Source organism: Cupriavidus sp. SZY C1, from assembly GCF_032190535.1.
In the GTDB taxonomy this organism is placed as follows: domain Bacteria; phylum Pseudomonadota; class Gammaproteobacteria; order Burkholderiales; family Burkholderiaceae; genus Cupriavidus; species Cupriavidus pauculus_C.
The window spans coordinates 1-57671 of record NZ_JAUANU010000015.1; the positions used below are offsets into that span (position 1 = coordinate 1).

49 protein-coding genes (1 of these 49 running past the window's edge) are annotated in these 57671 nt (G+C 68.4%); 29 read left to right on the forward strand and 20 right to left on the reverse strand.

What is annotated here, in order from left to right; all coding sequences use genetic code 11:
- Window positions 1–229 precede the first annotated feature (229 nt).
- The 6 genes from QTN24_RS20635 to guaD all read left to right on the forward strand — a co-directional run bounded on the left by QTN24_RS20635 (window position 230) and on the right by guaD (window position 10132).
- Window positions 230–622, forward strand: a complete 393-nt coding sequence (locus QTN24_RS20635) for an endonuclease (RefSeq protein WP_313839426.1) — start codon at window positions 230–232, stop codon at window positions 620–622.
- Between the two features lie 765 nt (window positions 623–1387).
- Complete coding sequence (locus QTN24_RS20640) at window positions 1388–2551, forward strand: efflux RND transporter periplasmic adaptor subunit (protein WP_313839427.1); 1164 nt, start codon at window positions 1388–1390, stop codon at window positions 2549–2551.
- Between the two features lie 26 nt (window positions 2552–2577).
- Window positions 2578–5724, forward strand: coding sequence for an efflux RND transporter permease subunit (locus QTN24_RS20645; RefSeq protein WP_313839428.1), 3147 nt, complete (start codon window positions 2578–2580; stop codon window positions 5722–5724).
- Entirely contained in the window at window positions 5721–7229 is a 1509-nt protein-coding gene (gene adeC / locus QTN24_RS20650) for an AdeC/AdeK/OprM family multidrug efflux complex outer membrane factor (RefSeq protein ID WP_313839429.1), read from the forward strand. Before QTN24_RS20645 ends, adeC begins: the two co-directional genes overlap by 4 nt.
- 232 nt (window positions 7230–7461) lie before the next feature.
- Window positions 7462–8763, forward strand: coding sequence for an MFS transporter (locus QTN24_RS20655; protein ID WP_124685509.1), 1302 nt, complete (start codon window positions 7462–7464; stop codon window positions 8761–8763).
- Between the two features lie 16 nt (window positions 8764–8779).
- A complete protein-coding gene (gene guaD, locus QTN24_RS20660; protein ID WP_124685508.1) occupies window positions 8780–10132 on the forward strand; it encodes a guanine deaminase in 1353 nt (450 codons plus the stop codon).
- On the opposite strand, the gene rocF is transcribed toward guaD, so the two are convergent.
- Window positions 10133–11035, reverse strand: coding sequence for an arginase (gene rocF, locus QTN24_RS20665; protein WP_124685507.1), 903 nt, complete (start codon window positions 11033–11035; stop codon window positions 10133–10135).
- Window positions 11036–11184: 149 nt separating this feature from the next.
- Between rocF and QTN24_RS20670 the strand changes: the two genes are divergently transcribed.
- Both QTN24_RS20670 and QTN24_RS20675 read left to right on the forward strand, forming a co-directional pair.
- Window positions 11185–12798, forward strand: a complete 1614-nt coding sequence (locus tag QTN24_RS20670; RefSeq protein WP_313839432.1) for an MFS transporter — start codon at window positions 11185–11187, stop codon at window positions 12796–12798.
- Window positions 12799–12822: 24 nt separating this feature from the next.
- Window positions 12823–13278 (forward strand): MarR family winged helix-turn-helix transcriptional regulator, encoded by a 456-nt coding sequence (locus QTN24_RS20675; protein ID WP_124685506.1) that lies wholly within the window; start codon window positions 12823–12825, stop codon window positions 13276–13278.
- Window positions 13279–13301: 23 nt separating this feature from the next.
- On the opposite strand, the gene QTN24_RS20680 is transcribed toward QTN24_RS20675, so the two are convergent.
- The 3 genes from QTN24_RS20680 to QTN24_RS20690 all read right to left on the reverse strand — a co-directional run bounded on the left by QTN24_RS20680 (window position 13302) and on the right by QTN24_RS20690 (window position 16624).
- Window positions 13302–14633: a cobyrinate a,c-diamide synthase gene (locus tag QTN24_RS20680; RefSeq protein ID WP_313839435.1), complete on the reverse strand. Its 1332-nt coding sequence runs from the start codon at window positions 14631–14633 to the stop codon at window positions 13302–13304.
- A 95-nt stretch (window positions 14634–14728) separates the two neighbouring features.
- Window positions 14729–15391 carry a response regulator gene (locus QTN24_RS20685; protein ID WP_124685505.1) on the reverse strand — a complete coding sequence of 221 codons (663 nt, stop codon included), beginning with the start codon at window positions 15389–15391 and terminating at the stop codon, window positions 14729–14731.
- Window positions 15392–15670: 279 nt separating this feature from the next.
- Window positions 15671–16624 carry a LysR family transcriptional regulator gene (locus QTN24_RS20690; RefSeq protein ID WP_313839437.1) on the reverse strand — a complete coding sequence of 318 codons (954 nt, stop codon included), beginning with the start codon at window positions 16622–16624 and terminating at the stop codon, window positions 15671–15673.
- A gap of 886 nt (window positions 16625–17510) precedes the next feature.
- On the opposite strand from QTN24_RS20690, the gene QTN24_RS20695 reads away from it, so the two are divergent.
- From QTN24_RS20695 to QTN24_RS20710, 4 genes are all read left to right on the forward strand, one after another.
- A complete protein-coding gene (locus QTN24_RS20695; protein ID WP_124685503.1) occupies window positions 17511–17801 on the forward strand; it encodes a transposase in 291 nt (96 codons plus the stop codon).
- 118 nt (window positions 17802–17919) lie between these two features.
- Complete coding sequence (locus tag QTN24_RS20700; RefSeq protein WP_313839440.1) at window positions 17920–18240, forward strand: hypothetical protein; 321 nt, start codon at window positions 17920–17922, stop codon at window positions 18238–18240.
- Between the two features lie 69 nt (window positions 18241–18309).
- Window positions 18310–19662, forward strand: coding sequence for a DUF3300 domain-containing protein (locus tag QTN24_RS20705; RefSeq protein WP_313839442.1), 1353 nt, complete (start codon window positions 18310–18312; stop codon window positions 19660–19662).
- Between the two features lie 2 nt (window positions 19663–19664).
- Window positions 19665–20525: a DUF2950 family protein gene (locus QTN24_RS20710; protein WP_313839444.1), complete on the forward strand. Its 861-nt coding sequence runs from the start codon at window positions 19665–19667 to the stop codon at window positions 20523–20525.
- Here the strand turns inward: QTN24_RS20710 and QTN24_RS20715 are convergent.
- Window positions 20515–21180, reverse strand: coding sequence for a helix-turn-helix domain-containing protein (locus tag QTN24_RS20715; protein WP_313839445.1), 666 nt, complete (start codon window positions 21178–21180; stop codon window positions 20515–20517). The genes QTN24_RS20710 and QTN24_RS20715 overlap by 11 nt on opposite strands.
- Before the next feature lie 372 nt (window positions 21181–21552).
- Between QTN24_RS20715 and QTN24_RS20720 the strand changes: the two genes are divergently transcribed.
- Window positions 21553–22611 (forward strand): alpha/beta hydrolase family esterase, encoded by a 1059-nt coding sequence (locus tag QTN24_RS20720; protein ID WP_124685498.1) that lies wholly within the window; start codon window positions 21553–21555, stop codon window positions 22609–22611.
- Window positions 22612–22686: 75 nt separating this feature from the next.
- Here QTN24_RS20720 and QTN24_RS20725 read toward each other — a convergent pair whose 3' ends face one another.
- Window positions 22687–23997, reverse strand: coding sequence for an MFS transporter (locus tag QTN24_RS20725; protein WP_124685497.1), 1311 nt, complete (start codon window positions 23995–23997; stop codon window positions 22687–22689).
- A gap of 300 nt (window positions 23998–24297) precedes the next feature.
- Between QTN24_RS20725 and QTN24_RS20730 the strand changes: the two genes are divergently transcribed.
- Together QTN24_RS20730 and QTN24_RS20735 are read left to right on the forward strand one after the other, a co-directional pair.
- On the forward strand, window positions 24298–28269 hold the full coding sequence (locus QTN24_RS20730) for a DUF748 domain-containing protein (protein WP_313839449.1): 3972 nt from the start codon (window positions 24298–24300) through the stop codon (window positions 28267–28269).
- A gap of 79 nt (window positions 28270–28348) precedes the next feature.
- Window positions 28349–28534, forward strand: coding sequence for a rubredoxin (locus QTN24_RS20735; RefSeq protein ID WP_124685495.1), 186 nt, complete (start codon window positions 28349–28351; stop codon window positions 28532–28534).
- Window positions 28535–28543: 9 nt separating this feature from the next.
- On the opposite strand, the gene QTN24_RS20740 is transcribed toward QTN24_RS20735, so the two are convergent.
- Together QTN24_RS20740 and QTN24_RS20745 are read right to left on the reverse strand one after the other, a co-directional pair.
- Window positions 28544–28705: a hypothetical protein gene (locus QTN24_RS20740; protein ID WP_313839452.1), complete on the reverse strand. Its 162-nt coding sequence runs from the start codon at window positions 28703–28705 to the stop codon at window positions 28544–28546.
- Between the two features lie 71 nt (window positions 28706–28776).
- Window positions 28777–28959 (reverse strand): hypothetical protein, encoded by a 183-nt coding sequence (locus tag QTN24_RS20745; RefSeq protein WP_092602616.1) that lies wholly within the window; start codon window positions 28957–28959, stop codon window positions 28777–28779.
- 253 nt (window positions 28960–29212) lie between these two features.
- On the opposite strand from QTN24_RS20745, the gene QTN24_RS20750 reads away from it, so the two are divergent.
- The 7 genes from QTN24_RS20750 (at window position 29213) to QTN24_RS20780 (ending at window position 35772) form a co-directional block, all read left to right on the forward strand.
- A complete protein-coding gene (locus tag QTN24_RS20750) occupies window positions 29213–29716 on the forward strand; it encodes a hypothetical protein (protein ID WP_313839456.1) in 504 nt (167 codons plus the stop codon).
- A gap of 134 nt (window positions 29717–29850) precedes the next feature.
- Window positions 29851–31020: a cytochrome c oxidase subunit II gene (locus tag QTN24_RS20755; protein WP_124685493.1), complete on the forward strand. Its 1170-nt coding sequence runs from the start codon at window positions 29851–29853 to the stop codon at window positions 31018–31020.
- Between the two features lie 18 nt (window positions 31021–31038).
- On the forward strand, window positions 31039–32796 hold the full coding sequence (gene ctaD, locus QTN24_RS20760; RefSeq protein ID WP_313839458.1) for a cytochrome c oxidase subunit I: 1758 nt from the start codon (window positions 31039–31041) through the stop codon (window positions 32794–32796).
- Window positions 32793–33455, forward strand: a complete 663-nt coding sequence (locus tag QTN24_RS20765; protein ID WP_124685491.1) for a cytochrome c oxidase subunit 3 — start codon at window positions 32793–32795, stop codon at window positions 33453–33455. Before ctaD ends, QTN24_RS20765 begins: the two co-directional genes overlap by 4 nt.
- Before the next feature lie 11 nt (window positions 33456–33466).
- Complete coding sequence (locus QTN24_RS20770; RefSeq protein ID WP_124685490.1) at window positions 33467–34159, forward strand: heme-copper oxidase subunit III family protein; 693 nt, start codon at window positions 33467–33469, stop codon at window positions 34157–34159.
- Between the two features lie 8 nt (window positions 34160–34167).
- Window positions 34168–34524 (forward strand): cytochrome C oxidase subunit IV family protein, encoded by a 357-nt coding sequence (locus QTN24_RS20775; protein ID WP_124685489.1) that lies wholly within the window; start codon window positions 34168–34170, stop codon window positions 34522–34524.
- A 51-nt stretch (window positions 34525–34575) separates the two neighbouring features.
- Entirely contained in the window at window positions 34576–35772 is a 1197-nt protein-coding gene (locus tag QTN24_RS20780; protein ID WP_313839461.1) for a DUF2252 family protein, read from the forward strand.
- A 40-nt stretch (window positions 35773–35812) separates the two neighbouring features.
- On the opposite strand, the gene QTN24_RS20785 is transcribed toward QTN24_RS20780, so the two are convergent.
- Entirely contained in the window at window positions 35813–37240 is a 1428-nt protein-coding gene (locus QTN24_RS20785) for an NAD-dependent succinate-semialdehyde dehydrogenase (RefSeq protein ID WP_313839614.1), read from the reverse strand.
- Window positions 37241–37472: 232 nt separating this feature from the next.
- Between QTN24_RS20785 and QTN24_RS20790 the strand changes: the two genes are divergently transcribed.
- From QTN24_RS20790 to QTN24_RS20805, 4 genes are all read left to right on the forward strand, one after another.
- Window positions 37473–38918, forward strand: a complete 1446-nt coding sequence (locus tag QTN24_RS20790) for an MATE family efflux transporter (RefSeq protein WP_313839463.1) — start codon at window positions 37473–37475, stop codon at window positions 38916–38918.
- A gap of 446 nt (window positions 38919–39364) precedes the next feature.
- Window positions 39365–39826 (forward strand): tripartite tricarboxylate transporter TctB family protein, encoded by a 462-nt coding sequence (locus tag QTN24_RS20795; RefSeq protein ID WP_313839465.1) that lies wholly within the window; start codon window positions 39365–39367, stop codon window positions 39824–39826.
- Between the two features lie 13 nt (window positions 39827–39839).
- Entirely contained in the window at window positions 39840–41342 is a 1503-nt protein-coding gene (locus QTN24_RS20800) for a tripartite tricarboxylate transporter permease (protein ID WP_124685485.1), read from the forward strand.
- A gap of 186 nt (window positions 41343–41528) precedes the next feature.
- Window positions 41529–41828: a PadR family transcriptional regulator gene (locus tag QTN24_RS20805; RefSeq protein ID WP_124685484.1), complete on the forward strand. Its 300-nt coding sequence runs from the start codon at window positions 41529–41531 to the stop codon at window positions 41826–41828.
- 57 nt (window positions 41829–41885) lie between these two features.
- On the opposite strand, the gene QTN24_RS20810 is transcribed toward QTN24_RS20805, so the two are convergent.
- The 3 genes from QTN24_RS20810 to QTN24_RS20820 form a co-directional block, all read right to left on the reverse strand.
- Window positions 41886–42677: a DUF4397 domain-containing protein gene (locus QTN24_RS20810; protein WP_124685483.1), complete on the reverse strand. Its 792-nt coding sequence runs from the start codon at window positions 42675–42677 to the stop codon at window positions 41886–41888.
- 544 nt (window positions 42678–43221) lie between these two features.
- Window positions 43222–43653 (reverse strand): PRC-barrel domain-containing protein, encoded by a 432-nt coding sequence (locus tag QTN24_RS20815; protein WP_313839471.1) that lies wholly within the window; start codon window positions 43651–43653, stop codon window positions 43222–43224.
- Between the two features lie 63 nt (window positions 43654–43716).
- Window positions 43717–44229 carry a BON domain-containing protein gene (locus tag QTN24_RS20820; RefSeq protein ID WP_313839473.1) on the reverse strand — a complete coding sequence of 171 codons (513 nt, stop codon included), beginning with the start codon at window positions 44227–44229 and terminating at the stop codon, window positions 43717–43719.
- Window positions 44230–44516: 287 nt separating this feature from the next.
- Here QTN24_RS20820 and QTN24_RS20825 point away from each other — a divergent pair, with 287 nt between their 5' ends.
- The 3 genes from QTN24_RS20825 to QTN24_RS20835 are packed head-to-tail and all read left to right on the forward strand — an operon-like array spanning window position 44517 to window position 47052.
- On the forward strand, window positions 44517–45278 hold the full coding sequence (locus tag QTN24_RS20825; protein ID WP_313839475.1) for an SDR family oxidoreductase: 762 nt from the start codon (window positions 44517–44519) through the stop codon (window positions 45276–45278).
- A 19-nt stretch (window positions 45279–45297) separates the two neighbouring features.
- Window positions 45298–46416 carry a flavodoxin family protein gene (locus QTN24_RS20830; RefSeq protein WP_313839477.1) on the forward strand — a complete coding sequence of 373 codons (1119 nt, stop codon included), beginning with the start codon at window positions 45298–45300 and terminating at the stop codon, window positions 46414–46416.
- A 54-nt stretch (window positions 46417–46470) separates the two neighbouring features.
- A complete protein-coding gene (locus QTN24_RS20835; protein ID WP_313839479.1) occupies window positions 46471–47052 on the forward strand; it encodes a BON domain-containing protein in 582 nt (193 codons plus the stop codon).
- A gap of 73 nt (window positions 47053–47125) precedes the next feature.
- Here QTN24_RS20835 and QTN24_RS20840 read toward each other — a convergent pair whose 3' ends face one another.
- From QTN24_RS20840 to QTN24_RS20875, 8 genes are all read right to left on the reverse strand, one after another.
- The gene (locus tag QTN24_RS20840) at window positions 47126–49375 is read right to left on the reverse strand and encodes a catalase (protein WP_124685478.1); all 2250 of its coding nucleotides are present in this window, start codon (window positions 49373–49375) and stop codon (window positions 47126–47128) included.
- Between the two features lie 134 nt (window positions 49376–49509).
- A complete protein-coding gene (locus tag QTN24_RS20845) occupies window positions 49510–50520 on the reverse strand; it encodes a PleD family two-component system response regulator (protein ID WP_124685477.1) in 1011 nt (336 codons plus the stop codon).
- A gap of 5 nt (window positions 50521–50525) precedes the next feature.
- Window positions 50526–51554: a chemotaxis response regulator protein-glutamate methylesterase gene (locus QTN24_RS20850; protein WP_313839481.1), complete on the reverse strand. Its 1029-nt coding sequence runs from the start codon at window positions 51552–51554 to the stop codon at window positions 50526–50528.
- Entirely contained in the window at window positions 51551–53821 is a 2271-nt protein-coding gene (locus QTN24_RS20855) for a hybrid sensor histidine kinase/response regulator (protein WP_313839483.1), read from the reverse strand. The genes QTN24_RS20850 and QTN24_RS20855 overlap by 4 nt, the downstream gene beginning before the upstream one ends.
- Complete coding sequence (locus QTN24_RS20860; RefSeq protein WP_313839485.1) at window positions 53818–54513, reverse strand: chemotaxis protein CheW; 696 nt, start codon at window positions 54511–54513, stop codon at window positions 53818–53820. The genes QTN24_RS20855 and QTN24_RS20860 overlap by 4 nt, the downstream gene beginning before the upstream one ends.
- Window positions 54506–55765 (reverse strand): CheR family methyltransferase, encoded by a 1260-nt coding sequence (locus tag QTN24_RS20865; RefSeq protein ID WP_313839487.1) that lies wholly within the window; start codon window positions 55763–55765, stop codon window positions 54506–54508. The genes QTN24_RS20860 and QTN24_RS20865 overlap by 8 nt, the downstream gene beginning before the upstream one ends.
- Window positions 55762–56298 (reverse strand): chemotaxis protein CheW, encoded by a 537-nt coding sequence (locus tag QTN24_RS20870; RefSeq protein ID WP_313839489.1) that lies wholly within the window; start codon window positions 56296–56298, stop codon window positions 55762–55764. The genes QTN24_RS20865 and QTN24_RS20870 overlap by 4 nt, the downstream gene beginning before the upstream one ends.
- Window positions 56299–56319: 21 nt before the next feature.
- On the reverse strand, window positions 56320–57671 hold the 3' portion of the coding sequence (locus QTN24_RS20875) for a methyl-accepting chemotaxis protein (protein ID WP_313839491.1). It continues 268 nt past the right edge of the window; only the last 1352 of its 1620 coding nucleotides appear in the window; its start codon lies off the right edge, out of view; its stop codon occupies window positions 56320–56322.

The window sequence follows — 57671 nt, forward strand, 5'->3', positions numbered from 1 at the left end:
AGGTCATCGCCAGGCTCTTATACCCAGAACCCCCAAGCCCAAAAGCTTGGGGGTTTTGCTTTGGCAGCGGCGGAATTCATTACCGCGCGGTTGTAAAAGCGCCAGCCTCTCGCTGTTCAAACGCCCGCATTTTGTGGATGATCGTCCGCAAATATGCCCGGCACGCCTTTCGCTCCTCTGTGGCACAGGGGATGGCAGCCCGCTATCCCTCCGCATTCAGGAGGTGTCCATGCAAAAGCTTCGACCCCGACATATGCTCGCAGCCGGTGCGCTGGCGATGATTTCGGTCTCGGCACTGGCCCAGACGACGCCGGGTCCGCGCGATCCTTATACCCAGGGTAGCGCCGCGCCGATCAGTGGTACCTACGATCCGAACACCAGCGGTGCCCGTGCCGGCGACAAGTTCGACCCGTACTCGCAGGGTGCGGATCGCGCGACTCGCCAGGATCTTGCTCCGCAACCGCAGGCCCAGACCTACCAGCGACAGTCGTATCAGAACACCGTCGCGCCGCCGGCCCGACCGGACCGGATGGCAGGCGCCTATCGTGGCGACATGCGCTGGAATGGACCGCTGCTGGGTAACCGCCTGGGGCCGCGTAGCCTCTATCTCGACGGCGCCTGAGTGCCGCCGCGTCAACTGATTCGGAACCCCGCCACATCGGCGGGGTTTTTTGTTTGGCAGACCCCCACTGTCTCATCTCCGCAAAACACTTTTCCGCAAGATGGCCAACGCGGCACTAATCCTTTGGGATTCTGCGTGGCGGTTTCCGATTCCCACGTGGCAATGAAGCATTCCACTTCACAAGGAATTTTCTGTCATCCTGATTCAACTTCGACCTGTTAGCATAGCGAAATTCGCAAGCATGCTTATTGAACTGTTTGCCAGGCAGACTGCTCAAATGCTGCATTGCCGCAGACGCCGGACGCCCGGCCCGCCTTGGAGGAGGGGGCCGCGCAGGTCCCCAGCCAGGGGTGCCGGTTGTGTGAATGACGCCACAGGACAGGTGTGCGTCAGCAGATATCGGAGAAACCGATTATTGTTGTCGACCGGTAAGACGATGCCCACCCTAGATCGGCGCACGGCTTGCATGCAGCAGTAATCCCGATCATCCAAGGTCGAGCAGGAATTTTGAGAGTACGGGGAGCAGGGCAGCCCAGCCAGGGCAGTCCTGTGCCGGATGCGCGCGCGGCGTGTCTGGTGTTCAGTTTTCCTCCAGGCCGGCAGAGCCGGCGAAAGCAGGGGCCCATGGCGACAATCCGCTGAATCCGTTAGCCGACACGTGCCTGTCGTGGGCACGCCAATTGCGTCCACGCGCGCCGTGACGCCCGCCTGGCTTGAGCCAGGACCAAGAAGAATTCAATCCGTTTCATCCTCGAGGAAATCGCTATGCAAGCAACGCGCGCCAAGCGTGCTTTGATTCCAGGCATGCTGGCTCTTGCCGTGGTGGTGCTGTCCGCCTGCGGCAAGAAGAACGAAGCCCCCGCGGCCCAGACGCCTGAAGTGAAAGTGGTCACGCTGAAGAACGAGGCCGTCACGCTGGACACCTCGCTGCCGGGCCGGACGCTCGCGTACCGGATCGCCGAAGTCCGCCCGCAGGTCAATGGCATCATCCAGAAGCGGCTGTTCGTGGAAGGCAGCGACGTCAAGCAGGGCCAGCAGCTTTACCAGATCGACCCGTCGACATACGAAGCCACGGCCAAGAGCGCCGAGGCCACGCTGGCATCGTCCAAGTTGCTGGCGGAGCGCTACGGCCGGCTGGTCGGCGATGAGGCCGTCAGCAAGCAGCAGTATGCCGAGGCACAGGCGTCGTACCTGCAGTCCAAGGCCGCCGTCGACCAGGCGCACATCAACCTGCGCTACACCAAGGTGCTGGCGCCGATCTCGGGCCGCATCAGCCGCTCGCTGGTCACCGAAGGCGCGCTGGTCACCAATGGCCAGGCCAACGCGCTGGCCACCATCCAGCAGCTCGATCCGATCTATGTCGACGTGACGCAGCCGTCCGCGTCGCTGCTGCGCCTGCGCAAGGAGCTGGCCAACGGCCAGCTCCAGGGCGCCGGCGCCAACGCCGCCAAGGTCATGCTCCAGCTGGAGGATGGCAGCACCTATTCGGAACCGGGCCGCCTGGAGTTTTCGGAAGTGGCCGTCGACCAGAGCACCGGCTCGGTCACGCTGCGCGCCGTGTTCCCGAATCCCCGCAACGAGTTGCTGCCCGGCATGTTCGTGCACGCCCGCCTGGCCGAAGGCGTCCGCCAGTCGGCCATTCTTGCACCGCAACGGGGCGTCACGCGCGACCTGAAGGGGCAGCCGACGTCGCTGGTGGTCAACGCCAACAACGAGGTGGAACTGCGCGTGCTCAAGACGGACCGCACGATCGGCAACAACTGGCTCGTTACCGATGGCCTGAAGGCCGGCGACCGCGTGATCGTCGAGGGCCTGCAGTTCGTCCGCCCCGGCGCCAAGGTCAAGGCCACCGAGGCCACCGCGGCCCAGGCCGGCCTGGCCCCTGCCTCGGCACCCGCCGCCGCCTCGGCGCCGGCCGCCAAGTCCTGATCGGGACCGACGCATAAGGATTCGCCATGTCTAATTTCTTTATCGAGCGCCCGATCTTTGCGTGGGTGATCGCGCTCGTGATCATGCTGGCGGGCGTGCTGTCGATACGCGCGCTGCCGGTCACGCAGTACCCCGCCATCGCGCCGCCCACCATCGCCATTTCCGTGGCCTACCCGGGCGCCTCGGCGCAGACGGTGCAGGACACGGTGGTGCAGGTCATCGAGCAGCAGCTTAACGGCCTGGACCGCCTGCGCTACATCTCGTCGGAATCGAACTCCGACGGGAGCATGACGATCACGGCCACGTTCGAGCAGGGCACCAACCCCGACATCGCGCAGGTGCAGGTCCAGAACAAGCTGGCCCTGGCGCAGCCACTGCTGCCGCAGGAAGTGCAGCAGCAGGGCATCCGCGTGACCAAGTCGGTGCGGAACTTCCTGATCATCGTGGGCCTGATCTCCACGGACCCCAGCACGACGCGGGAAGACCTCTCGAACTACATCGTCTCGAACCTGCAGGACCCGATCTCGCGCACCTCGGGCGTCGGTGACTTCCAGGTCTTCGGTTCGCAGTACGCGATGCGGATCTGGCTGGATCCGGCCAAGCTGAACAGCTTCCAGCTGGCACCGCTCGACGTCAGCACCGCGATCAAGGCGCAGAACGTGCAGGTGGCCTCGGGCCAGCTCGGCGGCCTGCCGGCCGTGCGCGGCCAGCAGCTCAACGCCACGGTGGTCGGCAAGACGCGGCTGCAGACGGCCGAGCAGTTCGGCAACATCCTGCTGAAGGTGAACCCCGACGGCTCGCAGGTGCGCCTGCGCGACGTGGCCGACGTGGGCCTGGGCGGCCAGGACTACTCGATCAACGCCCAGTACAACGGGCGGCCGGCGTCGGGTATCGCGATCCGGCTGGCTTCGGGCGCCAACGCGCTGGAAACGGTCAAGAACATCCGCAACACGCTGAACCAGCTCGAACCGTCGTTCCCGCCGGGCATCAAGGTGGTGTTCCCGTACGACACCACGCCGGTGATCTCCGACTCCATCCACGAGGTGGTCAAGACGCTGCTCGAAGCCATCGTGCTGGTGTTCCTGGTGATGTACCTGTTCCTGCAGAACTTCCGCGCCACGCTGATCCCGACGATCGCCGTGCCGGTGGTGCTGCTGGGCACGTTCGGCGTGCTGGCCGCGTTTGGGTACTCGATCAACACGCTGACGATGTTCGGGATGGTGCTCGCCATCGGCCTGCTGGTGGACGACGCCATCGTGGTCGTCGAAAACGTCGAGCGGGTGATGGCCGAGGAGGGCCTGGGGCCCAAGGAAGCCGCGCGCAAGTCGATGGGCCAGATCCAGGGCGCGCTGGTGGGCATTGCGCTGGTGCTGTCCGCGGTGTTCCTGCCGATGGCGTTCTTCGGCGGCTCCACGGGCGTGATCTACCGCCAGTTCTCGATCACGATCGTCTCGGCGATGGTGCTCTCGGTGCTGGTGGCGCTGGTGCTGACGCCGGCGCTGTGCGCCACGATGCTCAAGCCGATCGAGAAGGGCGACCACGGCGAGCACAAGGCCGGCTTCTTCGGCTGGTTCAACCGCAGCTTCATCCGCACCACGCAGAAGTACGAGGGCGGGGTGGTCGGCATCCTCAAGCGCCGCGCGCCGTTCCTGATCATCTACGTGCTGATCGTGCTGGTGATGGGCTTCCTGTTCACGCGGATCCCCACCTCGTTCCTGCCGGAAGAAGACCAGGGCGTGCTGTATGCCCAGGTGCAGACGCCGCCGGGGTCGTCGGCCGAGCGTACGCAGGCCGTGCTGGACCAGATGCGGAACTACCTGCTCAACGACGAAGGCAAGATCGTCGAGTCGCTGTTCACGGTCAACGGCTTCAACTTTGCCGGCCGCGGCCAGAGCTCGGGCCTGGCGTTCATCCTGCTCAAGCCGTTCAAGGACCGCGAGGGTGACGCCACGAGCGTGTTCGACCTGACCAAGCGCGCGCAGGCCAAGTTCAGCACGTTCCGGGATTCGCTGGCCTTCGCGTTCGCGCCGCCGGCCGTGCAGGAACTGGGCAACGCCACCGGCTTCGACTTCTACATGCAGGACCAGGCCGGCCTGGGGCACGAGGCGCTGATGGACGCGCGCAACAAGTTCCTGGCGCTGGCCGCCAAGAACCCGGCGCTGCAGCGCGTGCGTCCGAACGGGCTGAACGACGAGCCGCAGTACGTGCTGGAGATCGACGACGAGCGCGCCCGCGCGCTGGGCATCTCGCTGTCGGATATCAACAGTACCGTGTCGATTGCCTGGGGTTCCAGCTACGTGAACGACTTCATCGACCGGGGCCGCGTGAAGCGGGTGTACCTGCAGGGCCGTCCCAATGCGCGGATGAACCCCGAGGACCTGAACAAGTGGTTCGTGCGCAACGACAAGGGCGACATGGTGCCGTTCTCGGCGTTCGCGTCCGGCAAGTGGGGCTATGGTTCGCCGAAGCTCCAGCGCTACAACGGCGTGCCGGCCGTGGAAATCCTGGGCGAGCCGGCTGCCGGCAAGAGCTCGGGCGAGGCCATGGCGGCGGTCGAGGAGATCATGAAGCAGATGCCGACCGGTATCGCGTACTCGTGGACGGGCCTGTCGTACGAGGAGCGGCTGTCGGGCTCCCAGGCGCCGGCGCTCTACGCGCTGTCGCTGCTCGTGGTGTTCCTGTGCCTGGCGGCGCTCTATGAAAGCTGGGCCATCCCGTTCTCGGTGATGCTGGTGGTGCCGCTGGGCGTGATCGGGGCGCTGATGGCGACGCTGGCGCGCGGGCTGTCGAACGACGTGTTCTTCCAGGTGGGCCTGCTCACCACGGTGGGCCTGTCGGCGAAGAACGCGATCCTGATCGTCGAGTTTGCCAAGGACCTGCACGACCAGGGCAAGGGCGTGGTCGAGGCGGCGGTCGAGGCCTGCCGCATGCGTCTGCGGCCCATCATCATGACGTCGCTGGCGTTCGTGCTGGGCGTGTTCCCGCTGGCCATCTCGCAGGGCGCGGGCTCGGGCAGCCAGCACGCCATCGGTACCGGCGTGATCGGCGGCATGATTACCGCCACCGTGCTGGCCATCTTCTGGGTGCCGCTGTTCTTTGTCGTGGTGACGTCGCTCAAGGAACGCCGCCGCAAGTCCGGACCTTCCTCCCTGGAAACGGGAGCCCAAGCATGAGACAGACGCTACTTTGCCTGGCCGCCGCCGCAGCGCTTGCGGGCTGCAGCCTGATTCCGAACTACGAGCGGCCCGCCGCGCCGGTGGACGCCGCCTATCCCCAGGGCGACGCCTACAAGGCCGGCACGGACGCGGCACAGGCGCCGTCCGCGGCGGAACTGGGCTGGCGCGACTTCTTCTCGGACCCGCGGCTGCACCGGCTGATCCAGCTTGCGCTGGAGAACAACCGCGACCTGCGCGTGGCCGCGCTCAACGTCGACGCCTACCGCGCGCAGTACCGCATCCAGCGCGCGGACCTGTTCCCCGAAGTGGGCGCCACCGGCCAGGGCACGCGGCAACGTGTGCCGGCCGACCTGTCGTCGACGGGCCAGCGGGTCATCAGCAGCCAGTACGGGGTGTCGCTGGGCACCACCGCGTGGGAGCTGGACCTGTTCGGCCGCCTGCGCAGCCTGAGCCAGGCCGCGCTGGAGCAGTACTTCGCCAGCGAGGAAGCGCGCCGCAGCACGCAGATCGCGCTGGTGGCCAGCGTGGCCAACGCGTACCTGACGCAGCGCGCCGACGAGGCCAACCTGGCCGTCACGCGCGATACGCTGAGCGCGTACGAGCGGACCTACAACCTCACCCGGCGCAGCTTCGAGGAAGGCATCGCGTCGCGGCTGGACCTGCGCCAGTCGCAGACGCAGGTGGAGAACGCGCGCGCGTCGCTGGCCCGCTATACGCGGCTGGTGGCGCAAGACGCCAACGCGCTGGCGCTGCTGGTCGGCACCAGCCTGCCGCCCGACCTGCCCGCCGGGCTGACGCTGGACCAGAACCTGCTGGCCGAGGTACCGGCCGGCATGCCGTCCGACCTGCTGCAGAACCGGCCCGACATCCTCGAAGCCGAGCATCGCCTGAAATCGGCCAACGCCGATATCGGCGCGGCCCGCGCGGCGTTTTTCCCGCGCATCCAGCTTACGGCGTCGGGCGGCACGGCCAGCCGCCAGCTGTCGGGGCTGTTCGATGCCGGCTCGGGGACGTGGCTGTTCCAGCCGCAGATCACGCTGCCGATCTTCACGGCCGGCAGCCTGCGCGCGAGCCTGGACTACGCCCGCATCCAGAAGGACATCAACGTGGCCACGTACGAGCGCACCGTGCAGTCGGCGTTCCGCGAGGTGTCCGATGGCCTGGCCGCGCGCGGCACGTTCACCGACCAGGTGGCGGCCCAGACGCGGCTGGTCGAGGCCAGCTCGGACTACTACCGGCTGGCCGAGGGCCGCTACCGCACCGGCGTGGACAGCTACCTGACCGTGCTCGATGCGCAGCGCCAGCTCTTCACGGCGCAGCAGGCGCTGATCGAGGCGCGGCTCAACCAGTTGACCAGCGAGGTGAACCTGTTCAAGGCGCTGGGCGGCGGGCTGAACGAGGCCACCGGCGCGCCCGCCCCCGACGCGGGCACCACGACCACGGGCAGCACGTCGGGCAACACCCCGGCCAACCCGACGGCCAGCGCCCGCCAGGCATCCTGAGTCCACCCGGACCCGGCAGTCACGACGGAGGCAGCTTCTGGCTGCCTCCGTTTTTTCATGCGCGCTCGCTGCGGCACCTCTGACTGCGTGCGCCCTGTCTGCGGCGTCAGAGCGGTATCGACATAAACGCGGTGGAATACCGCGGACCCCTGTTCCCCGAAAGATTTCACTTCGGTGACGCCTGCCTGTGCACGATAGTCAACGCATCCGATGGTATCGAAGGAGGCGACTGATGGCACCCACGCAATCCGCATCGATTTCCCCGGTCCGGCCCGTGCAACTGGGCGGGGCCCACGCCTGGTGGGTCTGGGCGCTCTCGGTCCTGTTCGTGATCTACCTGTTCAGCGTGCAGACCGGCTATTCGATCGTCAACCCCGACATCGCGCGCGACGTGTCGCTCAGCGTGACGCAGGTGAGCACCATCGCCGCCGTCTACACATGGGTGTTCGCCGTCTGCCAGTTCTTTGGCGGCGCGCTGCTGGACCGGCTCGGCGCGCACAAGGTGCTGCCGGCATCGGTCGTCCTGGTCATGGCCGGCGTCTTCCTGTTCGCCAATGCGGAGAGCTACGGCATGCTGGTGCTGTCGCAGTTCGTCATGGCCGTGGGTGCGTGCACGGGCTTCGTGGGCGGCGGCTACATCGGGGGGCAGTGGTTCGGCATGGCGCGCTTCAGCTTCATGTTCGGGCTGGTGCAGTTCTGCGCGTCGCTGTCGTCGGCGTTCTCGGTCAACGCGCTCCAGTTCGCGCTGGAGCGGATGGACTGGCGCACGCTGTTCAACTACGTCGGCGCCGCCGGCGTGGTGCTGGCCCTGCTGGCATTCGCGTACCTGCGCAATCCCACGCCGGTGCCGTCGTCGGGGCAGGGGCCGGTGGCGTTCGTGCGGTCGGTGCTGTCGGCGCTGGCCGATGTGGCGCGCAACGGCCACGTCTGGGTGTCGGCGCTGATCTGCGCGGCGCTGTTCGGCAGCCTGCTGGCCGCCGGGGTGGTGTGGATGCCCAAGCTGATGGCGGTGCGCGGCGCGTCGCCGGAGCTGGCGGCGTTCAGCGCGTCGCTGCTGTGGCTCGGGCTGGCGGCCGGCTGCCTGGTCGTGCCCGCGTGGTCTGACCGCATCCACCGGCGCAAGCTGCCCATCATCGCCGGCTGCGTCGTGCAGCTTGTGTGCGCCGGCGTGACGCTCTACGTGCCGGGCGTGCCCGTGTGGCTGGTGCTGGTGCTCAGTTTCTGTTTTGGCTTTGCCAACGCGGCGCATATGCTGACATTCAGCAGTGCCGCCGATGTGGTGCCGCCGCAGTTGATCGGCACGTCGGCCGCGTTCGTCAACGGCCTGGCCTTCATCGCCGGCGGCATCATGATCGCGCGGCCCGGTGCGCGCGTGGCGCTGGGCGAGGCCCACGGCCTGCCGGCCCACACGCTGGCGCTGGCCCAGTACGCCGCGGTGCCCATCGTGGCGGCGCTGGTGGTGGCGCTGGTGCTGGCGCTGCTGATGCGCGAGACGTACCCGGCGCCGGCCGCTGCCACGGACGGACAGCCTTAGAGAGGGAGCAACCGACATGGCCATCTCCGCCATCCGCGCCGCCGCGGTGACGTTCCGCGGCGACCCGTTCCTGCAGGAGCCCGCGTCCTGCCTGGTCTACGAGCCCGACGCGCTGATCGTGATCGACGCCGGCCGCATCCGCGACTTCGGCCCGGCGGAGACGGTACGCCAGCGCCTGCCGGCCGGCACGCCCGTCACGCACTATGCGGACGGCATCGTCAGCGCGGGCTTCATCGACACCCATATCCACTATCCGCAGACCCAGATGGTGGCCGCGTACGGCGAGCAGTTGCTCGAATGGCTCGACAAGTACACCTTCGTGGCCGAGCAGCAGTTTGCCGACGCGGCGCACGCGCAGGGCGTGGCCCGCGTGTTCCTGCGCGAACTGCTGCGCAGCGGCACCACCACGGCCATGGTCTATTGCACCGTGCATCCGCAGTCGGTGGACGCCTTCTTCGAGGAATCGGCCCGCTTCAACACGCGGATGATCGCCGGCAAGGTGATGATGGACCGCAACGCGCCGCCCGCGCTGCTGGACACCGCCGAGACCGGCTACCGCGACAGCGTGGCGCTGATCGAGCGCTGGCACAAGCGGGGCCGCCAGCACTACTGCATCACGCCGCGCTTTGCGCCTACCAGCACCGACGCCCAGCTCCAGGCCTGCGGCGCGCTGCGCGAAGCGTATCCCGATGCCTACGTGCAGACGCACCTGTGCGAGAACCTGGCCGAGATCGACTGGGTGATGTCGCTGTTCCCCGAGCGCCGTGGCTACCTGGACGTCTACGCCCACGCGGGCATCGTCGGCGCGCGGTCGGTCTACGGGCACGGCATCCACCTGACCGAACAGGACTTTGCGCTGTGCCACCAGACCGGTGCCGCGCTGGCCCATTGCCCGACGTCGAACCTGTTCCTGGGCAGCGGCCTGTTCCGGCTGTTCGATGCCCGGCTGGCCAAGCGGCCCGTGCGCGTGGGGCTGGGCACCGACATCGGCGCCGGCACCAGCTTCTGCCAGCTCCAGACGCTGAACGAGGCGTACAAGGTGGCGGCGATGAACGGCACGCGGCTCAACGCCATCCAGGCCTACTACCTGGCCACGCGTGGCAGCGCCGAGGCGCTGTACCTGGACGACACGATCGGCACCATCGCGCCGGGCTTCGAGGCCGACCTGGTCGTGCTGGACCGCAACGCCACGCCGCTGCTGGCGTTCCGCAGCGGCTACTGCAACGACATCGTCGAGCAACTGTTCGTGCTGATGACGCTGGGCGACGACCGCGCCGTGCGCGCCACCTACGTGGCCGGCGAGCGGGTCTACGACCGCGACACCGGGTGCGACCCGTTCCGCTATCCGGCCGGCGCTGGCGCCGCGTGACTACAGTGTCGACTTGCCGAACAGGCTCTCCAGCAGTTCCACCACCAGTTCGGCCGTCTGGTTGTGCACGTCGCGCGCGGGATTCAGTTCGAGCACGTCGAGCGAGCCGAGCGCGCCGGTGTCCTCGATCATCTCCAGTGCCAGGTGCGCCTCGCGGTAGGTGGGGCCGCCCCGCACGGGCGTGCCTACGCCGGGCGCGATCTGGCTGTCCAGGAAGTCGACATCGAAGCTGACGTGCAGGTGGGTGTCGGCGTCGATGCCGGCCAGCGCGCGCTCCATGGTCTGGCGCATGCCGTTCTCGTCGATATAGCGCATGTCGTAGACGGTCAGCCCCAGCTCGCGCAGGCGCAGCTTTTCCTCGGCGTCCACGCTGCGGATGCCCACCTGCCGGATCTGCTGCGCCGACATGGCCGGCGTGACGCCGCTCAGGGCCGTGAGCGGCGCCGGGCCGTCGCCGCACAGGCAGGCCACCGGCATGCCGTGGATGTTGCCGGTGGGACTGGTGCTGCCGGTATTGGCATCGGCATGGGCGTCCAGCCACAGCACCAGCAGCTTCTTGCCCTGCTCGCGGCAGTGGCGCGCCGCCGCGCTGACCGACCCGATGGCCAGGCAGTGGTCGCCGCCCATCAGCAGCGGCATGTGGCCGGCCGCCAGCGTCGCGTAGGCGGTCTCGAACACCTGCTCGTTCCACGCCAGCACTTCCTGCAGGTGCCGCATGCCATCGACCGGTGGCTGCCAGGGATTGCCCGGCCCGCCCAGGTTGCCAAGGTCGTGGACCTGCAGCCCGGTGCGGGTCAGCGCGCCGGCGATGTCCGCCACGCGCAGCGCGTCCGGCCCCATCGACGCCCCGCGGATGCTCGCGCCCACGTCGGTCGGCGCCCCTATCAACGTCACTGGCTTCATGCCACCTCCTGGTAAGGGATGTCCGGTGCCATGATCGCACCGATCGAGATTGACATCGGAAAAGCGCCAAAAATCTCCTGCAGGACGGCATCGCCCGCCCTATAATTCCTGAATCGTTGATTGAGCAATGATTGATCGGGCAATAGAAAATGGCATCGGAATCGCGTGGTGTGGAGCATGAGCCACTGACTGGCAATGCCGGGCAGGTGCTGCCGTTTCGGGAGTCGCTGCTGGCGATGCTCGGTATCGCGTTCGTCGTGATGCTGGTGGCGCTGGACCAGACCGTGGTGTCCACGGCGCTGCCGACCGTGGTGGCCGAGCTGCAGGGGTTCGAGTACTACGCCTGGGTGGCCACGGCCTACCTGCTGACGTCGGTCGTCACCGTGCCGGTGTTCGGCCGGCTGGGCGACTACTACGGGCGCAAGCCGTTCGTGCTGGCGTCGATCATCGTGTTCCTGGCCGCGTCCGTGCTGTGCGGGATGGCCACGAGCATGCCGTTCCTGGTGGCCGCGCGGGCGCTGCAGGGCATTGGCGGCGGGATGCTGGTGGGCACCGCGTTCGCGTGCGTGCCGGACCTCTTTCCCGATTCCCACGTCCGGCTGCGCTGGCAGGTGCTGATGAGCACCGCGTTCGGCATCGCCAACGCGGTGGGGCCGTCGCTGGGCGGCCTGCTGACCGAGTGGTACGGCTGGCGCGCCGTGTTCTATATCAATGTGCCGGTGGGGCTGCTGGGGCTGGTGTTCGCCTGGCGCTACCTGCCGCACCTGCGGCAGCAGCGGCACGAGGGGCCGGTGCGGATCGACTGGTTCGGCGCGCTGCTGATCGCGGTGGGCCTGGGCAGCCTGCAACTGTCGGTGGAATGGCTGCCCGAGCGCGGCTTCGGCCTTGTGACGTGCGGGCTGATGCTGCTGTCGTGTGCGTCGTTTGCGGCGCTCTGGCACTGGTCGCACCGTTGCCAAAACCCGATCCTGCCGCTCGACATGTTCCGCAACCCCGCGCTGGCGCCGCTGTTTGTGCTCGGCGTGCTGGGCGGTTTCACGATGTTCGCCCTGCTGCTCTATGCGCCGCTGCTGTTCCAGGGCGGGTTCGGCTACTCGCCGAAGCAGGCGGGCCTGTTGGTCACGCCGCTGGTGGTGTGCATCACCGTGGGCAGCATCGTCAACGGGCGGATCATCACGCGCATCCCGCAGCCCAACAGCATGCTCTACGCCGGCTTTGCGATGCTGGCGCTGGCGCTGCTGGGCCTGTCGCAGGCCACGCGCGGCATGCATCACAATCTGCTGCTCGCGATCATGCTCTGCGCGGGGCTGGGCCTGGGGTTCGTGCTGCCCAACTTGACCGTCTTCGCGCAGCAGACGGCCGGCCGCTCGCACCTGGGCATTGCCACCGCCATGTTGCAGTCACTGCGCATGGTGGGCGGGATGGTCGGCACGGCGCTGGTCGGCACGCTGGTCACGCGCAGCTATACCGCCGGCGTCAACGCGTCGCTGGCCTCGGCCCATGCGACGGACTGGGCCGGCCGGCTGACCGACCCCCAGATCCTGATCGACAAGGCCGCGCAGGTGGAATTGCTGACCAACCTGCAGCAGGCAGGGCACAATGGAGCCCTGCTGCTGGAGCAGGCGCGGGTGTCGCTGGTGAGCGCCATCCATCTGGGCCTGCTGCTGGCGGCCGTCGCGGCCCTGGTGGGCATCTGGCGGGTACGCCGCGTGCCGCCGATCAAGCTGGTCCGGGTACATGAGCCCGTGATGGCCGCGGACTGACATTCGCCAAACTGGAGACTGGATTTGGAACTGGAGCGACAAAGCCTGGCCGTGCTGCAACAGTTCGGACGCACCTACCGCGCCTATGCCGCCGCGTTCGAACAGCGTATCGGGCATCCGTTGCCGCGCTGGCGCATTCTGTTTGCCCTGCACGGCCACGAGGGCCCGATCGCGCAAAAGCCGCTGGCCGACCGCGTGGGCATGGACCCCGGCGCGCTGACGCGCCAGCTCAAGGCCCTGCAGGAGCTGGGCTGGATCGAGCGCTCCACGAGCGAGCGCGACAACCGCATGACCAACGTCACGCTGACCGACCTGGGCCGCGAGATCGTCGACCAGGCCCTGCCGCGCCGGTCCGCGTTCCTGCAGGACGTGCTGGCCAATGTGTCCGACACCACGATGCACAACCTGTCGAAGGGCCTTGCCCAGCTTGAGGCCGGCATCGCCGACGCCGTGGCCCGCACCGAACGCGACGCCGCCTGAGCGTTTCCCCCCTACGTCGTCCGCTACACCGCCCCGAACAGCCGCGCCACCGCCACCGGGTTCGACGGGAAATAGAAGTGGACGTACGACGCGGTCAGGCTGCCGGCCTGGTACACCGCCTCGCCCTGGCTGCCGTCGCGCGGCGACGTGGCCCGCGCCGCCGGCGTCCATGACGTGGCCGCCCGCGAATAGTGGAAGGTGTGGCCGCGCAGTACCTCGCCCGTGCCGGGCATCGTCACGGATTGATGGCCGATCGCCGACAGCCGGCGCTGCATCGTGACCGTCCCCGGCAGCACGCCGGCCATCGCATGGCTGGTCCCGTCCTTGTCCACCAACTGCTCGAACAGCGCCATCATCCCGCCGCATTCCGCCAGCATCGGCACGCCGCGCGCGCAGGCGTCGCGCAGCGCCTGCCGCATCGCCGTGTTGGCGGCCAGCGCGGCGGCATGGAGTTCCGGATAACCACCCGGCAGCCAGACCGCGTCGCACGGTGGCAGCGCCGCGTCCCGCAACGGCGAGAACCACGCCAGGTGCGCGCCCAGCGCGCCGAGGGTTTCCAGGTTGGCCGGATAGATGAAGCGGAAGGCGTCGTCGCGCGCGATGGCGATCCGCTTGCCGGCCAGCAGCCGTGGCGGCGGCGCGATGGCGGGGCCGGCAAACGTCACCGGCTCGGGCAGGTGCGACAGCGGCAGCGCCGCCAAGGCATCGGCAAGCACGTCGAGCCGCGTCATCAGGTCTGGCAGTTCGTCGGCGCTGAACAGCCCCAGGTGCCGCGCCGGCAGGCTGGCCGCCGCGTCGTGCGCCAGCGCGCCGGCCCAGGCGATGCCGGGCGGCAAACTCTCGCGCAGCATGTCTGCGTGGCGCGTGCTGCCGACGCCGTTGGCCAGCACGTGCATCGCGTGGAACGGGTCGCCGTAGTGCGCCAGGCCATAGGCCAGCGCGCCGAAGGTCTGGGCCATCGCGCCGGCCTGGATCACGGCCAGCACGGGCAGGCCGAACAGCCGCGCCACGTCCGCGCTGCTTGGCGTGCCGTCGTGCAGGCCCATCACGCCTTCCACCAGGATCAGGTCCGCTTCCGCCGCCGCCTCGGCCAGGCGGGCGCGCGCGTCGGCTTCGCCGGTCATCCACAGGTCGATTGACTGCACCGGGGCACCGCTGGCCGCGGCCAGCAGGGTCGGATCCAGAAAGTCGGGGCCGGTCTTGAACACGCGCACGTGGCGCCCCTGGCGCGCATGGAGCCGCGCCAGCGCGGCGGTCACGGTGGTCTTGCCCTGGCCCGACGCCGGCGCGGCGATCATCAGCGTGGGCACCGCGCGGGCGCGGGCGGCAAGGGGAGCGGAGGAAGGTTGCGACATGGGTGTAAGCATCGTGGCGGGCCGTCCAGCGCCCGGCGGTGGTCTGAGGCGGGCCGGCTGGCGCGGCCGATTATAACGAGCGGTCCGCATGGCCATCAGCATCGCGGCAGCACCATGCCCTGCAGCGCCGCGCACTCGAACAGCTCGCGGTCGTTGCTGACGCCCAGCTTGTGCATGGCGCAGTTCTTCTGGCGGCTGATGGTCTTTACGCTGCGGCACAGCGTGGTGGCGATCTCGGTGACCGTGCGGCCGGTCAGGTACAGGCGCAGCACCTCCATCTCGCGGGCGGACAGGCGCTGCATCGTGTCGCGCCCCAGCGGCGCCATCGTGCGCACCTCGGCCGGGGCCAGCGCCCGCAGCGCCGACTTGCCGATATAGGTGAAGCCGCGCTGCGCGCGGGCAATGGCCGTGACGATCTCCGGCAACTGGCTGTCCTTGAGCAGCAGCCCCTGCACGCGCACGTCGAGGATGGTCCGCAGCACCAGCGGATTGGTGATCATCGTCAGCACCATGATCGACATGGTCGGATATCGCCGCCGCAGGGCCGTGAGCAGGCGCATGCCGTCAAGCTGCGCCGGGCCGGGCATGTGGAAATCGGTCACCACCACATCGGGGCGCAGCAGTTCGGTCTGCTGGAGCAGCTCGGTGGCGGTGGCAATCTCTCCACAGACCTCCCACCCGGTCTGCGACTGCAATCTGGCTCCGATCGCCGCCGTAATGACGGGGTGATCGTCTGCCAGCAATATCCTCAACGTCATCCATCGACTCCTGTCCTGTACCCGAGGCTCAGCGTTAGGCTGCCCGCTGACGTCAAAAAAGCGCCGCACGCGCCCAGGGGCGGTGCGGCGCAACGACGCATGACTGCGTCCTCGCGGCGGTGCGGGCCAAATGGGGTAAGTCCCGCCACGCAACGATGCCCAGCGAGGTTAATGCGCGGCGGCGATGAAGGGAGTGAGAGGATTCGCAAAATGCATGGATCGGCCATGCATTCGCGCGGAGCTGGCCGGACGGGGACTAGGCCCCGCCGGCAGAAGGGGTCAGGCGATGGCGAGCGGGCGGGGGCGGTGCTCGGCGTGGCGGCGGCTGTCGATGGCCTTGAGCGGGTCGCGCAGTACCGATGCGCCCACGTCCATGATGTCGCGCAGCGCGGTGCGGTCTGGCGCGCGCTGCGGCATCCAGAAATGCAGCGCGGCCCAGGCCGGGAACGCCGCGGGCGGCGGCAGCAGCCGGGTCTTGCGGTCGCGCGTCACCAGCGGCACGTTGAAGTCCAGCACCGGGCAGACCCCGCCGGCCGCGTGCAGCAGCGTGATCTGCGTGTGCCACGACGGCACCACCGTCTCGCGATGGCCCGGCGTGTTGGCCCGGCGCGCCAGAAACGCATGCAGCGGGCTGTGGCGCTCGCAGTCTTCCTGCAGCAGGATCCAGTCGGTCTCGGCTTCTTCCTTGCTGGCGCCCCGCGCGGCGCTGACCAGCCGGCGCGGCGTGGCCAGGATGCTATGCGGGATGACGCTGTCCGGCACGTTGGCTCCGTCGACGACGAACGCGCAGTCCAGGTCGCCGGTGTCGAGCGAGTCGCCCAGCGCCGCATCGGCGATCACGGGGCGGGTGATGAAGCTGTCGCGCGGAAAGCGCTCGCAGAGCGCGGTCAGGATTTCGGTGATGACGGGGTCGCCGATGGACGGCGAGAAGCCGATGGAGATGCGCCGGCCGCTGCTGGCCGGCAGGGCGTCGGCATCCTGGGGCTGGACCAGCTGGTTCCAGCGCGCCAGGATCTGCCGCGCGGTGCGCTCCAGCCGCAGCGCGTGCGGCGTGGGCTCCAGCGTGCCGTTGCGCTTGACGAACAGCGCGTCGCCGGTGATCTCGCGCAGGCGGGCCAGGCTGTAGGCCACGGTTGGAATGCGGCCCTGGGTGCAGGCCGCTACCGCGCTGAGATCGCGGTACTCCATGAGCAGGACGAACACATGCAATAGCTTGGTGCTGACATGCCGCATACTGACTTCTCCCGATCCGAGACTTCTGGTTTTTTCTTGTTGTGGCGAAGCATTACAGCTTCAGGCGGCGTCACCGGCCAGGGCCGGTGGCGACACCGCGCAACGACTGCGACCAATACAGCTCGACTACGACAAGGGCGGGGACAAATCGAATACGCCCGGGCATTGCGGTCCATGTGTTGCGCATGGACTGCTCCACGAAACCGCGCTTCTTCGACGCTGCGTCGAAGGCATGTGCGGTGCGGCAGTGGCTCCTCTTCCTCAGGCCCGGACCCGGCCTGGCGCGCGCATCGGCAAACGTTGCCGTGGCGTGCCGCCGGTCGCCTGTCTGCTACGCCAGGAGGCGTGCCTTGCAGGCATTCTGAAACTTAGTTGATGCGAAGGAAGCTTAATACAACATTCAGAAAACTACTAGAACACGTTTGGATGCCGACACGTTCGCGCGGCGCAAGCACGCGTTGTTCATACATGCAGACATGGCGGAATGCCGCATGGGACGGGCGTTTTGCGGCCGTCCGCCCGCGCCGGATGCAGCGCGTCGTGGCCAGCGCGGCGTGCGCCGCAGGGTTTGAAGCGACTGACCGAACCTGGCGTGGGCACGAAATGTTCCAAGTTGGAAAAACAAAATTTGACGTGGCCGAGGCGGCTGCCCCATATGGGGGTCGGCACCACCATGGCGCGCGCCCGGCAGGCAGGCTTGCCGTAGCGGCAAGCCCTTTCTTTTTTGCTTAACTCGTCCCGCGAAGACACTGAATTCCTTTTGTCCGGGGGGTGGGCTACCTTACGGGCACCAGCGGCACACAAGCGCTGCACAAGCGCGCCATCGGCAGCGTGACCGGCAGGCTGCCGGGTGCGCCGCACCCGCAGCCGACGAGCGGAGGCATCGGTGAACAGACGCTATTCGGAGGAACAGATCCGCATGTACCTGGCCGAGGCCGCGAGCGGCGTGCCGGTGCGTGAGCTGTGCGCGCGCTACGGGTTCAGCGATGCGTCGTTCTATGGCTGGCGTGCCCGGTACGGCGCGCCGCGGCAGGGCGATGCCGTCGACACGCGACGCCTGCGCCAGCTGGAGGAAGAAAACGTGCGGCTCAAGAGTATGCTTGCGGATGCGCTGCTGCAACTGGAGCTGCTGCGCAACCGTGGCGGCAGGCGTGGCAACGGCAAGGCGGACGCGTGACGCCGGGCCGGCCCGCGCGGGCCGCAGCTTTTCGCCCGGGCAATGCGTGGCATTGCCATCGAATTCTGGAGTGTTTCTGGTGAGAAAGGTTTTCGCTGCCATCGCCGCAGCAGGATGCATGGTTTCGCTCGTCGCCCACGGGCAGACGCCGCCGGCGGATCCGTCGGCGCCGATGATCGCGCCGCTGCCGCCGCGCATGCTCGATCCCGCCACGTCCACCGTGGACGATCCGGGCGGTACGCCGGGCACCTCGCAGCGCGAACACTGCCGGCAGTTGCTCGACAAGATCAATGCGCTGCCCGCCGGGCCGCAGTGGTCGCAAGGACAATCCACGGTGACCACGGCCGACGGCCGCAAGTACTCCACGCTGGAACGCGCGCCCGAGCGCAAGCGGCTGGAGGAAACCTACCGGCAGCAGTGCGCACAGGCCCGCAAGTAGCCGGCGCGGCCCGGGCCTGACGGCCGGGCAGGCGAGCCGTGGTCGTTTTTCGTCATGGAAGGAGCGATCATGTTGCGCGTGCAACGAATCCTGGCCTGGATGCTCGGGCTGACCCTGCTGGCGGGCGCCGGCGGCGCCTGGGCGCAGGCCCGGCTCGACAAGCCCCAGCTTGACCAGCTGCTGGCGCCCGTGGCGCTCTATCCCGATGCGCTGCTGTCGCAGGTGCTGATGGCGTCGACGTATCCCGCCGACGTGGCGGCCGCCGCGCAGTGGTCGAAGTCGAACGCGAGCCTGTCTGGCGATGCCGCCACCAAGGCCGTGGCCAGCGAGCCGTGGGACCCGAGCGTGCAGTCGCTGGTGGCCTTTCCGTCGGTGATGGACATGATGGGCCGCCAGCCGCAGTGGGTGCAGTCCGTGGGCGATGCCTTCCTGGCGCAGCCCGACGACGTCATGGATTCGGTGCAGCGCCTGCGCCTGCAGGCCCAGCAGGCCGGCACGCTGAAGACCACCGAGCAGCAGAAGGTGGTGACGCAGCAGACCGGCGGCACCACGGTGGTCCAGATCGAGCCGGCCAATCCGCAGGTGGTCTACGTGCCGAGCTACAACCCGACCGTGGTCTATGGCACGTGGCCGTATCCGGCCTATCCGCCCGCGTACTATCCGCCGCCGCCGGGCTCGGTGTTCGCCACGGCGCTGGTGTCGGGCATCGGCTTCGGCCTTGGCGTGGCGGCCGTGGATGCGCTCTGGGGCGGGTTCGACTGGGGCGGCCACGACGTGAACATCAACGTCAACCGCTACAACAACATCAACGTGAACCAGCGGCTCGACGTGAACCGGGCCAACGTGAACTGGCAGCACAATGCCGCGCATCGCGGCAACGTCCCGTACAACAACCCGAATGTCGCGAGCCGCTTCGACGCGCAGCGGCAGCAGGGGCTGGCCAATCGCCAGCGCCCGGGGCAAGGCGGCGTGCAGGGCCAGCGGCGGCTGGGCCAGGACGGCGGCGGCGTGCAGAACCGCCAGAGCCGCGACGCCGCACGCGAGCGCGCCGCGCAATCGTTCGAAGGCCGCACCGGCCAGTCGATCGCGGGCCATCACGCACCGGGGGTCAACCGCCAGGGCGGCGGACAGAACCCGCGTCCCGCCGGCGCCGACCGGCAGCGCCTGGACCAGCACGAGGCGCGCAACCGGGCGCGCGACACCAATCGCAACAACGCATTCCGCGATGCCGGCAATGGCGACCGGATGCGCCAGCAGGCCAGCCGCGGCGGCAGCAGCCTGCAACGCGTGAACGCCGGCCAGACGCCGCAGCGCGCGATGCCGGCACGCACGGGCGGCGGCTTCCAGGGCGGGGGCGGCGGCGGTGGCCACTTCGGCGGTGGAGGCGGGGGCGGCGGTCATTTCGGTCACGGTCGGAGATAACGATGAAGCGCAACCAGACAACGGGCCGCATCGACGGGGCATGGCAGGCGTTGCGCGTGCTGGCCGCGGCGGCGCTGCTGGCCGCGCCGGCCGCGATGGCGCAGCAGGTGTTCCCGACGCCCGAGGCCGCCATGGACGCGCTGGGCGACGGCGTGGCCCGCAGCGACCCCGACGCGCTGCAGCGCGTGCTTGGCGCGCAGTACCGCCGCATCGTGCCGCCGCAACTCGACCAGCAGGACCTTTACGATTTTCTGGGCGCGTGGGCCAGCCACCATGCCGTGCGCAAGGACGGCGACGACGCGGCCAGTGTGGAAGTGGGCGGCAGCGGCTGGACGTTTCCGGTGCCGATCGTCCGGCGCAAGGCTGGCTGGCAGTTCGACCTGGCGGCCGGCGAGCGCGAGGTGCGCGTGCGGCGCATCGGCCGTAACGAGATCGTCGCCATGGACACGCTGCTGCAACTGGCCGACGCCCAGCAGCGCTATGCCGAGCAGGTCGGCCACGGCAGCTACGCGCGGCAACTGGTCAGTACGCCGGGCAAGACCAACGGGCTGTACTGGCCGTCCGCCTCGGCCGATAACGACAGCCCGCTGGGGCCCGACGCGCTGGCCATGGGCCCGGAGACCCCGCCCGACGACGCGTACTACGGCTACCGCTACCGGATCATCGCCCCGCCCAAGGGCAGCAATGCGAAGTTCGCGTTCGTGGCGTGGCCGGCCCGCTATGGCGAATCGGGCGTGCATGCGTTCATGCTCGACAGCGAGCGGCGGTTCTACGAGCGCGACCTGGGCAAGGGTACGGCGGCCCGCGCCGGCGCCATCCGCACGTTCGCGCCCGACGGCTGGCAGGAAGTGGCTAAGGAGTAGCCGGAGGGCCCGCTTGGGCGGCGGCGTGCGGTGCGGGCGCCGCGACAGCGTCGCCATCGGCATGCACGGCGGCCAGCCCGTCCGGATCGACGATGCGGAGCTTGCGCTGCCGCACGATGATCAGCCCGGCGGCGCCGAAGCGCGACAGCAGCCGGGAAACCGTTTCCAACGTGAGGCCGAGATAGCTGGCGATGTCGTTGCGCGTCATCGCCAGCGTCAGCACGCCGTCCGCCACGCCCCGGCGCGCCTGTTCCGCCGCCAGGTCCAGCAACAGCATCGCCAGCCGCTGGGCCGCCTTCATCGACCCGATCGCCACCAGCAACTCGGCCTGCCGGCGCGCGTGGCGCCGCTGCATCGCCACCACGGCGGCGCGGATGCCGGGGTCGTCCCGCAGCATCGGCCGCAGCGTTTCCACCGCAATCGCGCAGCATTCGCTGTCCTGCAGCGCGATGACCGTGGCGTCGTGGGCATCGGCCTCGTGCGCTTCCAGTCCGCATACGTCGCCGGGTTGCAGGAAGCCGCTGACCTGGCGCCAGCCAATCCCCGTCTCGAAAACCTGCTTCACCCCGCCAGCGCGGATCGGATAGACCGCGCGGGCCGCGCGTCCCTGTATGTAGAGCACGTCACCTGCGCGCAGCGTGACCGTGCGCGGCACCAGCGAAGCCGCATTGCCGCAGGCCAGCCTGCACGCCGGGCGGAACGGGCAAAGGGTGCAGCATGGGGCGCTTGAGGTGGAAAGTTGCGGCGGCATCGCGGCGCGGATCGATCCGGTTCGGGGCGTACTGCCGAGTATAGGCCGCCGCCAACTTCGTTCATCGGGCGTCGTTCTGCATTCTTTTATCGTCTGCGATAAGCAATTTGAGGCCGGCATCCCGCGATCGGGTGAGGGCGACCGGACGGTCGGCGTTGTTTCGCTATTTCATGTTGCATCTTGCAGACAATGCCCCCAATCCATCACGCCGGCTGTGCTATGCTGCGTTGCACAATACAGGAGGGGACTCGTTCCTAGATGAGCAGGAGTTCTCATATGGCCAAAAGCCTGTCTCCGGTTTGGGATGCGCAACTGCGGCAAATTGGCCGTGCGCAGCACCGCACCGGGAAGCAATTCCGATCCTGGCTGGCGCGTCTCGATCCGGCGCTGCCGGCCGCACGCCGGCCACTGGACCCGGCCCCGGCCGAACTGCCGGGCGTCTGGCAGTCCCACAAGCTGGCACTGGCGCCCATGCCGGGCGAACTGGTGCCGCAGTTGTCGTACCGGCTCTATATGCCTTCCGGCGCCAAGGGGGCGTTGCCCGTGGTGGTAATGCTCCATGGCTGCCAGCAGACGCCCGAAGACCTGGCCGCCGGCACGCGCATGAACGCGCTGGCCGAGCGCGAGGGCTTTATCGTCGCCTATCCGCAGCAGCCGCTGCGCCGGTCCGTGCACCGTTGCTGGCAGTGGTTCGACCTGGGCGCCGGCGAGGGCGGGCGCGAGGCGCAGGCTGTGGCGATGCTGGTCGACGAGCTGGCTGCCCGGCCGGACGTCCGCCGGGGTGAAATCTATCTGGCGGGCCTGTCGGCCGGCGCGGCCATGGCGGCCGTGGTGGCGCTGCGCTATCCAGAGAAAGTGGCTGCCGTGGGTTTGCATTCGGGCGTCGTGATCGGTGCCGCCGACAATCCGCGTGCCGGGCTGCGGGCCATGCGCCATGGCGCTGAGTCCGAGCCGGCGCTGCTGCTCGATGCCGCCGGCGTGACGCCGGGCGGGCCGGAGATGCCGGCCATCGTCGTCCATGGCATGACCGACGACGCCGTGAACCCGGTCAATGGCCGCCTGCTGGCGCGCCAGTTCCTGGCCTACAACGGGCTCTACGACAAGCTGGGCACGCGCATGGACTGCGCCAATGACGCGCCCCCGCTGGCCGACGGCGACTATCGCGAGGCCCGTTTCGGGCGCTGGAATCGCGATCTGGTGAGGCTTGTGGAAGTGGCGGGGCTGGACCACGCCTGGAGCGGCGGCGATGCCAGCGTGCAGTACCACAGCGACATCGGCCCCGACGCGAGCTGGCTGATGTGGCAGTTCTTCCGGCAGCATCGCCGGGTGGCCTGACGCCCTGCGGCGACGGGCCAATGAAAAAGGGGGAAGGCTGGTGGCCTTCCCCCTTTTTTTGCGCGCGGCGCGGCGTCAGGCTTCGCGCTTGCGGATGAACAGGGCGGTAATCATGCCCATGATGCAGACGGCCACGACGTAGTGCGCCGGGGCCAGCTTGTCCGTCTTCAGCATCAGCGACACGATGACCGGCGTCAGTCCGCCGAAGATCGCATACGAGACGTTGTACGAGAAAGACAGGCCCGAGAACCGCACCTGCGCCGGGAAGGCGTGCACCAGCACGAACGGCACGGCGCCGATGGTGCCGACGAAGAAGCCGGCCAGCGCGTACAGCGGCAGCAGCAGGTCCGGACGCGCGCCGATGGTGGTGTACAGCAGGTAGGCCGTGCCCGCCAGGAAGGCGCCGCCGATGGACAGCGTCAGCCGGGCGCCGATGCGGTCGGCCAGCACGCCGGCCACGATGCAGCCGATCGACAGGCACAGCGTGGCGGCGCTGTTGGCCACCAGTGCCGTGCGGGCGTCGAAGCCGAACAGCGTCTGCAGGTAGGTGGGCGTCAGCAGGATCACCACGACGATGCCGGCGGACAGCATCCACGTCAGCAGCACCGAGATCAGCACGGCGCCGCGATGGTCGCGCACCACGGCCTTGAGCGGCATTTCGGCGGCCAGCGCCTTCTTCTGCTGCAGTTCGGCAAAGACCGGCGTCTCGTGCAGCCAGCGCCGCAGGTACATCGAACCCACGCCAAACACGCCGCCGAGCACGAACGGCAGGCGCCAGCCGTGGTCGAGCAGGGCCTGCGGGTCGAACATCGCGTTGATGCCGGTGGCCACCAGCGAGCCCAGCAGGATGCCGGCCGTCAGGCCCGCCGTCAGCGTGCCGCAGGCGTAGCCGATATGGCGCCGGGGCACGTGCTCGGACACGAACACCCAGGCACCCGGCACTTCGCCACCCACGGCCGCGCCCTGCAGGATGCGCAGCACCAGCAGCAGCATCGGCGCCAGCAGCCCGATGGACGCATAGGTAGGCAGCAGCCCCATCAGCAGCGTCGGCACGGACATCAGCAGGATGGACAGCGTGAACATCTTCTTGCGGCCCAGCAGGTCACCGAAGTGCGCCATGATGATGCCGCCCAGCGGGCGCGCCAGGTAGCCGGCGGCAAAGATGCCGAACGTCTGCAGCAGGCGCAGCCAGTCCGGCACGGACGCCGGAAAGAACAGCTGGCCAATGACCTTGGCAAAAAAGACAAAAATAATGAAATCGTAGAACTCAAGCGCGCCGCCCAGTGCAGCAAGGGCAAGCGTCTTGTAGTCCTGACCGGTCAGCGGGCGGGCGGCGGGGCCGCCTGGCGCGCCCATTGCCCCGGCAGTACTGCTGGAGGTGGACATGGAAAGACTCGCATGGATACATTCACATGCGAAGCGCGCAACACGGATGGCGTGGAGGGGGACGGTCGTGGGGATGACGACACGAACTTGGCGAACCGGGCCGGCGGGTAAGCTGGCGGGCACGACGGGACGCTTCGCAAAGGCGTAAAGATACCAGAACGACGCTGGGCGACTCCGACGCTGATCATATTCATTACGCATTCGCACGGTGGGCTGCCATAATCCGTCTCCATCATGCATGACAAGTGAAATCCGGGGCACAAAGCGCGACGGGCGCGGGGTCATATTTTCCGAGGTGACATGGCTTTCAAGGATTCGATCCAGGCTGCGACAGGGGCGGCCATGGCAACGCCGCGCCGGCGCATGGCGTGGCGCGTGGCGGGCGGGGTGGTGGCCGCGGTGGCGCTGTTTGGCCTGGCCGGCTATTTCGGCGGGCCGCCGCTGATCAGGTATCTGGTCGAAAAACACGCCACCGAGGCCCTGGGCCGCAAGGTCACGCTGGGCGCCGCGCACGTGCGGCCGTTCGAACTGGGCGCCACGCTCAACGACCTGACCATCTTCGAGCCCGACGGCAAGACCCCGATGCTGAAGCTGGGCCAGGTGGAGGCCGATGCGGCGGCCGCGTCGATCTGGCGCCTCGCCCCGGTGGTCGACTTCCTGCACGTGGACCGGCTCAGCGTGCACGTGGTGCGCAATGCGGCGGGCAAGATGAGCTTTGCCGACATCCAGGACCGCTTTGCCGCGCAGCCGCCCAAGCCGGCCGACAGCGAGCCGGCCAGGTTCTCGGTCAGCAATATCGCCGTGACCAACGCGAGCTTCGTCTACGAGGACAAGGCGCTGGACACCCTGCGGCGCGTGGAAAATTTCACGCTGACGCTGCCGTTCCTGTCGAACCTGCCGCACGACGCGACGATCAACACGCGCCCGACGCTGTTCGCCAAGATCAACGGCACGCCGCTGGCGCTGGCCGGCACGTCGCAACCGTTTTCCGATACGCGCCAGACCGACCTGAACGTCAATCTCGACGGGCTGGAGGTGGCCCGCTACATGGCGTTCGCGCCCAGGCTGAAGGACGCGCAGGTCAAGGGCGGGCTGCTCGATACGCGGCTGAACGTGGGATTCCGGCAGGACAAGGATCGCCAGGACCTCTATGTGTCCGGCACGCTGACGCTGCGCGAGGCCGATGTGGTCACCCGCGCCGGTGCGCCGCTGATCCGCGCGGGCCGGCTGGCCGTGGACCTGGCGCGCGTGGAGCCGCTGGCCCACAAGGCGCAGGTCAGGCGCATCGACCTGGAAGGGTTCGACCTGCAGGCGCTGCGCCGCAAGGACGGATCGCTGAACCTGGCCACGGCTTTCCTGCCCGAGGCCGCGCCGGTGCCAAAGGCTGCGCCGGCTGCTGCGGCGCCGGCTTCCGCGCCCGTGGCAGCGGCATCGGCGCCGGCGGCGTCTGGCGTGCAGGCGCCGCCCAAGGCCGGCGAGGTGCCGTGGTCGTATGCGGTGGAGCGCGTGGTCCTGAAGGACGCCAAGCTGGGATTCGTCGACGAACTGGCGCCTTCCGGCCCCGGCAAGCTCGATATCGGCCCGGTCAATGTCGAAGTGGCCGGGCTGGCCAGCAGCGGCGACAAACCTGCCAGGCTTGACGCGAATATCACAATCGCCAATGGCCAGACGATCCGCCACAGCGGCGAACTGGCGCTGAACAAGGGCACGCTGTCTGGCACGCTGCAGACGGCCGGCCTGCAGCCGCAGGGCTTTTCGGCCTGGTGGCCGCGCGAACTGCAGAGCCAGTTCGGCAAGACGGCGGTCAACGCCGAGCTGCACTATGCGATGGCGTGGTCCCAGCCGGTCTTCCAGTTCACGCTGCAGAAGTCGCGCGTGGAGCTGTCGCCGGTGTACGTGTCGACGCGCGAGCCGGTGAAGATGCCTGCCACGCCGGTCGCCGCCGCGAACGAGCGCGACGACCGCGCGGGGCTGACCGTCGCGGCGCCGCGCCAAGGCGCACGGGGCGGCCGTGCGGTACGGGTGGCGCGCGCGCCGGATACCGAAGGCGCCAGCCTGCCGCTGCTCAAGGCCGACAAGCTGGTGCTCGACGACATCCAGCTCGACCTGGCCAGGCAGACTTTCGAGGCCGGACAGGTGGCGCTGGTCAAGCCGGCCATCTCGGCCACGCGCGACCATCGCGGCCAGTTGCTGGAATCGGCGCAAATCTGGGCCACGCAGTCCGCGCAGCAGAAGGCCGCCGATCAGAAGGCGGCGGCCCGCCCCGGCGCCGCGCCGGCCAATGGCGCTGCGGCGCCGGGCTGGAAAGTGCGCGTCGGCAAGGTCGCCGTCGATGGCGGCGAGGCGCGGCTGGCCGACTATGCGCCGGCCGCGGCCAACCGTGGCCGTCCGGTCATCCACCAGTTCCGTAACATCGGCCTGACCACGGGCACCGTGACGTGGCCGCTGTCGCCGGGCGCGCTGCCGATGAAGTTCCACGCAGAAAGCGGCCGCAAGGGCGTGATGAACATCGACGGGCAGGTGACGCCGACGGGGCCTGCCGCGCAGTTGCAGCTAGATTTGCGCGAGCTGGACATGGCGCCGCTGCAGCCGTACCTGGCGGACCGCCTCAACGCGGCGCTGCGCAGCGGCACGATGACGCTCAAGGGCAAGCTTGCCTACGATGCGCCGCCCGGCAAGCCGATGGCCGTGCGTTTCACCGGCAACGCGCTGGCCGGCAATGTGCGCACCGTCGACCGCATCTCCGGCGACGACTTCCTGCGCTGGCGCGCGCTGTCGGTCAACGGCATCGACTTCAACATGAACGAGGCGCGCGGCCCGATGCAGGTGGGAATCCAGAACGTGGCGCTGAACGATTTCTATGCGCGCGTGATTCTTAATGCCAACGGCCGGCTGAACCTGCAGGACGTGATGGCCGGCGGCGCCGAGAAGGGCGAGGCCGCGCCGTCCACCAGCCTGACGCAGGCCAGCCCGGCGTCAGCGCCCGAGGCCAGGCCCGCTGCACCGCCGGCGCAGGCCAAGGCCGCCGAGCCGGCCGGGCCCAAGCCGCAGATCCGCCTGGGCGGCGTCACCATCAACAAGGGCAACATCAATTTTTCCGACTTTTTCGTCAAGCCCAACTATTCCGCCAATCTCACCGACATGAAGGGGTCGGTGTCCAAGGTGTCGTCGGCGGACCTGACGCCGGCAGACCTGGTGCTCAACGGCCGGCTCGACGACGACGCGCCGGTCAGCATCAGCGGCAAGCTCAATCCGCTGGGCGAGCAGCTCTACCTGGACATCGCGGCCAAGGCGGCCGGCGTGGAGTTGACGCGGCTGACGCCGTACGCGGCCAAGTACGCGGGGTATCCGATCACCAAGGGCAAGCTGACGGTGGACGTGGCGTACAAGATCGAAAACGGCAAGCTCGATGCCCGCAACCACCTGTACCTGGACCAGCTCACGTTCGGCGAGCGCGTGGACAGCCCCGACGCGGTCAAGCTGCCGGTGCTGCTGGCCGTGTCGCTGCTCAAGGACCGCAACGGGGTCATCGACATCAACCTGCCGGTGTCGGGATCGCTGTCGGACCCCGAGTTCAGCATCGGCGGCGTGATCCTGCGCGTGATCGTGAACCTGCTGACCAAGGCCATCACGTCGCCGTTCTCGCTCATCGCGTCGGCGTTTGGCGGCGGGGGCGAGGAATTGGGCTACATCGAGTTCGCGACGGGTTCGTCCACGCTGTCCGACGAGGCGCGCAAGAAGATCGAGACCGTGGGCAAGGCGCTGAACGACCGGCCATCGCTGCGGCTGGAGATCAGCGGTCGCATCGACCCGGCCACCGACGCCGACGGCGCGCGCCGCGTATGGCTGGACCAGCGCGTGGCGAACGCCAAGCAGCGCGAGCTGCGCCGGTCCGCGCAGGCGGGCGAGCAGGCCGGGGAAGGCGAGGGCGGCGACCAGGGCGCGCGCGTGACCGTGTCGAAGCAGGAGTATCCGAAGTACCTGGAAGCCGTGTACAAGCGCGAATCGTTCAAGAAGCCGACCAACTTCATCGGCCTGAACAAGTCGCTGCCGCCGGCCGAGATGGAAAGGCTGCTGCTGCAGAACGCCCCGGTCACCGATACCGAACTGCGGGCGCTGGCGGACCAGCGCGCGCTGGCGGTCAAGCAGTCGCTGGAACGCGACGGCAAGGTACCCGACGCCAAGCTGTTCCTGACCGCGCCCAAGCTGACGGCCGAGGGCATCAAGGACAAGGGCGCGCCGAACCGCGTCGATTTCTCGATCCGGCAGTAGCCGGACGGTCCACAGGCGTCCGGGCGAAACCACGTATCATTCGGCCCGGACGACCAAATGGATTTCACAGGAGCGAGTGTTGGAGCAGGAAGCGATCGCCTACAAGACGTGGGTTTGCCTGATTTGCGGCTGGGTGTACGACGAGGAACAGGGCTGGCCCGACGACGGCATCGCCCCGGGTACGCGCTGGGAAGACATCCCGGACGACTGGCGTTGCCCCGAGTGCGACGTCTACAAGGCCGATTTCTCGATGATCGAGATCTGAAGCAGGCTTTCAGTGTGATGGGGCGTGCCTGCGCGCCCTGCCAAGCCCGGCCCGGCGGCGGGCACAGCGCCGGTACCGCAGGCGATGCGGATGGCCGCAGCGCCACAGCGCCGCGCCGATCGTCAGCACGAGCAGTGCCGCCAAGGCGGCCGCCAGCAGCGTCAGCGACATACGCGCCGCCTTCTCCCGAAGGCGCCTCTCTCTCTCTCTCTCTCTCTCTCTCTCTCTCGAAACAGCGGCCGCTAGATCAGCAGCGGCAGCGCCTCCAGCACCAGCACCCCGAGCAGCACACCGATGATCGCGCCCGCGCAGCGGCAGCTGATGCGCAGCGCCTTGGCAGCCACCGGAATCGCACCCATCGCCAGCAGGCCAACGAGTGCCATGGGGATCAAAAACACAAGATCATGCGCCTGGACGTGGATCATGGCGGTCTCCTGTCTTGCTTCCTTGTGCATCCAGTATAGGCCGTGTGTGGCGAATACAAGGCCGGGGCGCTCAGGGTTGTCCCGCGGTGTTTGAAACGCGTCACGTGCGCAGCGGGCGATCAGGTATCGCATCGGAGACATGGGCTTCGGCAGGCTTCTGGTGTGGGGCCGGGCGTCCCTCGCTTCTGGCGGCAGGTGTCCTATGCTGGACGCATGATGGCCATCATGCGCCACCGGCCTCCAGGAGGAAGCTATGGAACTGCACATGCATTCGCACCACTACGTGCGTCGTCTGCCGGACTGGTCCGCTGCGGCGGTGTCGGGGCTGGCCGCCGGGGCGCTGCTGCTTGTCATCGAGCTGTTCTGGTCGTCGATGGTGGCCGGCGTGCATCCGTGGGGCACCACGCGCATGATCGCGGCCATCGTGATGGGGCGCGAGGTGCTGCAGACCTCGATGTTCAGCGTCAGCACCGTCGCCGTGGCGCTGGTCATCCACTTCGTGATCGGCGCGATACTCGGCTGCGTGCTGTGCGCCATCATCGCGCCGTTCCAGCTCGACTCCAGCATCGGCATGTCGATGCTGGTGGGTGCCGTGTTCGGGCTGGTGGTCTACCTGTTCAACTTCTACGTGATGACGGCGGCCTTTCCATGGTTCGTGCAGGCGCGCGGCTGGCACACGCTGGTGGGGCACCTGCTGTTCGGCATGTGCATCGCGCTGTGCTACTGGAAGCTTGAATCGCGCGATGTCGTGCACTAGGCGCGTGCGCCCGCGCGTACCCACGGGCGACCATGTCGCCTTGCAGTGACCTGAGTCGATGCACTAGGCTTATTCCACGTGCGTGAACGGGCGCACTTGCCGGCCCGTTTCCTTGCGTACGCGAGGGAGGGGACATGGCGATCGCAATCGTGCTCGTCATCATGGTTGCCGCTTCGGTGCTCTTTCATTTCCTGAGCCCCTGGTGGCTGACACCGCTGGCGTCCAACTGGAAGCAGATGGACGACACGCTGATCATTACCCTCGTCATCACCGGCCTGTTCTTCGTCGTCATCAACCTGCTGCTGGGCTACATCGTCTGGCGCTTCCGGCATCGTGACGGCCACCGCGCCGCCTACCAGCCCGAGAACCACCGGCTGGAGCGCTGGCTGATCGGCCTGAGCGCCGTGGGCATCATGGCGCTGCTGGCGCCGGGCCTGATCGTCTATGCCGACTACGTGCGCCCGCCGCGCGAGGCGATGGTGCTGGAAGTGGTGGGCCAGCAGTGGCAGTGGGGGTTCCGCTTCCCCGGCAGGAGCGGCGAACTGGGCACCACCGACGCGCGCTTCGTCAGCGCCAGCAATCCGCTGGGGCTCAATCCCGAGGACCCGAACAGCCAGGACGATATCGTGATCGCCGGCCCCGAGGTGCACCTGCCGCTGAACCGGCCGGTCAAGGTGCTGCTGCGGTCCAAAGACGTGCTGCACGACTTCTACGTCCCGCCGTTCCGCGCCCGCATGAACATGGTGCCCGGCATGGTGACGTCGTTCTGGTTCACGCCCACGCAGGCGGGCCGGTTCGACATCCTCTGCGCCCAGCTATGCGGCGTGGGCCACTACAACATGCGCGGCCACGTGGTGGTGGAAGACGGGGCCGCCTTCGACGCCTGGCTGGCGAAACAGCAGACCTTCGCGATGGCCCAGGCACGCGCGGCACAGCCGGCTGCCGCACCGGGCACGGGCACCGGCACCGGCCCCACGGGCGGCGGCGACCTGGCCGAGCAGGGCCGGGCGCTGGCGCAGGGCAAGGGCTGCGTGGCCTGCCACAGCGTGGACGGCGGCGCCAGCGTCGGCCCCACCTGGAAGGGCCTGTACGGCACCACGCAGCAGTTTGCCGACGGCAGCAACGCCACCGTCGACGACGCCTTCCTGAAGAAGGAAATCGAGGACCCGCACGCGCGCCTGATCAAGGGGTTCGGCCCGCTCATGCCGAAGACGCCGGTGACCGATGCCGAGGTGGCGGCGCTGTCCGCCTACATCCGGTCGCTCGGCACGGGCGCCACGGCCAAGCCGCAGGCCGGCAAATAGGAGCCCGAGGAGGATACGATGGCCTACGCCGACGATGCCGCGCACCACGGCCCGCAAAGCTTCTGGACCCGCTACGTCTGGAGCCAGGACCACAAGGTGATTGCCGTGCAGTACACGCTGGTGGCCATCTTCGTGGGTCTGGTGGGCGTGGCGCTGTCGAACCTCATGCGCATGCAGCTGGGCTTTCCGGGCAAGTTCGATTTCATCGACCCCAACCGCTACTACCAGTTCGTCACGATGCACGGCATGATCATGGTGATCTACCTGCTGACGGCGCTGTTCCTGGGCGGCTTCGGCAACTACCTGATCCCGCTGATGGTGGGCGCGCGCGACATGGTGTTCCCGTTCCTGAACATGCTCAGCTTCTGGGTCTACTTCCTGTCCGTGATCGTGCTGCTGGCCAGCTTCTTCGTGCCGGGCGGGCCCACCGGCGCGGGCTGGACGCTCTATCCGCCGCAGGCCATCCTGCCGGGCACGCCGGGCCACGACTGGGGCATCATCCTGATGCTCGTGTCGCTGCTGATCTTCATCGTCGCGGCCACCATGGGCGGCCTGAACTACGTGACCACGGTGCTGCAGGCGCGCACGCAGGGCATGACGCTGCTGCGCATGCCGCTGGCCGTCTGGGGCATCTTCATGGCGACGATCCTGGCGCTGCTGGCCTTTCCGGCGCTGTTCGTGTCCGGCCTGATGATGCTGCTGGACAAGACGCTGGGCACCAGCTTCTTCATGCCGGCGATGGTCTCCATGGGCCAGCAGCTCAACTACAAGGGCGGCAGCCCGCTGCTGTTCCAGCACCTGTTCTGGTTCTTTGGCCACCCCGAGGTGTACATCGTGGCGCTGCCCGCGTTCGGCATCGTGTCGGATCTGGTCAGCGTGCATTCGCGCAAGAGCATCTTCGGCTACCGCACGATGGTCTGGGCCATCCTGGCAATCGGGCTGCTGTCGGTGGTGGTGTGGGCGCACCATATGTTCGTGAGCGGCATGAACCCGTATTTCGGCTTCTTCTTCGCCACCACCACGCTGATCATCGCGGTGCCCACGGCGATCAAGGTCTACAACTGGGTCATCACGCTGTGGCGCGGCGACATCCACTTCTCGGTGCCGATGCTGTTCGCCATCGCGTTCATCAGCACCTTCGTGATCGGCGGCCTGACCGGGCTGTTCCTGGGCAATGTCAGCGTCGACATTCCGCTGTCGAACACGTACTTCGTGGTGGCCCACTTCCACATGGTGATGGGCGTGTCGCCGATCCTGGTGGTATTCGGCGGCCTCTATCACTGGTATCCCAAGGTCACCGGCCGCATGCTTGACGACACGATGGGCCGCATCCACTTCTGGGTCACCTTCGTGGGCACCTACGCCATCTTCTTCCCGATGCACTACCTGGGCATCCTCGGCATGCCGCGCCGCTACTACGCCTGGGACAACTACAGCTTCATCCCCGAATCGGCGCACGCGATGAACATGTACATCTCGATTGCCGCGTTCGTGGTGGCCACGGCGCAGCTGCTGTTCGTCTTCAACCTGTTCTGGAGCCTGCGGCGCGGGGCGGTGGCGGGGCCCAATCCGTGGCGCGCGGCGTCGCTGGAATGGCAGACGCCGCAGACGCCGCCCGTGCATGGCAACTGGGGCCCGCAACTGCCGGTGGTCTACCGCTGGGCCTACGCGTACAGCGTGCCGGGCGCCCGGGAAGACTTCATCGCCCAGAACGCGCCGCCCGATGCCGGCGGCGCCGAGCCTGAACCGTATTCGAGCCGGGGAGCGATCGCATGACAGCCGAAACCCTCGCACAGACGGGCGCCGCCGTCTTCCGCGCATCGCCGGAGTCATCGGGCAGCGGGCCCGGCGGCGATGCCGCGCACGGCCACGGCCAGCGCGCGCCAGGCAGCACGGGCCTCTGGGTGTTCATGGGCGTGGTCACGTCGCTGTTCGCGCTGTTCCTGACCGCCTACGTGATGCGCATGGACAGCCCGGACTGGCAGCGGATCGCGTTGCCGTGGCAGGTTTGGCTCTCCACCGCGTTGCTGGCCGCCGCCAGCGTGGCGATGGCCATGGCGGCGCGCGCGGCGCGGCGGGGACGGATGCCGCGTGCCCGCACGGCGCTGCGGCTGGGCGGCCTGGGTGCCGTGGCCTTCGTCGCCTCCCAGCTCTGGGCCTGGCAGGCGCTGTACGCGGCGCACGTGGTGCCGGCCAACAATCCCGCCGGCAGCTTCTTCTACATGCTGACGGCGATGCACGGCCTGCACATGATCGGTGGACTGATCGGCTTTGCGTTCGTCGCGCTGGATCGCGGCAGCGGCAGCCGCACGCTGATGCGTATCGGCCTGTGCGCGCGGTACTGGCACTTCCTGCTCGCGGTGTGGGTGGTGCTGCTGGGCGTGCTGGGGTGGCTGACGCCCGAGGTCGTCGACTATCTCTGCGGCAGACGATAGGGAGGGGCGCCATGAGTTCGCAAGTTGCTGTCGAACCAGCCCACGGCCATCCGCCCGGGGGGCTGCGCGGCCTCGTCGCGGACTGGGCCTCGGACGAGCGTGCCTTCCACGTGTCGTGGGGCAAGGCGATGATGTGGATCTTCCTGCTGTCCGACACCTTCGTCTTCAGCTGCTTCCTGGTGGGCTACATGACGGTGCGGATGTCCACCACCGTGCCATGGCCGAACCTGAGCGAGGTATTTGCCATCGACGTGGGCGGGCATCCGGTGCCGATGCTGCTGATCGCCATCATGACGTTCACGCTGATCACCAGCAGCGGCACGATGGCCATGGCGGTCAACTGTGCCTACCGGCGCGACCGCCTGGCCTGCGCCAAGCTGATGTTCGTGACCGCGTGGCTGGGCGAGGTCTTTGTCTGCATGCAGGCGTACGAGTGGACCAAGCTGATCGTCGTCGAAGGTATCCGGCCATGGGGCAATCCGCTGGGCGCGGCGCAGTTCGGCTCCACGTTCTTCATGATCACGGGCTTTCACGGCTTTCACGTCACGTGCGGCGTGATCTACCTGCTGTTCATCGCCAGCAAGGTGCTGCGCGGCCACTACGACCTGAGCGGCAACTACCAGCCCGTGGAGATCGCCGGCCTGTACTGGCACTTCGTGGACCTGGTCTGGGTCTTCATCTTCGCGCTGTTCTATCTCTGGTGAGGCGAAACATGGCGTCGACTCCCACCCAGGCATCCCCGCATGCCGAACCGGCCGCCGAGCATGGCGGACAGGCCCACCCGATCGGGGTCTACCTGAAGGTCTGGCTGCTGCTGTTCGTGCTGTCCACGCTGTCGTACATGGTGGACTACTACCACCTGACCGGCTACCTGCGCTGGTCGCTGATCCTGCTGTTCATGGCGCTCAAGGCCGGGCTGATCATCGCCGTGTTCATGCACATGGCCTGGGAGCGCATGGCACTGATCTGTGCGATCCTGCTGCCGCCGCTGTGCCTGCTGGTGCTGGTGTGGCTGATGGCGGCGGAAGCGGATTACACTTTCCTCACGCGCGGCGCTTTCTTCCGCTGACGTCGCCATGCGGGCGGCGTGCGCCGCGACGTGCCATCCTGGACCTCGCCCATGCACGCTGCCACCGAAAGCATCCTGATCTACAACCACGGCCGTGACCCGGACCGGCTCACGATGAAGCTGGCCGCGCTGGCGGCCGAGCCGTTCGCGTTCTTCCGCGGCACCAACCATCTCTACGCCGCCGCCCTGCGCGGCGAGATCGGGCTCGACGCGCCGTTGAGCTATGTCTGCGGCGATCTGCACGTGGAGAACTTCGGCTCGTTCAAGGGCGACAACGGGCTGGTCTACTTCGACCTGAACGATTTCGACGATGCGCTGGTGGCGCCCGTTACCGTCGACGTGGTGCGCATGCTGTCCAGCGTGCTCGTGGCCGGGCAGCAGTACCGGCTGTCGGAGGCGGACGCCCGCGTGGCCTGCGCCAACATGCTGTCGGAGTACACGCGGACGCTGCGGGCCGGCAAGCCGCGCTGGATCGAGCGGTCGACCGCGACCGGGCTGGTGGCCACGATGCTGCGCCAGGTGAAGCGCCGCAAGCGCGGCACGCTGCTGGCATCGCATACCGAAACGCGCAATGGCCGGCTGCGGCTGGACCTGGACAAGCACGCGCAGCGCGCCAGCCGTGCGCAACGCGAGCGGGCCGCGCATATCATCGCGGTCTACTCGCGCCAGACGCATCACGGCCACCGCTTCGTTGCGGAGGATGTGGCTTCCCGCGTGGCGGGCGTGGGCAGCCTGGGGCTGGAGCGCTACGTGGTGCTGGCCCACGAGATGCACCTGCCGACGTCGCGCCGGCTGCTCGACGTGAAGCGCGCGATGCCGAGCGCCTGGGAAAGCCCGCGGCATCAGCAGCCGCATTGGGGCAGCGACGGGCAGCGGGTGGCAACGGTGCAGCAGGTCATGCAGGCGGCGTCGCCGGCGCTGCTGTCGTACGTGGCGCTCGACCGGCGCGAGTCGTTCCTGGTCAAGAGCCTGCAGCCGAGCACCGATCGCGTGGACCTGGCGCATTGCCGCGACAAGGCTGCGCTGATCGACGTGCTCACCACCATGGCGCGCGCCGCCGCATGGGCGCACCTGCGCGGCTGCGGCCATCAGGCGGCCGACCGGATCGAGAAATTGCAGGATTTTGCCGCCGGCGGGCGCTGGCAGTCGATGGCGCTGCGCCTGGCGCGGCACGGCCGCGACGTATCGCTGGCGCAGTGGAAGGCGTTTGCGGAGGACTACAGGAAAGCGAGGGGGCTGAAGGCTTGACGGTGGCCCTCTCCCGCGCGGCGGGAGAGGGCGCGTCCGATCAGATCTGCGTGATGAACTTGGTCACCAGGTAGCCATCGAAGGTCTCCTGGCCGCCTTCGCTGCCGATGCCGGAGTCCTTGATGCCGCCAAACGGCGTCTCGGACAGCGCCATGCCGAAGTAGTTGATGTTGACCATGCCGGCCTCAAGCCCGCTCGACACGTGGTGCGCCGTCTTCAGCGAATTCGTGAACACGTACGACGCCAGGCCGTACGGCAGGCTGTTGGCGCGGCGCAGCACTTCGTCGGTGTCCTTAAAGCGCGTCACGGGCGCCACCGGGCCGAACGGCTCGTCGACCATCAGCTTGGCGTCGTCGGGCAGGTCGGTGACGACGGTCGGGGCAAAGAAGAAGCCCTTGTCGCCAATGCGCGCGCCGCCGGCCACGATCTTGCCGCCACGGTGGCTGGCGTCGTCGAGGAACTGCTCCATCGACGCAATGCGGCGCTCATGCGCCAGCGGGCCCATCTGCGTGCCATCGTCCAGGCCGTTGCCCACCTTGATCGAGCCGATCACCTCGGTAAAGCGCGCCAGAAAGCGGTCGTACGCCTTTTCCTGCACGTAGAAGCGGGTCGGCGACACGCACACCTGGCCGGCATTGCGCAGCTTGAAGCGCGCCAGCATCTCGGCTGCCGGCTCGATGTCGGCATCGTCGAACACCAGCACCGGCGAATGGCCGCCCAGCTCCATCGTCACGCGCTTCATGTGGGCGCCGGCCAGGGCGGCGAGCTGCTTGCCCACCGGCACCGATCCCGTGAACGAGATCTTGCGCACGATCGGCGATTCGATCAGGTAGGTCGAGATGTCGCCCGGCACGCCCCAGACGATGTTCAGCACGCCCGGGGGCAGGCCGGCATCGTGGAACAGGCGCGCCAGCGCCACCACGGCGCTGGGCGAATCCTCGGGGCCCTTCAGGATCAGCGTGCAACCGGCGCCGATGGCGGCCACGATCTTGCGGATGGCCTGGTTGAACGGGAAATTCCACGGCGTGAACGCGGCGCAGACGCCAATCGGCTCGCGCACCACGATCTGGCGCACGGCCGGGTTGCGCGGCGGAATCACGCGGCCGTAGATGCGGCGGCATTCCTCGGCATGCCATTCGGCGTGCTCGGCGCAGATCGTGACCTCGGCCACGGCCTCGGCCAGCGGCTTGCCCTGGTCCAGCGTGATGTCGCGGCCGATTTCCCGGGCGCGCGTGCGGGTCAGTTCCGCCACGCGGCGCAGGATGGCCGAGCGCTCCATCGGCGACGTCTTCTTCCAGCTCTCGAACGCGCGCTGCGCGGCCGCCAGCGCGCGATCCAGGTCTGCCGTGGTGGCGTGGGGCAGCTTGCCCAGCAGTTCCTGCGTGGCCGGATTGATGACGTCCTGCTCGCGCCGGTCGCCTCCCTTGACGAATTCTCCATCGATGTAGAGGGCGAGATCCTGATACACCATGCCTGTCTCCTGTGCGGGGGTGGGACGGCGCGCCGGGGGCGGCGGCCGCGAACGATCGGTCGGAAAAACGCAAGCTTAACGCGTCGGCCCGGAACGCGCACAGAGATCATGTCGGCCGATTATCGGCCGCCGCTGTCGGCGCAACGCCGCTGGCCGCCGTCACGGGCGGGGACTAGACTGACACGTCCGAAACCCACGCCGTTGCTGCAGTGCGGAAGAATTCCACCCGATGAAGCCAGACGCCAGACTCACCACCGGCCCGATTGGCCGGACGCTGCTGTTGTTCTCGCTGCCCGTGCTGGGCAGCAACATCCTCCAGTCGCTCAATGCCTCGATCAATTCGATCTGGGTCGGCCGCTTCCTGGGCGAGGCGGCGCTGACGGCCACGTCCAACGCCAACATCATCCTGTTCTTCCTGCTGGGGGTGGTGTTCGGCATCAGCATGGCCAACACGATCATGATCGGCCAGGCGATTGGCGCGCGCGACATCGACGAGGCCCGCCGCGTGGTGGGCACGAGCACCACGTTCTTTGTCGCGCTGTCGGTGCTGGCGTCGGCGCTGGGGTTCGCGTTCACGCCGCAGATCCTGGCGGCCATGCACACGCCGGCCGACGCCGCGCCGCTGGCCGTGATCTACCTGCGCATCATCTTCGTGGCGCTGCCGTTCATGTACTTCTACAACTTCGTGATGATGACGCTGCGCGGCGCGGGGGATTCGCGCACGCCGTTCTACTTCATGCTGTTGTCGGCCGTGCTCGACGTCGTGCTCAACCCGGTGCTGATCTTCGGCATCGGGCCGATTCCGGCGCTGGGTATCGCCGGCTCGGCGCTGGCCACGCTGATCGCGCAGCTTACGAGCCTGGCGGCGATGATCGCGCTGCTCTACCGGCGCAAGCACTTCCTGCTGCTGCATCGCTCGCAGCTCGCGCTGCTCAGGCCGGACACGGCCATCCTGCGCGCGCTGGTGGCCAAGGGGCTGCCGATGGGGCTGCAGATGGTGGTGATCTCGTCGTCGGCCATCGTGATGATGTCGCTGGTCAACACCTACGGCTCGCAGACCACCGCCGCCTACGGCGTGGCGTCGCAGCTCTGGACCTACGTGCAGATGCCGGCGCTGGCCGTGGGCGCGAGCGTGTCGTCGATGGTGGCGCAGAACGTGGGCGCCGGGCTGTGGGCACGCGTGTCGCGCATCACGCAGGTGGGGCTGCTGTTCAACGTGCTGATGACCGGCGCGCTGGTGGCGCTGATCTACCTGTTCAACCGGCATTCGCTGGGGCTCTTCCTGGGCGACGACGGTGTGGCCATCGAGATCTCCCAGCACATCAACCGCGTGGTGCTGTGGTCGTTCATCCTGTTCGGCTTCACGATCGTCGTGTTCGGCACGGTGCGCGCCACGGGCGCCGTCATGGCCCCGCTGGTGATCCTGTTCGTCTCGATGTGGGTGATCCGGCTGCCATTCGCGTGGATCCTCGGGCCCCGCATCGGCGCGGAATCGATCTGGTGGAGCTTTCCGCTGGGCTCGGTCGTCTCGGTGGTGATGGCCTTCCTGTACTACCGGTACGGCAACTGGAAGCGCAACCATATCCTGCCGGCGGCACCGCATCCCGCAGCCGTCGGCCAGGCGCCGGACACCAGCATGGGCACCCCGTGCGAGGACGCGGAGCCGGTGCGATAGCTGTCTGGAGGCACGCCGGCGCAAGCAACCCGGCGTCGCCTGCATGCTGCACACATTCAACGGCATTTCGTATGACCGGACATACGACCTCTGCGCGTTCCAACGTCCCCCGCCCGTAAGCCTTCAGAAAGCTCCGCCCGCCCCATTCGCCGCGCGCCCGCGCGGCGCCGGGCCGCTGCCTTTCACGTTCCTTTCGGCCTCATCTTTCAACTCACTTTCAATGCGCCAGCATTTACATCACGCCGTGATGTAACTGCGTCGACCCGCATACGTATGGGGAATCGGGAAATACCCTGAACCCAGACAAATGAAAGGCGCCTGAAAGATCGCGTTCTTATCGTTCGCCCCATCGCGTCGAACGTGTCTGCATTCGCGCGTTCGCAGCGTGGTGCGTCAGAGCCGGCGAGCCGCGCGATACCGCTTTCACTACTTTGAGGAGAATCGTTTTGCGCATACGCAGCCAAAAGGACTTTGCCTCCGGCCTGATGTTCATCCTGGTCGGCCTGGGCTTTTCCTTCGTCGCGCGCGGCTATTCCATGGGGACAGCCGCCAAGATGGGTCCCGGATACTTCCCGTTCCTGCTCGGGCTCGTGCTGGCGCTGCTGGGCGCGGTCGTCACGATCGGTGCCCTGTCGTCCAAGGGCGAGACAGACCAGCTTGCCCGCTGGGACCTGAAGATCCTGCTGTGGATCCTGGGTTCGGTGGTGCTGTTCGGCCTGCTGCTCAAGCCGCTGGGCATGGTGCTGTCCGTGTTCGTGCTCGTGATCGTCTCCTCGATGGCCAGCCACGAATTCAGCTGGAAGGGTGCGCTGCTGAACAGCGTGGTGCTGGTGCTGATCAGCATGGGCGCGTTCGTGTACGGCATCAACCTGCAGATGCCGGTGTGGCCTGCGTTCATCACCGGTTAAGGAGCCGCCTTCAATGGAATTGTTCGATCACCTTGCCCTGGGCTTCTCCACGGCATTGAACCTGCAGAACCTGGCGTATGCGTTCCTGGGCTGCGTGCTCGGCACGCTGATCGGCGTGCTGCCGGGCCTGGGCCCGCTCGCCACCATCGCCATGCTCCTGCCGGTCACGTACTCGCTGCCCCCGGTGGCGGCGCTGATCATGCTGGCCGGTATCTACTACGGCGCGCAGTACGGTGGCTCCACCACCGCCATCCTGGTCAACCTGCCGGGCGAATCGTCGTCGGTGGTGACCACGATCGACGGCTACCAGATGGCGCGGCGCGGCCGGGCGGGGGTGGCACTGGCCACGGCGGGCCTGGGCTCGTTCTTCGCCGGCTGCGTGGCCACGCTGATCCTGGCCGCGTTTGCCACGCCGTTGTCGGAACTGGCGTTCAAGTTCGGCCCCGCCGAATACTTCTCGCTGATGGTGCTGGGCCTGATCGGCGCCGTGGTGCTGGCGTCGGGCTCGCTGCCGAAGGCCGTGGCAATGATCGTGCTGGGCCTGCTGATGGGCCTGATCGGTACCGACGTGAACTCCGGTGCCGCACGGTTCTCGTTCGACGTGCCCGAGCTGACCGACGGCATCGACTTCGTCGCGCTGGCCATGGGTATGTTCGGCTTCGCGGAGATCATCGCCAACCTGGAACAGAAGGAAGCGCGCGAGACGTTCACGAACAAGGTGACCAACCTGTTCCCGACCAAGGAGGATTTCAAGCGGATGATTCCCGCCGTGCTGCGTGGCACGGCGCTGGGTTCGGCGCTAGGCATCCTGCCGGGCGGCGGTGCAGCGCTGGCGTCGTTCGCGGCGTACTCGCTGGAAAAGAAGACCTCGAAGTTCGCGCATGAGTTTGGCAAGGGCGCCATCGAAGGCGTGGCGGGTCCGGAATCGGCCAACAACGCCGCGGCGCAGACGTCGTTCATCCCGCTGCTGACGCTGGGCATTCCCCCCAACGCCGTGATGGCGCTGATGGTGGGCGCGATGACGATCCACAACATCCAGCCGGGCCCGCAGGTGATGACCAGCAACCCGTCGCTGTTCTGGGGCCTGATCGCCTCGATGTGGATTGGCAACCTGATGCTGATCATCCTGAACCTGCCGATGATCGGCATCTGGGTGAAGCTGCTGACCGTGCCGTATCGCTTCCTGTACCCGGCCATCCTGACGTTCTGCTGCATCGGCGTGTACTCGGTCAACAACCAGACCTTCGACGTCTTCATGGCGGCGGGCTTCGGCGTGATCGGCTACCTGTTCCTGAAGCTCAAGTGCGAGCCGGCGCCGCTGCTGCTGGGCTTTGTGCTGGGACCGATGATGGAAGAGAACTTCCGCCGCACGCTGCTGCTGTCGCGTGGCGAGTTCACCGTGTTCTTCACCCGTCCGCTGTCGCTGGGGCTGCTGATCGCGGCCGCGGCACTGGTGGCCGTGGTGGCGCTGCCGTCGATCAAGGCGAAGCGCGAAGAAGCGTTCCAGGAAGAATAACGCTCCGTGGCGTTCCTGAACCACCGCGCCGCCCCGGCGGCGCGTCACTAGCAAGCTTTCGGGGTGCCCTGCGTGCACCCCGTTTTTTTGGTAATCCAGCATGAAGAGAGGCCCGGCTGCCGCAATGGCCCAGGGCTGCGCACGATGATCAGAATTCCCGCACCTCTGGCTGCGTCTCCTGCGCCCATGAAGACTCCCTCGCTCGACCGGATCGTCTCCCGGCTCTATATCCTCAAGCTCGTCCAGGCGAGCCCGTCCACGGTATTCAACCTCGTGGAGCGCCTGCGCGAACGCGGCATCGACAAGAACATCCGTGCGCTGCGGCCCGTGCTGCGCAGTCTGATGATGGCGCGCGCCATCACCGCCGAGCTGGTGGAAGGCAACGGCCGCGTGTACACGATCACCGACGAGGGGCGCGCAGAGCTGGACGCCTACCTGTCGCACCTCGACGTGCTGCAGCGCGACGTCGAATCGCCGCAACCATGAGAAACGCCCCGGCACCTTGCGGTACCGGGGCGTTGCCTGGTCAGGCGGGCGGCGCGCTTACTGGGCGGCCGTCTGCGACACCAGTTCCTGGGCCGTCGCGTTGCTGGTGTTGCTCTGGGCCACCAGCACCTTGATGCGGTTGGGCACCACGGCGCCGATGCCGTCGGCCGGGATCGTCGTGATGAGCCAGTCGGCGTTCCGGTTCAGCGTCAGCGAGCCCGAATCGAAGATCACGGTCTTCGTGCCGGCCGTGGTGATGCGCAGGCGGTACGTGCCGCTATCCAGATATTGCGAGTCCGCGCCCGACGCCGGCACGGCGTTCTTGTACTGCACCGAGGCCATGTTCGGCGACACCGAGTTCAGGTCGGCGGCCGGCGTGGTCAGGTACACGTCCACGTTCTGGGCGTTGATCGAGGCGTTGAAGGTCCGCACGCGTGCCTGCGTGTCGACCAGGCCCTTGCCGTACGGGTCGTCGATCTGGGCGACGTCGGCCGACGTGGTGCCCGGCAGCGCGATGACCGTGTACTTGTGGCCCGTGCGGGCGTCAACGGTGGTCGAGCCGATCTGGGTCGACGTACCGGTCAGGTTGAACGCGAACAGGTTGTTGCCGGTCGACACGTCGAAGTAGCCCGACACGGTCTTGTACGGCACGTTCTGCAGCGACGTCAGCGCGCCATTCTGCAGCACGTCGACGTTCGGGCCTGCCGTCACGGCGTGGATCACGCGCACGGCCGGCTTGCTCAGGCCGATACGGTCGTCGATGCCGTCGTCGCCGCCGCCGCAGGCTGCCAGCACGGCCGTCGTGGCCAGCGCCATGCCCAGAATGATCTTGCGTTTGAATTGCGTCATGTTTTCACCTTTACCGTTGGATCAGGAACGCGCGCGGCATGCACGTTCTTCTTGCTTCGTGGAGTGCAAGGGAGACCGCGCGCGGCATTCGTGCATGCTGAACTGCTGGCAGGCCGCTGTTTGTGCGTGCCGTGATGGAACGATAGGCATCGCGGGCAGGCCAAGGCAGCCGCGCCGCGCCGAAATGACTGTCGGAGAAGTCCCACAATTCGGTTGCAAGGCTGACACACGGGTGTACCCGGCGGACATGTACGGTTTGCACGGCCGCGTCGTGCGGCGCTGCATCGCACGGTGCAGTCCGCCGAGTCCTGACAAGGGCTCGGCCGCCATTCCGGCGCCGCATGCGCCGCCTGTTTGAATCGCCTGGCATGGTTTGTAAAAACGACGATGGGCCATGCACCGGCGCAGGAGTATCTCCGTGCGCATCTGACCGGGCAGGCAGTCCTAGAGTCAGTCCTCTACTGCCACCCGCCCCTTGCGCCAGACAAGAACGCCCGGGTCATGCCCGGGCGCTTTGCAGTGCGGTCTTGTCAGGCGCTGCCGTTCAGATGGTGCCGCCGACGTTGGTCCAGTACGGCTCGCGGCCGTAGTATTCGTGGACCGTGGTGCCCCACTGCGGGTCGGCCATGCGCGGCCAGCTATCCTTGTTGAAGCCCGGAGCGTCCTTGATGCGGTCCGCAGTCAGGCCCAGCCGGAAACACTTGGCGTCGGTGTCCATGACCAGCGCGCTCCACGGAATTGCGTGCAGCGTGTCGCCGATGCCGAGGAAGCCGCCGGTGGTCAGCACCGCATAGGCCACGCGGCCGCTCTGCACGTCGATCATGATCTCCTTGATCTCGCCGACGTGCTCGCCGTCTGATGCGTAGACCTTCGTGTCGTCGAGGCTCGATGCGGCCATCACTTCCGGGCCCGGGCCGTCGCCGACGCCGGAGCCCACGATGCCCGCGCCCTGGCCGGATTGAAGATTGGGTTCCATTGCCTGTCTCCTGTGTGTGCAATCGGAACCCTCAGCGGCGCAACAAGCGTGCCCGTGCCGGTGTCAGGCCGGGCCGCCAATTTCCAGCGCATTGCGGATCTCGCGGCCGGGCAGGGTCGATTCGGCGATGTGGCCAATGCGTGCTTTGGTTTCGGCGTCGCGCACGCGGCCGCGCAGCACGCAGACGTGATCGTCGAGTTCCACCTTCACCGTGCCCGGATCGACGTATGCCGCCAGCCGTTCGTCCAGCACTTCGCGCTGCTGGGCGTCGCCCAGCGGCGCCACGGGGCGCATGTCGTCGTTGTCGTACTGGCCCAGCGATGCCGGGCCCGGCAGCGGACGCGTGCTGTCGGCCAACGGCGCGGACGGCCCACCGGCGGGCGCGGTGCCGTACATGCCGTGGCGTTCCACGCCAGCCGGTTCGTTGCCGCCGCGTGCGTCGTAGGGCGGAGTGGGGGAGTTGTCGAGGTGGGCCGGCATGGCCTGTTCGTACTCGACCTTGCTGTGGTCGTCGCTGACGGCGCTGTGGCCGCCGTAGCGGTGGTTCGAAAGCGATGGCTTGCTGGGTTCGGACATGGCGGTCTCCAGAAAATCGATGGCGACAAGCGCGACAAGACGCTTCAGGGATGGAAGCGATGCATCGGCCATGCCAGCTTTCAGGGCGCCATCGTGCGCCGCAGCACGTCCGCGGCCTGTACGGCTGGCGAGTACATTCGGCGCACCGCATGCGCTTTTTACTGCCTTGGCGTTGCATCGTGTACATGGCGCTCGCACGCGCAGCCCGTCCGGCGCGGTCGCCCGATCCGGCACGCGGGTTGCAAGCGTCTTGTCGTCATCCATAGCTTTCGACAGGAGTACCCGCCATGAAGCGATTCGAGGACAAGGTCGTCATCGTCACCGGTGCCGGCTCCGGCATTGGCGCAGCGGCGGCGCGCCGCTTTGCGCAGGAAGGTGCCGCCGTGGTGCTGGCCGGCCGCACCCGCGAGAAGCTGGAGACCGTGGCGCGTGACCTGCCCGACGACCGCTGCCTGGTGCAGGTCACCGATGTCAGCCAGCTCGACCAGGTAGAGGCGCTGGTGCGCGCGGCCGTGGACCGGTTCGGCAAGCTCGACGTGATGGTCAACAACGCCGGCGTGGCACCGGACGGCCGCGCGACCGAAGCTTCGGTGGAGGACTGGCGCGAAGTGATGTCGATCGACCTCGACGGGGTGTTCTTCGGCGCCCGCGCGGCGCTGCCTCACCTGATGCGCTCCAAGGGCTGCATCGTCAATACCGCGTCGGTGTCGGGGCTGGGCGCGGACTGGAAGCTCGGCTTCTATAACGCGGCAAAGGGCGGCGTGGTCAACCTGACGCGCGCGCTCGCGCTCGATTATGGGCGCGATGGCGTGCGCATCAACGCCGTCTGCCCGACGCTGACCCGCACCGACCTGACCGAGGACATGTTCCAGGACGAAGCGCTGCTGGCCAGGTTTCGGGAGCGCATCGCGCTGGGCCGCACGGCGGAGCCCGACGATATCGCCGGGGCCATCGTGTTTCTGGCCAGCGACGATGCGCGCTATATCACCGGCGTGAACCTGCCCGTCGACGGCGGGCTTACCGCGTCGAACGGGCAGCCGCCGCAGTAAGGCACGGCCAGGACCGCGCATGGCAAGCAGCAAGCCCACCCCTACCGATGCCGGCAATGCCGACGCCGCCCACGACGTCCGAACGGGGCAGGTGACGCAGAAACTGTCGCGAGAAGCGTTCCGCGAGCGCTTTCGCGCGCGGTTCTATGACCCCGCCTTCCGTGCCGAGGACGCCGCCATCGACCGGCTCGAAGCCATCGCCTGGGACGCCTACAGCGAAGGCCGCAAGGCGCCGCTGACCGAAAAAGCCGGGCCGGGTGCCGCCGACCCCGACTATGACGTGTCCGTCGAATGGAAGCAGGCGCGCGACGCCATCGCGGCAGCCCAGCGCGCGCACGACGACGCCAACGCCGCGTCGCGGGTGCTGCTGGTGGTCGGTGCCGCGCGCAACGACTACACGTGCCCCGGCGAGATGTCGAAGTCGTGGCGCATGGCCGGCATTGCCCGCGCGCGGATGGAGGCGCTGGGCATGGAGGTCGACACGCTCGATCTCAGCGTGCTGACGTCGGACCCCGACAAGCACATCCATCCGTGCAAGGGCTGCGTGTCGACGGCCATGCCGCTGTGCCACTGGCCGTGCAGTTGCTATCCGAACCACTCGCTGGGCCAGGTCAATGACTGGATGAACGCGCTCTATCCACGCTGGGTGCGCGCGCATGGCGTGCTGATCATCACGCCGGTCTACTGGTACCAGGCCACCAGCCCGCTCAAGCTGATGATGGACCGGCTGGTCTGCGCCGACGGCGGTAACCCCGACCCGAGCAGTACCCACGGCAAGAAGGTGTCTGAAGCCAAGGCGCTGGAACTGCGCGGCTGGCACTACCCCAAGCACCTTGCGGGCCGTGTGTTCGGCGTGGTCGCGCATGGCGACGTGGCCGGCATCGAAGGCGTGCGGCGCTCGCTCAGTGACTGGCTAGGCTGGATGGGCCTGATCGAGGCTGGCCATCCGGCGCGGCTCGACCGGTTCATCGGCTACTACGCGCCGTATGCGACCTCGCACCGCGCGCTGGATGCCGACACGGCCGTGCAGAAGGAAGTGGAAAACGCCGGCGCGGCAGTGGCGCAGGCGGTACACCTGCGCCGGCGCGGCGAACTGCCAGCCGTCGGCGACGATCTGGCGCCGCCCCGTCCCAAGTGATCGGCACGGTTTTTGCGCCTCCCAGGCTAACCCCGCAGCCTTGAGGAGTGCATCATGTTCGATTTTTTCCGCCGGCACCGGCAAGACGACGCACGCGGTGAGCGTGAGCGCGATGCGGCCGACGATGACATGCGGCGGCGGCAGCAACCGTCAGGCGCCGAGAGCTGGCGCGCGCTGTCGCAGCGCGACCAGGCGCAGCGGCGCGATGAGCCGGGCTACGGCGGCGCCGGCTATTTCGGCAGCAGCGACAGCGGCGGCCAGTCCTTCAATGGGGCCCAGCGGCTGTATCCGGGCGACCCGGGCTACCGCGCCCATCCGACCCGCCCCGACATGCCCGCCCGCGCCGGCGCCATCCGGCCGCACGGCCCGCGCAACTACCAGCGCGCCGATGCGCGCATCCGTGACGATGTCTGCGAGCGGCTGGCCATGCACGACGCAATCGACGTCTCCGAGGTATCGGTCGACGTGGAAGGCGGCGTGGTCAAGCTGTCCGGCACAGTCGCGGACCGCTACGCGCGCCGCGCCATCGAGGACATCGCCGAAGCGGTGTTCGGCGTGCAGGACGTGGAGAACCACATCCGCGTGCAACGTGGCGATGCGCTGGACCCGTCGGAACGAACGCTCAACCTGAGCTGACCCGCAATCGCTGCCGAGCGAAACCCCTTCCCGGTGCGGGAAGGGGTTGCAGCATCGACAGCGTACCGGCCCGTCAGACCGGGATCTTCAGCGCGTCGGGGCGCTGCCACCAGCGATGCTCGCCCACGGCGTCGAGGAACGCCTGGTGCGTCTTGGCGTCCTCGGCCTTGCCGATCACCACGCCCGGGCCGGCAAAGCCGCCCTGGATGCCCACGCGCCGCGCGGCCTCGGCCACCAGCAGCGCACCGCTGCCACCGGCGCCCACGGCCTTGTAGTGCTTGTAGGATTCGGCGATGAACAGCAGCGCGTTCGGGTCAGGATCGGCGGGCGGGTTCTTGCCGTCCGGCACGTACACGGCATCGAACAGCACCGAGCCGACCGACGACAGCGCAAAGTCCACCGGCAGCGCGGCGCCGCCGGCCGTGGTCACGCTGCTTGCGCGCGGGCCGACGATCTTGGCGCTGGCCCGCATGCCTTCGGCCAGCGCTTGCAGCGACTGGATTGCGGCGTCGTCCACACCGTCGTTGACCAGCACCGCGATCTTGCGCCCGGTGATATCGCCCTTGGGCTGCGCGTCCAGGCTCAGCGCCGGCGACGTCTGCACGCCGTAGTCGTTGATCTGCACGGCCGGGCCCACGGGCTCCACCGGAATGCCAAGCTGCGCGGCCACGCCATCGGCCAGTTCCTGCGCGATGTGCACGATCTGGCCCACCACGCGCGCGCGGATGGCCGGGTCCGACACCTTGGCCAGCTCGAAGCTGTAGGCATCGATAATCTGCTTCTTCTCCACGTCCGACTGGCTGCGCCAGAACAGGTTGGCCTGCGAGAAGTGATCGGCAAACGTCTGGCTGCGGATGCGCACCTTGACCGCGCCGTCCTCGGCCGGCGCCGGGAAGTGGCGGTAGGCGTCCTTGTCGCCGGCCAGGAACGGGCAGCCGCCGCTTACCGAATTCGGCTGGTAGCTTTCCTTGCCCTGCACGATGGTCTGGCGCATGAAGCCGTCGCGCTGGTTGTTGTGCACCGGGCAGAGCGGGCGGTTGATCGGCAGCTCATGGAAGTTGGGGCCGCCCAGCCGCGTGATCTGCGTGTCGATGTACGAGAACAGCCGCGCGTGCAGCAGCGGATCGTTCGTGAAGTCCATGCCGGGCAGGATGTGGCCCGGGTGGAACGCCACCTGTTCGGTCTCGGCGAAGAAGTTGTCCGGGTTGCGGTTCAGCACCATCCGGCCGATGCGCTTCACGGGCACCAGTTCCTCGGGGATGATCTTGGTCGGGTCCTGCAGGTCGAAGCCGAGCTTGAGCATGTCGGCCTCGGGCACGAGCTGCACGCCGAACTCGTACTCGGGATACTGGCCCGCCTCGATCGAGTCCCACAGGTCGCGGCGGTGGAAGTCGGGGTCCTTGCCGTTGATCTTGAGCGCCTCGTCCCAGATCAGCGAATGCGCGCCGCCCACCGGCTTCCAGTGGTACTTGACCAGCGTCGGTTCGCCGCGCGCGTTGATCAGCCGGAACGTGTGGACGCCAAAGCCCTCCATGGTGCGGAAGCTGCGCGGGATGGCGCGGCCGGACATCGTCCAGAGCACCATGTGCATCGATTCGGGCTGCAGCGAGACGAAGTCCCAGAACGTGTCGTGGGCAGAGGCGGCCTGCGGGATCTCGTTGTGCGGCTCCGGCTTCACCGAGTGGACGAAGTCCGGAAACTTGATGCCGTCCTGGATGAAGAAGACCGGCATGTTGTTGCCGACCAGGTCGAAGTTGCCCTGGCGCGTATAGAACTTGGTGGCAAAGCCGCGCACGTCGCGCGCCAGGTCGGCCGATCCGCGTGACCCGGCCACCGTCGAAAAGCGCACGAAGACCGGCGTTTTCTCGCCCACGCGGGTGAACAGCTCGGCGGTCGTGTAGTCCTCCAGCGACTCGGTCAGCTCGAAGTAGCCGTGGGCGGCCGCGCCGCGCGCATGGACCACGCGCTCGGGAATGCGCTCGTGATCGAAGTGCGTAATCTTTTCACGCAGGTGGAAATCTTCCAGCAGCGTGGGGCCGCGCAGGCCCAGCTTCAGCGAGTCGTCGTCCTCCGGAATCTGCAGGCCCGAGTTGGTGGTCAGCGTCTTGCCGGCGTTGGAGACGAGGTTGCCGACGCTCGGCGAGCCCAGCGTGCCGGGGCGGGGCGACAGCCGGTCCGCTACCGCCTTCTCGTAGGTGCCGTCGTTGTTGCTGCCCGATGCGCGGTCCTGGCTCGGGTTGTCGCCCGAGTGCTGCGGCGTGGACTGGCCGCCCTGTGGCGTGGCGGAAGACGATGACGGCTTTGGCGGGGTTTGCTTCGGCATGGCGGATTTCCTCTCTCGAACGATGACGATGTGGAATCGTCCGTTCTGCAGGTTATGTGCCAAGCCGGAAAGCCGCGCCCACGCTGGGCGCGAAGCAGGATGCGCGCACCGCCGCGCGCGCATCCGTGCAGAAACTACACCATCACCACCTGGTTGCGGCCGTTGCGCTTGGCCTGATAGAGCCCCGCATCCGCCGCTTCCACGAGCTGGCTGAACGGCCCCTTGCCGTCGGGCACCATCACGGCCCCGCCCACGCTGACCGTGACAAAGCCGCTGGTGGGCGACCCGCTGTGCGCAATGCGCAGCGTCTCGATGGCGCGCCGCACCTTCTCGGCCAGCAGCCGCGCGCCGCCCGGCGACGTGGCGGGCAGGATCATCGAGAACTCCTCGCCGCCAAAGCGCGCGGGCAGGTCGGCCGGCCGCGCACAGTTGTCGCGGATCACGGTGGCCACGCGGCGCAGCACCTCGTCGCCGGCCACGTGGCCGTAGGTGTCGTTGTAGGCCTTGAACGCATCCACGTCCATCATCAGCAGCGCAAGCTGGGTCTGCTCGCGCTGCGCGCGCTTCCACTCGGCGCCCAGGTACTCGTCGAAGTAGCGCCGGTTCGACAGCCCGGTCAGTCCGTCGGAGTTGGTCAGCCGCTGAAGCTCCAGGTTGGTCTCCAGCAGTTGCTGCTGGCTCTGCCGCAGCGCGCGGTACGCCTCGTCGCGCTGCAACAGGTTCAGGTAGGAGCGCGAGTGGTAGCGGATGCGGGCCACCAGCTCGATCGTGTCCGGCAGCTTGACCAGGTAGTCGTTGGCGCCGGCGGCAAAGGCCGCGCTCTTCATCGTCGGCTCTTCCTTGGTGGACAGCACGATGATCGGGATGTCGCGCGTGCCGGGGTTCTCGCGGTAGCGGCGCACCAGCGTCAGCCCGTCCGTGCCGGGCATCACCAGGTCCTGCAGGATCACGGTCGGCTGCGTGCGTTCGGCCACGGCTACCGCCTGCTCGGGATCGGCGCAGTAGTGGAAGTCGATGTCGGTCTCGCCGGCCAGCGCGCGGCGGATGGCTTCGCCGATGATAGCCTGGTCGTCCACCAGCAGCACCATCGCCAGGTATTCGTTCGCGGCGGCCGACGGATCGGCCGGATTCCCCTGTCTTGCCATGTTGCTTACCCCTTTTGTCTTGTTGTCTCGCCGCCGCAGGCCCGCACCAGACGTGGGGCGATCCGCGGCAGCGGCAGGATTTCCTGGGCCGCGCCCAGCGTGGCGGCGGCCTTGGGCATGCCGTAGACGGCGCTGGTGGCCTGGTCCTGCGCGATGGTCAGGAAACCGCGGTCGCGCATCGCCTTCAGCCCCTGCGCGCCGTCGCGGCCCATGCCGGTCAGCAGCACGCCCACCGCGTCGCCGCGCCAGTGTTCCACCACGCTCTCGAAGAACACGTCGATGGACGGCCGGTACAGGTAGTCGCCCGGCTCGGGCGTGTAGGCCATGCGGCCGCCGGCCACCAGCCGCAGATGATCGTTGGTGCCGGCCAGCAGCACGGTGCCGGCCTGCGGCGGCTCGCCGGCGCGCGCGATGCGTACCGGCAGCGCGCATTGCGCGTCGAGCCATTCGGCCATGCCCTGCGCAAACGCCTCGTCCACGTGCTGCACGGCGACGATGGCGGCGCCGAACGTGCCGGGCAGCGCGCCCAGCAGCGTCGCCAGCGCGGCCGGCCCGCCCGCCGACGCGCCGATGGCCACCAGCCGCGGTGCGGCCGGCGCGCACGACGCGGCCGCCAGCGCGGGCGGTGCCTGCGTGCGGCCCGCCAGCAGCCGGCCGATATTGCGGATCTTGCGCAGCAGCGGCCCGGCTGCGAGCGTCGCGTCGGACTGCGTCAGCGTGGGGGTGTCCACCGCGTCGATGGCGCCATGGCCCATCGCGTCGAACACCTTGTTCGCGTTGCGGCCCAGGTCCATCGTCACCACCACGATGGCGCACGGCGTGGCCGCCATGATGCGGCGCGTGGCTTCCACGCCGTCCACCACCGGCATCAGCAGGTCCATCAGGATCAGGTCCGGCGTCTGCGCGGCGGCCATCTGCACGCCGCGTTCGCCGTCGCCGGCCACCCAGACGATTTCCAGCGTGCTGTCCAGCGCCAGCGCGCGCCGTAGCGCCGCTACGGCCAGCGGGGAGTCGTTGACGATGCCGATCTTCATGTGCGTGCCTCGCCGATCAGGTCCCGCACGGCGTCCAGCAGTGCGGTATCGTGGAAACTGCCCTTGGCCAGGTAGTAGTCCGCGCCGGCCTGCATGCCGCGTTCGCGGTCCTGCTCGCGGTCCTTGTACGACACGATCATCACCGGAAGCTGCGCCAGCCGCGCGTCGCCGCGGATGCGTGTGACCAGCTCGATGCCGTCCAGGCGCGGCATGTCGACGTCGGTGATGACGAGGTCGAACGGTTCGGCGCGCAGCACGTTCCAGCCGTCCATGCCGTCCACGGCCACGCTGACGTCGTAGCCGCGCCCGGCCAGCAGCTTGCGCTCCAGCTCGCGCACGGTCAAGGAATCATCCACCACCAGCACGCGGCGGCGGCGCGCGGCCGTGGCGTCGGTGCCGGCCTGCCGCACGCGCTCGATCCGGCCCTCGGAGACCAGCTTTTCCACGGACCGCTGCATGTCCTCGACGTCGAAGATCAGCACGGGCGTGCCGTCGTCGGTCAGGCTGCCCGCCGCGATGTCCTTGATCTTGCCCAGCGCCTGCGCCAGCGGCTGCACCACCAGCATGCGCTCGCCCACGAGCCGGTCCACGGCGATGCCGTAGACGCGGTCCTGCTCGCCGACCACCACCACGGGCACGCTATCGCCCTCGATCGGCGGCTCCGGACGCTGCAGGATCTGCGCCGCGCTGACCAGCCCCACCGGGCGGCCTTCGTGGCGGAAGTGCTGGTGCCGCTCGGTCTGCTCGATCTCGTCGCGCCGCACCTGCACGGCACGCTGCACCAGCCCCAGCGGAAACGCATACGCCTCGCCAGATACCTCCACCAGCAGCGCGCGCACCACCGACAGCGTCAGCGGCAGTTCCAGATGGAAGTGCAGGCCGCTGCCGGGCTGCTGCGACAGCTTCAGGCTGCCACGCACGGCGCGCACCATGTCCTGCACCGCATCGAGCCCCACGCCACGGCCCGAGACCTCGGACACCGTCTCGCGCAGGCTGAAGCCCGGCAGCAGCAGGAATTCCAGCAGTTCGGCCTGCGACAGCCGCGCGGCCGTGTCCGGCTGCGACAGGCCGCGCCGCACGATGGCCGCGCGCAGCGCGTCGAGGTCCACGCCCGCGCCATCGTCTGCAATCTCGATCACGAGCCGGCCCGCGTTGTGGCGCGCGGCCAGCGTGATGCGCCCGGTCTCGGGCTTGCCGGCGGCGCGGCGCACGTCGGGGGCCTCGATGCCGTGGTCCACCGCGTTGCGCAGCAGGTGGGCCAGCGGGGCGTCGAGCTGTTCGAGGATGTCGCGGTCCACCTGCGTCTGCTCGCCGGACAGCACCAGCTGCACCTGCTTGCCCAGCGAGCGGCCCAGGTCGCGCACCATGCGCGAGAAACCGGTCATGCCGTCCGACAGCGGGCGCATGCGGCACGACAGCGCCGTGTCGTAGAGCCGCCGCGACAGCCGCGTGGCACGATGGTCGTACTGGTCGAACTCCTCCACGCGCTGGGATAGCTGGCCCTGGCCGTCCTCCATCAGTTGCCGCAGTTCGGCCAGCGCGGCGCGCAGGCGCGGCACTGCCACGTCGGGCGTGTCGAGCAGGCCCTGCACGCCGTCCAGCGCCTGCAGCGCGCGCATCTGCTGGCGCCGCGCCTGCTGCATGGCGCTGCCGAACGGGCGCAGCCAGTGCGATTCGACCATCGCCTCGCCGGCCATCGCCAGCAGGCGGTCCAGCCGGTCGGCGTTCACGCGCAGCATGCGCTCGTGCGATTCAGCCGTCGCCGGCAGCTCGGCCGAGGCAACGGGCTGTGGCGCCGGCGCGGCCGGCTCCGACGGTACGGCGGGCGCGGCCGGGGGCGCCGGCGGTGCCACGTCCTCGCCATCGAGCAGCCGGTTCATCTGCACGATCCACGCATCGATCTCGGCGCGGCCGTCCAGCTCGGGCCAGTGCAGGTTGCCGTCCGGCGGATGGCCGATGCGCTGGAGCAGGTCGGTGCCCTGCAGCAGCGCGTCGATATGGGCTGGCGTCAGCACGATGCCGCCACGCTGCGCGGCAACCAGGCAGTCTTCCATCACATGGGCCACGCGCACGCCGCCATCGAGCCCGACGATGCGCGCCGCGCCCTTGAGCGAATGCGCGGCGCGCATGCAGGCTTCGAGGTGCGTGGCGGCCGTGGGGTCGCGTTCCAGCGCCAGCAGCCCGGCGTTCAGCACCTCGGCCTGCGCATCGGCTTCGAGCGCGAACAGGTCCAGCATCGAGGCATCGCGCAACTGTTCGGGGTTCATGCCAGGCTCCGCGACAGGGCCTGGCGCAGCAGGTCCGCATCGAGCAGGCCCACGCTGTGGCCCGCATGTTCGAACAGCGCCTGCGTGTAGCGCGCCGACGCCCGCGTCAGCGTGGCCGGCAGCGGCAGCAGCGCGCGGCGCGGCACGTGCTCGACGCCGGCTACCTCCGCCACGGGCAGCGCGATGGCGCTGCGCCCCTGACCGAGGATCAGGAAGCGCGCCGGGCGGGCGTCGTCGCCCTCGGGGGCATCGCCGAACAACTGCGCCAGCGAGACGCAGGTCAGCAGGGTGCCGCGCACGGCGGCCACGCCCAGCAGCGCCGCGTGGCGGCGGTGCGGCAGCGTGTGCACGGGCGCGGGCGCGGTGATCTCGCCGAGCGCGATGGTCGGCAGTGCCAGCCATTCCTCTCCCACGCGGAAGACCAGCACCGACTGGCCGGCTTCGCGGCTCTCCGCGTGCTCGGCGGGCAGCGTGTCCGTCATGGCCCCGCCAAGGCTGCCAGCGGCCAGCGCGTCGAGCACGGTCACGGCCGCCTGCGCGTAGACCGGGCAATTGCGGCAGCGCAGGTACGTGACGAGTTCCGGGCAGGACCGGTCGCCGCCGGTGCCGATGCGGCGCCAGCAGTCGTACACGGTGCCGGCGGCCAGGCCGGGCAGGGTGGCGGGCGCGGCGTGGACGATGGAATCAGCCATGGCTCAGTCGGGCATGACGCTGCGCGCGCTCGCGCAGGCGATGGGCGCCGGTGGCATCGCCCTCGCTGTCGAGCAAGGCAGCCAGGTGGTAAAGGGCCTCTTCATGGCCGGGGTCCAGGTAGACGGCCTTGCGATAGGCGGCGTGCGCATCGGCGATATGGCCGGCCGCATCGTTCAGCACGCCCAGCAGGCACCAGCCGTCGGCCGACGACGCGTGGGCCGCCAGGAACGCGCGGCAGGCATCGGTGGCGGCCTGCAGCTCGCCCCGGTCGGCCAGCGCCGAGATCGACGCCAGCGGGTCCTCCGGCTTGGCAGTCGCCACGGCCGGAGGCGGCGGCATCCGCACGGGACGCACGGCGGGCGGCGTGGCGCGTGCCATGCTCTGCAATACCGGCGGCGCAACGGGCGGCCGGACGGATTGCACGACCGGCACGACTGGCCTGGCGACCGGCTCGGGATGGAACGCGAAGGCCAGCGGCACGCCGGCGCTGGCCAGCCCCTCGCGGGTCAGCAGGCTGGCCTCGGCCGGACCGACGAAGATCAGCCCGCCGGGCTGTGCCAGCCGGCGCAGCGTCTGCACAGTCCGCTGCTGCGTGGCGATATCGAAATAGATCAGCAGGTTGCGGCAGAACACGAAGTGGTAGGGCGGTTCGCTGGCCAGCAGGCCCGGCGCGACAAGATTGCCCTGCAACAGGCGGACTTGCGCGCGCACCTTCTCGGAGAGCTGGTAGCCGCCCGGGGCCGGCGCGAAATAGCGGTCGCGGAAATCGAGCGGCACGCCGCGGAACGCGTTGCTGCCATACAGGCCGGCGCCGGCGCGTGCCAGCGCGCGGGCGCTGACGTCCACGGCATCCACGCGGAAACGGTCGGCCGGCAGCCCGGCGTCGAACAGCGCCATCGCAATGGAATACGGTTCCTCGCCGGTGGAGCACGGCAGGCTCAGCACGCGCAGCAGGCGCTCGCCGTCGCCGAACACGCGCTGGGCCGCGAACGTGCCCAGCGCCAGCAGCGCTTCACGGTGGCGGAAGAACCACGTCTCGGGCACCACCACGGCCTCGATCAGCGCCTGGAGTTCGTCGGGCGCGGCGTGCAGCACGTTCCAGTAGGCGGCCGGATCGGCGGCACCCACGGCCAGCCGGCGCGCCTCCACGGCGCGGGCAATGACGGCCGGGCCGATGGCCGTCGCGTCCAGGCCGATCCGCTCCTTGAGCAGCGTTTCGATCTGCGTGGGGGGATGGGGCAGGTCCGTCATGCGGGCAGGGCGTCGGGGAACAGCATCGTATGCACGTCTTCGGGCAGCAGGTCGGCCACCCGGACCCACTGCACCAGCCCGCGCGCGTCGTGGCGCACCGGGCCCAGGTAGCGCGCCTGGCCGGGGTCGATGCCGCTGTCGACGAACGATGCCGGGTCGCACCGCAGCGTGTCGGTCGCATATTCGAGCCGCAGCCCCAGCAGCCGCGCGGCCGGCGCGGTTTCGGCAGCGGTGGCGGGATCGGCTTGATCGATGAAATCGGCAGTTTCGGCGGTTCTGGACATCGGCGCGGGTCGACGGTAGTTAACCAGCACGGTCCGGGTACTGGTGCGCGCGCCGGCCGGGGTGCCCGTGGCCAGCGCGGTCACGTCGATCACGGGCACCGGCTGCCCGGCGCGCACCATCAGGCCGCAGACCCAGGCCGGGGCGCCGGGAATCTGCTTGGTGGCGGTCAGCGGCAGCACCTCGGCCACCTCGCCGCTATCGATCGCGTAGTAGTCGGGCCCGATGCGGAACAGCAGGAAGAGCGCCATGGCGAAGGGCGGCCGGCCCGCTCAGACCTTGAAGCGCGAGACGCCGCTGCGCAGTTCGTTGGAGACCAGCGTCAGCTCGTCGATGGCCTGGCTAGACTGGCGCAGCGATTCCACGGTCTGCTGCGCGGCCTCGGAGAGCTGCATCAGCGCCTGGTTGATCTGCTCGGCGCCGCCGGCCTGGGCCTGCATGCCCTCGTTGACCATCTGCACGCGCGGCGCCAGCGACTGCACCTGGCCGATGATCTGCGAAAGCTGGTCGCCTACCTGGGTCACCTCCGACATCCCGCGCCGCACTTCCTCCGAGAACTTGTCCATGCCCATCACGCCGGCGGACACGGCCGACTGGATCTCGCGCACGATCTGCTCGATGTCGTAGGTGGCCACGGCGGTCTGGTCCGCCAGCCGGCGGATCTCGGTGGCCACCACGGAGAAGCCCCGGCCGTACTCACCAGCCTTCTCGGCCTCGATCGCGGCGTTCAGCGACAGCAGGTTGGTCTGGTCCGCCACGCGGGCGATGGTCGTGACCACCTGGTTGATGTTGCCGGCCTTCTCGTTCAACGTGGCCAGCCGCGCGTTGACGGACCCGGCGGCCTCCATCACATGGTGCATCGTGCCTTCCATGCGCGACAGGCCCACCTGGCCCGTGCCGGCCAGCCCGGCGGTCTGCTCGGCCGCGTGCGATACCTCGTTCATGGTGCGGACGAGGTCGCGCGCCGTGGCCGAGATCTCGCGCGACGTGGCGCCGATCTGCGTGGTCGTGGCGGCCGTCTCGGTGGCGGTGGCCTGCTGCTGGCGGGCCGTGGCGGCAATCTCGTTGACCGACGTCGTGACCTGGATGGCCGACCGCTGCGCCTGGCCGACCAGCGACGTCAGTTCGCCGGCCAGCTGGTTGAAGCCTTCCTCGACGGCCCGGAATTCGTCGCGCCGGTTCAGCGTCATGCGCTCGCGCAGGTCGCCGCCGCGCATGGTGTCCAGCAGCGCCACGATGGATCGCATGGGGCTGTTGATGGCGCGCAGCAGCAGGAAGCCGCAGACCAGCGCGGCCAGCACGGCGATGGCCAGCGCTACCTCGATGCTGACCTTGGCCGTGTCCACGGCATCGACGATGCCGGCGGCGGCGCTGTCATTGACCTTGCCGTTGTCGTCCACCAGACCCTGCAGCGCCTTGCGGCCTTCTATCCAGATCTCGTGCGCGCCGCCGCGCAGGGCGGCCTCGGCGGCGACGGTGTCCTTGCCGCGAACGGGGTCAAGGTAGGGCTGGGCGGCCTGCTCGTATCGGCTGCGCAGTTCCAGGAACGCCTGGAACCGGGTGCGATCGACGTCACGCTGGATCGAATCCGCGTACAGCTTCTGCAGCCGGTCCAGCCGGCGCG

Coding starts and splice junctions, on each gene's coding strand:
- QTN24_RS20810 (WP_124685483.1), bottom strand. CDS start 42,677: ATGACGCAATTCAAACGCAAGATCATTCTGGGCATGGCGCTGGCCACG.
- QTN24_RS20730 (WP_313839449.1), top strand. CDS start 24,298: ATGGCTTTCAAGGATTCGATCCAGGCTGCGACAGGGGCGGCCATGGCA.
- QTN24_RS20640 (WP_313839427.1), top strand. CDS start 1,388: ATGCAAGCAACGCGCGCCAAGCGTGCTTTGATTCCAGGCATGCTGGCT.
- ctaD (WP_313839458.1), top strand. CDS start 31,039: ATGGCCTACGCCGACGATGCCGCGCACCACGGCCCGCAAAGCTTCTGG.
- QTN24_RS20860 (WP_313839485.1), bottom strand. CDS start 54,513: ATGGCTGATTCCATCGTCCACGCCGCGCCCGCCACCCTGCCCGGCCTG.
- QTN24_RS20855 (WP_313839483.1), bottom strand. CDS start 53,821: ATGAACCCCGAACAGTTGCGCGATGCCTCGATGCTGGACCTGTTCGCG.
- rocF (WP_124685507.1), bottom strand. CDS start 11,035: ATGAAGCCAGTGACGTTGATAGGGGCGCCGACCGACGTGGGCGCGAGC.
- QTN24_RS20850 (WP_313839481.1), bottom strand. CDS start 51,554: ATGAAGATCGGCATCGTCAACGACTCCCCGCTGGCCGTAGCGGCGCTA.
- QTN24_RS20750 (WP_313839456.1), top strand. CDS start 29,213: ATGGAACTGCACATGCATTCGCACCACTACGTGCGTCGTCTGCCGGAC.
- QTN24_RS20690 (WP_313839437.1), bottom strand. CDS start 16,624: ATGCGGCATGTCAGCACCAAGCTATTGCATGTGTTCGTCCTGCTCATG.
- QTN24_RS20830 (WP_313839477.1), top strand. CDS start 45,298: ATGGCAAGCAGCAAGCCCACCCCTACCGATGCCGGCAATGCCGACGCC.
- QTN24_RS20655 (WP_124685509.1), top strand. CDS start 7,462: ATGGCACCCACGCAATCCGCATCGATTTCCCCGGTCCGGCCCGTGCAA.
- QTN24_RS20680 (WP_313839435.1), bottom strand. CDS start 14,633: ATGTCGCAACCTTCCTCCGCTCCCCTTGCCGCCCGCGCCCGCGCGGTG.
- QTN24_RS20700 (WP_313839440.1), top strand. CDS start 17,920: ATGGTTTCGCTCGTCGCCCACGGGCAGACGCCGCCGGCGGATCCGTCG.
- QTN24_RS20745 (WP_092602616.1), bottom strand. CDS start 28,959: ATGATCCACGTCCAGGCGCATGATCTTGTGTTTTTGATCCCCATGGCA.
- QTN24_RS20765 (WP_124685491.1), top strand. CDS start 32,793: ATGACAGCCGAAACCCTCGCACAGACGGGCGCCGCCGTCTTCCGCGCA.
- QTN24_RS20825 (WP_313839475.1), top strand. CDS start 44,517: ATGAAGCGATTCGAGGACAAGGTCGTCATCGTCACCGGTGCCGGCTCC.
- QTN24_RS20845 (WP_124685477.1), bottom strand. CDS start 50,520: ATGGCAAGACAGGGGAATCCGGCCGATCCGTCGGCCGCCGCGAACGAA.
- QTN24_RS20865 (WP_313839487.1), bottom strand. CDS start 55,765: ATGACGGACCTGCCCCATCCCCCCACGCAGATCGAAACGCTGCTCAAG.
- QTN24_RS20645 (WP_313839428.1), top strand. CDS start 2,578: ATGTCTAATTTCTTTATCGAGCGCCCGATCTTTGCGTGGGTGATCGCG.
- QTN24_RS20840 (WP_124685478.1), bottom strand. CDS start 49,375: ATGCCGAAGCAAACCCCGCCAAAGCCGTCATCGTCTTCCGCCACGCCA.
- QTN24_RS20805 (WP_124685484.1), top strand. CDS start 41,529: ATGAAGACTCCCTCGCTCGACCGGATCGTCTCCCGGCTCTATATCCTC.
- QTN24_RS20635 (WP_313839426.1), top strand. CDS start 230: ATGCAAAAGCTTCGACCCCGACATATGCTCGCAGCCGGTGCGCTGGCG.
- QTN24_RS20725 (WP_124685497.1), bottom strand. CDS start 23,997: ATGTCCACCTCCAGCAGTACTGCCGGGGCAATGGGCGCGCCAGGCGGC.
- QTN24_RS20800 (WP_124685485.1), top strand. CDS start 39,840: ATGGAATTGTTCGATCACCTTGCCCTGGGCTTCTCCACGGCATTGAAC.
- guaD (WP_124685508.1), top strand. CDS start 8,780: ATGGCCATCTCCGCCATCCGCGCCGCCGCGGTGACGTTCCGCGGCGAC.
- QTN24_RS20720 (WP_124685498.1), top strand. CDS start 21,553: ATGGCCAAAAGCCTGTCTCCGGTTTGGGATGCGCAACTGCGGCAAATT.
- QTN24_RS20770 (WP_124685490.1), top strand. CDS start 33,467: ATGAGTTCGCAAGTTGCTGTCGAACCAGCCCACGGCCATCCGCCCGGG.
- QTN24_RS20870 (WP_313839489.1), bottom strand. CDS start 56,298: ATGGCGCTCTTCCTGCTGTTCCGCATCGGGCCCGACTACTACGCGATC.
- QTN24_RS20710 (WP_313839444.1), top strand. CDS start 19,665: ATGAAGCGCAACCAGACAACGGGCCGCATCGACGGGGCATGGCAGGCG.
- adeC (WP_313839429.1), top strand. CDS start 5,721: ATGAGACAGACGCTACTTTGCCTGGCCGCCGCCGCAGCGCTTGCGGGC.
- QTN24_RS20670 (WP_313839432.1), top strand. CDS start 11,185: ATGGCATCGGAATCGCGTGGTGTGGAGCATGAGCCACTGACTGGCAAT.
- QTN24_RS20835 (WP_313839479.1), top strand. CDS start 46,471: ATGTTCGATTTTTTCCGCCGGCACCGGCAAGACGACGCACGCGGTGAG.
- QTN24_RS20705 (WP_313839442.1), top strand. CDS start 18,310: ATGTTGCGCGTGCAACGAATCCTGGCCTGGATGCTCGGGCTGACCCTG.
- QTN24_RS20740 (WP_313839452.1), bottom strand. CDS start 28,705: ATGTCGCTGACGCTGCTGGCGGCCGCCTTGGCGGCACTGCTCGTGCTG.
- QTN24_RS20780 (WP_313839461.1), top strand. CDS start 34,576: ATGCACGCTGCCACCGAAAGCATCCTGATCTACAACCACGGCCGTGAC.
- QTN24_RS20790 (WP_313839463.1), top strand. CDS start 37,473: ATGAAGCCAGACGCCAGACTCACCACCGGCCCGATTGGCCGGACGCTG.
- QTN24_RS20775 (WP_124685489.1), top strand. CDS start 34,168: ATGGCGTCGACTCCCACCCAGGCATCCCCGCATGCCGAACCGGCCGCC.
- QTN24_RS20685 (WP_124685505.1), bottom strand. CDS start 15,391: ATGACGTTGAGGATATTGCTGGCAGACGATCACCCCGTCATTACGGCG.
- QTN24_RS20820 (WP_313839473.1), bottom strand. CDS start 44,229: ATGTCCGAACCCAGCAAGCCATCGCTTTCGAACCACCGCTACGGCGGC.
- QTN24_RS20755 (WP_124685493.1), top strand. CDS start 29,851: ATGGCGATCGCAATCGTGCTCGTCATCATGGTTGCCGCTTCGGTGCTC.
- QTN24_RS20815 (WP_313839471.1), bottom strand. CDS start 43,653: ATGGAACCCAATCTTCAATCCGGCCAGGGCGCGGGCATCGTGGGCTCC.